The following is a 57,671-nucleotide window of genomic DNA, read 5'->3' as shown; positions in this document are numbered from 1 at the left end:
GCACCCTACGATCCTTCCAGATCGGCCACGGCGCTCAGGCCACGGCCGAGGGACCGAGGATCGTCTTGAGGTCCGCCCGGAGTGCCGGGGTCGGCGCCACCCGGACGCCACCCAGCCGCATCACCGTCGTCCGGCTGCCGTTCTGCAGGTGGACGTGAACCTCGGTGTCGCCCGGGTGGCTCACCAGGATCTCCTTGAGCTCGTCCACCAGCGGCGGCGTGCAGCGCGTGATGGGCATCGTCAGGGTGACCGGCTTGCTGTCCGGGTTGTGGGTGATGTCCGGGATGGACATGTCCATCGCCATGATCCGCGCCTGGTCGTCGCGCCGGTCCACCCGGCCCTTGACCACCACGATCGCGTCCTCGGCGATGTACTGCCCGACCAGCTCGTAGGTGTTCGGGAAGAACAGCGCCTCGACACCGCCGGCGAGGTCCTCCAAGGTGGCCGAGGCCCACGCCCGGCCCTGCTTGGTGATCCGCCGCTGGACCCCGGTGAGGATGCCGGCGAGCGTCACCACCTGGCCGTCCGGGACGGAGCCGTCCTCGTTCAGCACGGCGATGCTGGTGTCCGCCGCGTTCTGCAGCATCACCTCGAGGCCGGCGAGCGGGTGGTCGGAGACGTAGAGGCCGAGCATCTCCCGCTCGAACGCGAGCTTGTCGCGCTTGTCCCACTCGGTGTCACCGATGGGCGGCATGGCCACCGTCGCCGACGACCCGCCGACGGTGTCGCCGAACGCGCCGAACAGGTCGAACTGCCCGGCCGCCTCGTTGCGTTTGACGTCCGCGTACGCGTCGATCGCCTCGGCGTGCACCGCCAGCAGCCCTTTGCGGCTGTGCCCCATCGAGTCGAACGCGCCCGCCTTGACGAGCGATTCGATGGTCCGCTTGTTGCAGGCGACGGCGTCGACCTTCGACAAGAAGTCGTAGAAGTCGGAGTAGTCGCCTTTCTCTTTGCGGCATCGCACGATCGCCTCGACCACGTTGCCGCCGACGTTGCGGACCGCGCCGAGCCCGAACCGGATGTCCTTGCCGACCGGGGTGAACGGCCCGGCCGACTGGTTCACGTCGGGCGGCAGCACCTGGATGCCCATGCGGCGGCACTCGGCGAGGTACACCGCCATCTTGTCCTTGTCGTCGCCGACGCTGGTGAGCAGACCGGCCATGTACTCGGCGGGGTAGTGCGCCTTGAGGTACGCCGTCCAGTAGGAGACCAGGCCGTACGCCGCGGAATGTGCCTTGTTGAAGGCGTAGCCGGCGAACGGCACCAGGACGTCCCACACCGCCTGGATCGACTCGTCGGAGTAACCCCGCTCGCGGCAGCCGTCCCGGAACGGGACGAACTCCTTGTCCAGGATCTCCTTCTTCTTCTTGCCCATCGCGCGGCGGAGCAGGTCGGCCTGGCCGAGGGTGTAGCCGGCCAGGATCTGCGCGGCGCGCTGCACCTGCTCCTGATAGACGATCAGGCCGTAGGTCGGCTCCAGGATCTCCCGCAGCGGCTCCTCCAGCTCCGGGTGGATCGGCGTGATGTCCTGGAGCTTGTTCTTGCGCAGCGCGTAGTTGGTGTGCGAGTCGACGCCCATCGGACCCGGCCGGTACAGCGCCAGGACCGCGGAGATGTCCTCGAAGTTGTCCGGCTTCATCAGCCGCAGCAGGGACCGCATCGGCCCGCCGTCGAGCTGGAACACGCCGAGCGTGTCGCCGCGGGCCAGTAGTTCGTACGCCGCCTTGTCGTCCAGCGGCAGGGCCAGCAGGTCCAGGCCGTTGCCGTGGTTGAGCTCGATGTTCTTGACCGCGTCGTCCAGGATGGTCAGGTTCCGCAGGCCGAGGAAGTCCATCTTCAGCAGGCCGAGCGTCTCGCAGGTCGGGTAGTCGAACTGCGTGATGATCACACCGTCGCTGGCCCGGCGCATCAGCGGGATGTGGTCGATGATCGGCTCGGCGGACATGATCACGCCGGCGGCGTGCACACCGGTCTGCCGGATCAGGCCCTCGATGCCCCGGGCGGTGTCGATGACCTTCTTGACGTCCGGATCGGTCTCGTAGAGGCCGCGGATCTCGCCGGCTTCGTTGTACCGCTTGTCGTCCTTGTTGAAGATGCCACCGAGCGTGATGCCCTTGCCCATGACGTCCGGCGGCATCGCCTTGGTGATCCGGTCGCCGACAGCGAACGGGTAGCCGAGGACCCGGGCCGAGTCCTTGATCGCGGCTTTCGCCTTGATCGTGCCGAACGTCGCGATCTGCGCGACCTTGTCGTCGCCCCACTTCTCGGTCACGTACCGGATGACCTCGCCGCGCCGGCGCTCGTCGAAGTCGATGTCGACGTCGGGCATCGAGACACGCTCGGGGTTGAGGAACCGCTCGAAGATCAGGCCGTGCGGCAGCGGGTCCAGGTCGGTGATGCCCATCGCGTACGCCACCAGCGAGCCGGCCGCCGAGCCACGGCCGGGGCCGACCGCGATGCCGTTGTTCTTCGCCCACTGGATGAAGTCGGCGACCACCAGGAAGTACGCCGGGAAGCCCATCTGGATGATGACGCCGAGCTCGTACTCCGCCTGTTTGACGTGTGTCTCGGGAATGCCGTCCGGGAAGCGTTTCCGCAGGCCCTCGAAGGCGACGTGCCGGAAGTACTCCTCCTCGGTGTAGCCGTCCGGGATCGGGAACCGGGGCATCAGGTTCTTGAAGGTGAACATCCCGTCGGTGTCCACCTTCTCGGCCACCAGGAGGGTGTTGCGGCAGCCCTGCTGCCACGCCTCGGAGGAGTCCACCGCGCGCATCTGGTCGGCCGACTTCACGAAGTACCCGGAGCCGTCGAAGCGGAACCGGTTCGGGTCGGCGACGTTGCTGCCGGTCTGCACGCAGAGCAGCACGTCGTGCGCCTCGGACTGGGCCTCGTGCACGTAGTGCGAGTCGTTGGTGACCAGCGGCGGGATACCGAGTTTCTGGCCGATCTCCAGCAGGCCGTCGCGGACGCGCTTCTCGATGGAGAGGCCGTGGTCCATGATCTCGAGGAAGTAGTTGTCCTTCCCGAGCGCCTCCTGGTACAGCGCGGCGGACTTGAGCGCCTCGTCGAACTGGCCGAGCCGCAGCCGGGTCTGCACCGCACCGGACGGGCAGCCGGTGGTGCCCATGATGCCCTCGGCGTGCTCGGCGATGATGTCGAAGTCCATCCGCGGGTACTTACCGAGCTGGCCCTCGATGGAGGCCCGCGAGTTGAGGCGGAACAGGTTCTTCAGGCCGATCGCGTTGCGCGCCCACATGGTCATGTGCGTGTACGCGCCGTTACCGGAGACGTCGTCGCTCTTCTGCTCCGGCCGGCCCCACTTGACCCGGCTCTTGGTGAGTCGCGAGTCGGGCGCGAGGTATGCCTCGACGCCGATCACCGGGATCACGTCGGCGGCCTTGGCCTGGGTGTAGAAGTCGTACGCCCCGTGCATGTTGCCGTGGTCGGTGATCGCGGCGGCCGGCATGCCGAGCCGTTTCGCCTCGGCGAGAAGTTCCTTGATCCGGGCCGCCCCGTCGAGCATCGAGTACTCGGTGTGCACGTGCAGGTGCACGAACGAGTCAGACACCCGGAACCCCCTTTTCCGATGACGGCGCCGAGAAGACTAGCCCGGACGTACGACGAAACCTACTCCGCGAACGGCTCCAACATGACCGACGCCGCCCGCAGCCACGCCTGGCGTGTCTCGTTCTGGAGATCCGCGTACTCGATCGACGAACCGACCTCGAGCGCCGGATCGTAGGGCACCACGGCGACCGCCCGGGTCCGGGTGGCGAAGTGCTTCTTGAAGTCCTCGAGCAGCGGCAGGTGCCCGGGCGACGGGCAGGAGATCAACGTCACGGCGTTCGACACCATGTCGCCCATCCCGCTCTCCTCCAGCACGTCGAGCATCCAGTCCGCGGTGAACGCGGCGTCCTCCCGCGGCACCGTGGTGATCACCAGCTGGTCGGCCGTGCGCATGACCGTCTGCCAGTTCACGCTCTCCACGTTGTTGCCGGTGTCCACACAGATCACGTCGTGGGTGCGCCGCAGCAGGTCCGTCACCCGCCGCACCGTGCCCTGGTCGAGGCGCGCGGCGAACCGCGGGTTCTCCTCACCGGCGAGCACGTCGTACGACCCGTCGGAGGCGTGCCGCAGATAGGCGTCGAGCTCCTGGAGCAGCGCGTCGCCGTGCAGGTTCTCGATCCGCATCAGGTCGGCCAGCAGATGCTTTATGGTCCGCGCGTGGCGGGCGCTGCCGGCCCGCAGGCCGAGGGTGCCGCGCAGCTCGTTGTCGTCCCAGGCGAGCACCCCACGGCCGCGGACGCTGCCGATGGTGGCCGCGGCGAGCACCGTGGCGGTGGTCTTGTGCACGCCGCCCTTGGGGTTCGCGAACGCCAGCACGCGCGGCTTGCCGAGCTTGCGCCGCATCACCGAGACGGCCCGGTCGAGCCCGTCGTCGTTACGGGTCTGCCGCCACTCGATCCGGGCCGCCGCCGGGGCCGGCGAGGCCGGTGCCGCGGCCGAGGGTGGAGTGCGGGGCACTGCCGGGGCGGCCGGCGGCGGATAGGCCGCCGGCGCCGGCGGGTACGTGGTGGCGCCACCGGAGAACCCGTTGACCGCGGGCAGCGCGTAGCCGTTCTGCTGCGGGTATCCGTTGGCCGACGGGTACCCGTTCGGCGGGTACTCCCGCGCCGGGGCCGCATAACCGGGGCCGGCTCCGTAATCTCGGGCGGTCGGCTGGACAGGCGGTGCCTGCTGAACAGGTGGCGGCGGCTGGACAGGTGGCGGCGGCTGGACAGGTGGTGCCGCCGGAGCCGTCCGCGGTGCCGGTTCGAAGAAACTGCTGCCCGGCTCACTGTCGCGGCGGGACTGCCAGCGCGGGTCGAGCGGATTGATCGGGCGCTGCGGCATCTGCCGCTGCTCGGGCTGCGACTCGGCGGCCCGGGCCTCGGCGAGCCGGCGCTCGGCGGCGGCCTGCTGGGCCGACCTCGGATCGAGCGGGTTGAACGGGCGGCGCTCCACCGGGGCCGCGCCGCGGGTCGGGAGTTGCTGGCCACGCGGCTGCGGCTGCGGTTGCGGCTGCGGGCCCTCGGCCCGGTTCTCGTCCGGCTCGTCGCTGCGGTTCCCATGCCGGGCACGGTCGAGCAGCGCCCGCCAGCGCGGGGCTGGTTCCGCAGGCCGGCCCCAGCCGGTCTCGGTCCCGTCCACGGCTCGTCCTTTCTACGCCTACCCGAACTGTGTCCACCCGGACGTCTGTCACGGCGAGGTCTGCCCCTGACAGGCTACGGACGTGACCCTATTCGGGCCACCGGCCAACCGCCCATCCTCCGGTCGTTCTTGATCACATAGCGGCACGCTGGTCGTGCACGTGCATCCACCCGAACGTTTCGCAGACGGAAAAACTAACGGGCGGACGCTCCGGCAGATGCTCCGGCGAAGGCATCCGGCCCGTCGCGAGCAGGACTCGCGTCAGGCCCCGAGGGTACGGCACGTGGTTCTTCGGAAGGCAATACGGCCGGGAGCGACTCCCCGCCCGAAAACCTCGGTGAGGTGGATGTCACAGGGATCCCGATCGACGACGGTATAGGCGGCGGTGTCCTGGTCGCAACAGCGGGCCCGCCGGACGGCACAGGTGTCACCGACGGGTCAGCCCGCACGGTGCCGTCCTCCTCCGGCAGCGGCGGCCGGAACTCCGTCCGGTCCAGCTGCCGCACCTCCGGCGCCGGGTCCACCGCCCGCACCCCGTCGTGCCGGGTGATCCGGCCGAGGATCTCCGGCGTCCCGCGCACCACCGCGGCGAAGACGCATCCGCACCCGGCCCGGTACGCCGCGGCCTCCCGCGCCGCGGTCCGGGCCGCCGACTCGTACGTCGCCCGTAGCCGGTCGTGGTGGCGCCCGGAGCCGTCCAGCGACCGGCTCAGCCGGAGGTACTCCGCCTGCTCCTGATCACGGGCGAGGGCCACGTCGAGCATCCCGGCGGCGACGTCCGCCGGCATCCGGTAGATCGGGATCCGGGACACCTGGGTGCGGGTGTCCGCCAGCGGCACCCGCGCGTACACCTGGGCGACCGCGGCACCGGCCAGCACCCCGGCCAGCCGGGCAGGCGTCGCGTACGCCTGGAGGCTGACCAGCGCCCAGGTCTCCCCCACCGCGGGGGCCGACGGGTCGGTCAGCACCGCCATCTCGTGCCGGGTGTGCGCCAGGTAACCGGGGACGGACTGGCCCTCGACCACGCCGACCCGGACCACCTCGCCGGGGCCCGCGCCGGACGGCAGCTCGCGGTCCACCCAGACCACGGCGAGGACCAGCGCCGCGGCGGCCACCAGCGCCGCTCCGGTCATGACCTGCAACCGGAGCGAGCCGCGTCCCGCCGCGGCCGGGGGCAGTGAACGATTCTCGACCTGACGCCGGGCCCGACGGCGCGAGGCCGTGGGCCGGTGCCGGATGTTGCCGGCCTCGCCACGTGGAAAGAAGTTCACCGCGACCCACTCACCGACGATCAGCCGGCGTCCTCCAGGACGGCCAGCGCGTGTTTCAGGTCGTCAGGGTAATCGCTGACGAACCTGACCTCATCGTGCGTTCGGGGGTGCAGGAATGCCAGTTCCCGGGCGTGCAGCCACTGACGGTCCAGCTTCAGCCGGCTCGCCAGGGTGGGATCCGCCCCGTACGTCAGGTCGCCCACACACGGGTGCCGCATCGCCGAGAAGTGCACCCGGATCTGGTGTGTCCGGCCGGTCTCCAGCCGCACGTCGACCAGGCTGGCCGAACGGAACGCCTCGACGGTGTCGTAGTGGGTGACGCTCGGCTTGCCGCCCTGCATCACCGCGAACCGGTAGTCGGCGGTCGGGTGCCGGTCGATCGGGGCGTCGATGGTGCCGCGCAGCGGATCCAGGTGTCCCTGGACCACGGCGTGGTACCGCTTCTCCACCTCGCGCTCCTTGAACGCCCGCTTCAGAGCGCTGTACGCCATCTCGCTCTTGGCCACCACCATCAGCCCGGTGGTGCCCACGTCGAGGCGGTGCACGACGCCCTGCCGCTCGGCGGCGCCGGTGGTGGCCACGTTCTGCCCCATGGCGGCCAGGCCGCTCAGGACGGTGGGCCCGGTCCAGCCGGGACTGGGGTGCGCGGCGACACCGACCGGTTTGTCGACCACCACGATGTCGTCGTCGCTGTAGATGATGCCGAGGCCGTGCACCGGCTCGGCGACGATGACCGGTGCGGCCACCGGCGCGGGCAGGGTGACCTCCAGCCACGAGCCGGCGGTGACCTTGTCCGATTTTGGTCGGGGCACACCGTCCACCAGCGCGTCGCCCGCCTCGACCAGGGTCGCGGCCGCAGTCCGGGACAACCCGAAGAGGCGGGAGACTGCCTGGTCGAGCCGCATCCCGTCGAGCCCGTCCGGCACCGGCAGCGAACGTTGTCCGGTCATGCCCGCTCCTCCGCACCGGTCGCCGGCTGTGCGGCGTCCTTCTTGCTCGGCAGGCGGCTGCCGTCACGCTGCCGCCCGGTCAGCTCGAGCAGCACCGCGAGCACCACACCGACGCTCAGGCAGCTGTCGGCCACGTTGAAGACCGCGAAGTACTCACCGTACGGCCCGAACACGCTGATCATGTCGACCACGTGGCCGTGCAGGAAGCCGGGCGCGCGGAACAACCGGTCGGTCAGGTTGCCGAGGGCCCCGCCCAGCACCAGGCCGAGCGCGAGACCCCAGGGCAGCGACCGCAGCCGGGTGGCCATCCACCCGATCCAGCCGACCACCACCAGCGTGATGATCGGGAAGATCCAGGTGTATCCGCTGCCGAAGCTGAACGCCGCCCCGCTGTTGCGCAGCAACGAGAGGTGGATCAGGCCACCGAGGATCCGGACCGGCTCGCCGGGCTCCAGGTTCTCGGTGGAGAGGTGCTTGGTCCACTGGTCCAGCGCCACGGCGATCACCGCGGTGGCGGCCAGCACAGCAACGGCACGTGGCGCGAACCGCGGAGACTTGGGCTCCGCGGCCGCTGGCTCGTCGGCGTTCAGCGTCGTTCCTCCAACTGCTTACAAGAGACACAGAGCGTGGCGGACGGGAACGCGGCCAGTCGCTCGACCGGAATCTGGTTGCCGCACCGCTCACACCAACCGTAGTTGCCCTTCCCGAGCTGATCGATGGCGCGTTCCACCTGATTGATCCGCTCGAGCAGGTTGTTGGCCAGCGTGATCTCCTGTTCCCGCTCGAACGTCTTGGTGCCGGTGTCGGCCTGGTCGTCCCCGGCCGAGTCGGCGAACCGTTCGCGCTGCAACGCGGTGATCTCACTGAGCGCCTGATCGTACTCGGCCTGCAGTTCGTCGAGCCGCGCGACCAGAGCCTGCCGGATCTGGGCGGTCTCGGCCTCGCTGCGGCTGCGCTCCGCGGCGGTGCCGGAGCCGGAGCGGGTTTCGGTTGCCTTGGCCATCGTCGCTCCCTCGGCCGCGCCCGGTGCGCGGCGATCAGCGGTGTACGGGTTCAGGGGCGGCGCCTGTCCCCCCGGTCGGTTCCCCGTGTCGCGTCGGCGAAGGGTGGGACGGTCGCCGCCGTAGATCTTCCCCCACCTGCACAAATGGCGCGGCTGAACAACGACCGCGCACGTCCTGGGTTGGCAAGGATACGGACCGTGAAGTGGTGCGACAACCCGGCAGCCGCGCCGTGACCGACAAACCGGCATCAATACCGCCGTCACGAACCGTCGCGCAACTCCACCCAGCGCCGCTGCCACTCCTGCGCGGGCGCCGCCACGGTGAAGACCTTGTCCCGGCTGGTGGCACCGATCCGCAGGGACACCTCCGCCGGACGAACCTCCAGCGCACCGGCCAGCGCTCGGCGCACCGCCTCGGTCGCTTTCCCGTCGACAGCGGGTGCGCCGACCGCGACGACCAGGGCAGGTCCGTGCGGTCCGTCGTAACGGCCGCCCACCCGGGTCCGGCCCGCGCCCGGCCGCACCCGCACGGCGACCGAGTCACCTTCGGGAGACCGGCGAGCGGCCACCGTCAGCGGTGCGCCACGGCGGCGACCAGCCGGTCCACCGGGCGGCACAGGCCGCACGGGCTGAACCCGAGCTCCACCGCCTCGTTCGCCGGCAGCGGCTCGGTGAGCCGGCCGACCAGGTGCGGGCAGTCCGCCATGTGGTAACGGGGCCGTCCGTCCACCACCAGCACCTCGAGGTCCAGCCGGGCGATCAGCACCGCATCGGCGGGCCGCACCGACTGGGGCAGCGGCTCGTCGTCGGGATCGTCGTCGTCCGGCTCGCCGAACTCGTCGGCGGCCTCGCCCGTCCCGGCCGCCGCCTCGGCGGGCCGGCGCCAGCGCTGATCGTCGGGTTCCGGGCCGCGGGCCGCCCCGATCGCCGACGAAGCCTGCTCATAGTCGGGTGACGGACCGGACGGAGCACCGGTTTGCGGCGCGGAGTCGGATTGAGCGTAGTCTGCGCCACCGGGCGGATCCGTGTCCGGTTCGTCGCTCGCGCCGGCCTCGCGCACCTCGTCGACGTCGTCCGGCGGGAGTGCCGCGGCGCCGGCCTGGTCGGCCAGCACGGCTTCGTCGTAGCTCACCGAATCGCCTGCGAACCCGGCGGCGACGGGGGCAGAATCGTCGGCGGAAGGGCGCGCACCACGGACCGGCTGCTCGGTCGCCGGCACGGTCCGCGCGGAGGCGAGGTCATCGGCGTAAGCGGGCTCGGCGTAAGCCGGGTCAGCGAAGGCAGGGGCAGGCTCGGCGAACGCGCGGTCGGGGTCGGGGTCCGGCTCAGCGAAGGCCCGCTGCCCGGAGGGCTCGGGCCGGGCGGGACGGGCGGTCGCACGCCGGGCCGCAGCGGCCTGCCGAAGACCGACCACCAGGGCCACCGCGGCCAGCAGGCTGACCACGATGGAAGCTATCAGAAGACTGCTCGAGCCATTGATCAGACCGAGCGCGAGGAACAACACCGCGACGGGGATGAGCAGGAAACTAGCAACGATCATGGCTCATCCTCGTCGCGGTGCGGGGGCTGGGTCAGCGACCCGATTCGATGGAGTTGGCGCGGCCACCGCCGTACGAGCCGGCCAGGCCGGCCGCGGCGAGACCGCCCGAGCCGCCCACGGCGCGACCCGCGTCGGCCCTGGTCAGCTCGGCCTCCAGGCCCTGACCACGACCGTCCAGGTCGCGCAGCTGGCTCTCGAGGTAAGCCTTCAAGCGCGTGCGGTACTCCCGCTCGAACTGCTTGAGCTCCTCGATGTGCTTCTGCAGCGCGGTCCGCTTGGCGTCCAGGCCGCCCATGGCCTCCTGGTGCCGCTGACGCGCGTCCCGCTCGAGGGCGTCGGCCTTGGCCCGCGCCTCGCGGGTGACCTCCTCCGCCTTGGAACGGGCGTCGGCCAGCAGCTTGTCGGCCTCGCGGCGGGCGTCCGACACGTGGTCGTCGGCGGTGCGCTGGGCCATCATCAGCACGCGCAGCGCCTGCTGCTCGCCGTCCGCACCGGTCGGGCCGGCGCCGGGGCCGGGGCCCTGGGCCCGGACCTGCTCCAGCTCGGCCTGCATCTGCCGGGCGGCCTGCTCGGCCGCAGTCTTGTCCCGCTGCACCCGGTCGAGCTGGGCTTTGAGGTCGTTGAGCTCGGCGGCCATGCGAGGGTCGGCGCCCGGGCCGGCTGGTGCGCCACCCCGACCGCCGCGCTCCACCTGGGCGCGCAGCTCGTTGTTCTCCTCGATGAGACGAGCGAGCTCGCGCTCCACCTCGTCAAGGAAAGCGTCGACCTCCTCCTCGTCGTACCCCCGTTTGCCGATCGGGGGCTTCTTGAAGGCGACGTTGTGCACGTCGGCCGGGGTCAGCGGCATCGAAACTCCTCGGGTCAGTCGCGGCCGCGGTTGGGGCGGGGCTGCTGTCTAGCTGTAGGTGTGGATCAACGGAGCTAGCACGAAGTTCATGAGCACGAACAGGATAACCAGCAGCACGATGGAAGCCAGGTCCAAACTCACGTTACCAATGCGCAGCGGTGGGATCACACGCCTCAACGCCTTGAGGGGCGGATCCGTGACGCTCCACACCGATTCGAGTCCGGCGGACGCACCCCGGCTGGGCTGCCAGCGCCGTCCGTACTGGAGCACCGCACCCAGCACGAACCTCGCCAGCAGCACGATGAAGAAGACGTAAAGCAGGATGTAGAGGATCTGGAACACGATCGACAGCACGTCAGGCGGATCCCTCGTTCGGGTCAATCAGCTCGGGGTGCATCAACTCTGGGTGAAGAAGCCGCCCTCAGCGATCTTGGCCTTGTCCTCGGCGGTGACCTGGACATTCGCCGGTGAGAGCAGGAAAACCCGGTTGGTCACGCGCTCGATCGTACCGCGCAGGCCGAAGGCCAGCCCGGCGGCGAAGTCGACCAGGCGCCGAGCGTCGGACTCGTCCATCTCGGTGAGATTGATGATCACCGGGACACCGTCGCGGAAATGCTCGCCGATGGTCCGCGCCTCGCGGTAGGTCGTCGGGTGCAGCGTGGTGATCTGGTAACGCTGCTCCTCCTCGATCGGCCGCTGGTGCACCACCGGCTGAACCGCGGGCTGCGGCTTCAGCGCGAGGTTCTCCCGCGTGGAGTAGGTGAGCGCACCGGACTGCTCGGGGGCGACGGTGGGCCGGGTGATGGAGCGCACGCTCGCCCGATCGAGGCGCTCGCTCTCGTCCCGGTCCAGGTCGGCCCGGGCGGACCGGTCCATGTCACCGCGGGTGGAGGAGAGCCGGCGCTCGGAGCGCTCCGGACGGGAACGCGGCACGGCGCGCTCCTCCTCGACGTCCTCGTCGTCGGCGAACTCGTCGAGGTACCGTTCGCTGGAGTAGCGGTGGTCGCGATCACGGTCCCGATCCCGGTCGCGGTCACGGTCCCGTGAACGGTAGGAGCTCTCCCGGTAGCCGCGGTCGTCGTACCCACGGTCGTCGTCTTCCTCGACGAGGCCGAGCCAGACGCCCGCCTTACGGAACGCGCCGCTCATGCCGCCCCCTCCTGGGATGAGTCCATGCCCCCCACCTCTCCGTCCGCTGTTGCGGCCCGCGCCCCCTCGGCGTGCCGCGTCCCCCCTTTGCGGGCCGAGAAAAAGATCCGATTCGGACCCACGACCCGCTGCGACGCCGCGTCGTCGAACGCGCCGGCGCCCGGGGAGGCGCGTCGCGTAAAACAACACCTGTGTAGTTTGCTGCCCGCCGCAAGGCTACCGCAGCGAGTTTCGCATCCCGAGTAAAGATGTACCGATCCGTACGTGTGTCGCCCCGTGCCGGACGGCCGCCTCCAGGTCGCCGCTCATGCCCGCGGAGACCGTGGTGGCGCCGGGAAAACGCTCGCTCATCCGTTCCGACAGGGCGGCGAGCTGTGCGAACGCGCGATCCGGGTCCCAGCCCCGCGGCGCGACCGCCATCAGGCCGCCGAGCCGCAGACCGTCCGATGAGGTCACCGCGTCGGATACCCGCCAAAGATCATTTTCAACCACGCCGCCGCGGGCCGGGTCGCCGTCCAGACTGATCTGGATCAGCACCTCGAGCGGGACCTCGCGCTCGGCGGCGGCCCGGGCCAGCGCGGCGACCAGGCGCTCCGAGTCCACCGACTCGATCACGTCCGCGTACGCCGCCACGGACCGTGCCTTGTTGCGCTGCAACTGCCCGACGAAGTGCCAGCGCAGCCGCACCCCGGCGGCCTGCACCTCGGTCGCCTTGGCGGCCGCTTCCTGCGCCTTGTTCTCCCCGACGTCGGTGACGCCGAGCCCGGCGAGCAACAGGACGTCGCTCGCCGGGTACGTCTTGGTCACCGCGGTCAGGGTGACCGCCCCGGGCGGCCGGCCGGCCGCCGCGCAGGCTCGATCGATGCGCTCTCGCACCTGGTCCAGGGCAGCGGCGAGCTGCGCGCGGCGGCCGGGATCAGTCATCAGAACCCAGCAGCGTCAGGAGCCGTTCTTCAGGAAGTCCGGCACGTCCACGTCGTCGAAGAGCATCCGGCTGCGCGGCGTCGGCGCGGCCGGCGCCACCGGAGCACTGGTGCTCGCGGGGCTGGCCGGCACCTGCGGCGCGGCCGGCGGCGTGGCCGGCTGCGGCACCTTGCGCACCGACTCGGCCGGCTTGTACGACGGGGTGCCCCCGTCGAAGCCCGCCGCGATCACCGTGACGCGGACCTCGTCGCCGAGCGCGTCGTCGATCACCGCACCGAAGATGATGTTCGCGTCCGGGTGGGCCGCGTCGGTGACCAGCTGCGCCGCGTCGTTGATCTCGAAGAGGCCGAGGTCGGAACCGCCTGCGATGGAGAGCAGCACGCCGCGGGCGCCGTCCATGCTCTGCTCCAGCAGCGGGCTGGAGATCGCCTTCTCGGCGGCCTCCACGGCGCGGTTGTCGCCGCGCGCCGAGCCGATGCCCATCAGGGCGCTGCCGGCTTCCTTCATGACGCTCTTGACGTCGGCGAAGTCCAGGTTGATCAGACCCGGCGTGGTGATCAGGTCGGTGATGCCCTGAACACCGGAGAGCAGCACCTGGTCGGCCTGGCGGAAGGCGTCCATCATGCTGATCCCACGGTCGCCGAGGGCGAGCAGCCGGTCGTTCGGGATCACGATCAGCGTGTCGCACTGGTTGCGCAGCTCGTCGATGCCGGCCTCGGCCTGCACCTGACGGCGCTTGCCCTCGAACGAGAACGGCCGGGTCACCACGCCGATGGTGAGCGCGCCGAGCTTGCGGGCGATGTTCGCCACGACGGGCGCGCCGCCGGTGCCGGTACCGCCGCCCTCGCCGCAGGTCACGAAGACCATATCGGCGCCCTTGAGCACTTCTTCGATCTCGTCGCGGTGGTCCTCGGCGGCGCTCTTGCCGACGTCGGGCTGCGCGCCGGCCCCGAGGCCGCGGGTCAGTTCCCGGCCGACGTCCAGCTTGACGTCGGCGTCGCTCATCAACAGGGCCTGTGCATCGGTGTTGATCGCGATGAACTCGACGCCCTTGAGCCCAACCTCGATCATGCGGTTCACGGCGTTCACGCCGCCACCGCCGATGCCGACCACCTTGATGACCGCCAGGTAGTTGTGCGGAGGTGTCATCGGGCTCAGCCTTCCCTTCCGGGGTTGGCGAATGTCGACGGCCCCTGCGGCCCGCCAGGAGGAACCGCACTTTCGACATTCGCTGCCGTCCAAGGGAGGGCGAGGAAACCCTCACCCTCTACTAGAGGTTTAGAGTTATGTCAACCACTCCAACCTCTCGACGCAACGTATGCGGACATCCGCCCGCAGCCAAAGACCCCGAGCGGCGTGTCGCATCCGCTTACGTGGCGAGAATCCGACTCACCCGTAACCTTGCGGCGATTATTCCGTTTGCACCCATATTGTCCGAATAATGGGTAACCTACCTGATCGTCACGACCGACGGTGCACTGACGTCGATCTCCTCGCCCTTCTGTCCTAACAGAGCGGTGGCCACCTTGCTCTTCTCGTCGCTCTTGGTGTCGTCGCCCCAGACGACCACGCGGCCCTTGCGCAACTCCAGCCGGATCTCCACCGGTGACGGCACCGAGACCGCCACCAACTGCTCGCGCAGCTCGTCGCTGAGCGAGCCGAGCACGGTCAGCGCCGAGCCGGTGTTGCCGTCGGTGGGCGCGGGCGTGGCGAGCCGGGCCAGCGGCAACCCGCGCGGCTGCTTCGACACCACCCGGAACGGCACGCCCTCGGCGTCGATCAGGAGGAACTGGCCCCGGCCCGGCACCGCGGCCACCGCGGTCCGCTCGACCACCTCGACCACCAGCGTCGAGGGCCAGCTGCGGCTCACCACCACCCGGTCCACCGGAGGCAGGCCGCGCACCCGGGCGCTCACCTCGTCCAGGTCCACCCGGGCCAGGGGCTGCCGGTCGGGCACTGCCGCCGCCTCGCGCACCTGCTCCGGGCTGAGCAGCTCGGACCCGACGACCTGCACCTGTCGCACACCCAGCACCGCGGTGCCGTAGACCAGCCAGACCAGGCCACCCACGACCAGAAGCACGCCGGCGGTGACCGCCCAGGGCAGTGCGGCGCGCAGCCGGCGCTGCCGGGCGCGCGCCATGAAGCGCCGGGCCGACGGTGGCACGGCGTCCGTGTCGGCCCGCACCAGCCGCCAGTTACGCGCGCCCCCGCCCGCCATCGGTCAGCGCGCCAGGTCCGGCTGCTGATCCGCCTCGGCCAGCGCGCCCAGCAGCTCGTCGCCCATCAGCGAGATCGGCGGGGCGCCCATGGTCACCACCACGTCACCGGGACGGCTGCGCCGCACCACCTCGGCCGGCACGTCCTCCCAGTCCGGCACGAAGACCTTGCACTCGGCGGGCAGCTGGATCGCGGCGGTCAGCGAACGGCCACCCTCACCCGGGCCGCGGGTCTCCCCCGGCCCGAACACCTCCATGCAGATCACCTCGTCGGCGACCGCCAGCGCGTCGGCCAGGTCGGCCTCCAGATCGCGGGTCCGGTACACCCGGTACGGCTGGAAGACGACCAGCAGGCGGCCGTCGCCGGCCACGTCCCGCAGCGTGCGCAGCGCCGCCTTCACCGAGGTCGGGTGGTACGCGTACTCGTCGTACACCCGCACGCCCGCGGCGATGCCCTTGCGCTCGAACCGCCGCCGCACCCCCGGGAACGACTCCAGGGCCTCGACCACCTTGGTCAGCGGCAGCCCCAGCTTCAGCGCGGTCAGCACGGTGGCCGCGCTGTTCAGGCCCATGTGCGTGCCGGGCAGCGCCAGCTTGATCTCGCCGAGCGACTCGCCGTCCAGCTCGGCGGAGTACCGCACGCCGCTCACGGTGGTGACGATGTCACTGACCCGCAGGTCCGCGCCGGCCGACTCGCCGTACGTGTAGACCGTCCGGCCGGCCGCCCGCAGCCCGGCGATCAGCTCCTCGGTGCCCGGCCCGTCCGCGCAGGTCACCACGAACCCGTCGGCCAGCGACCCGAACTCCAGGAAGCCCGCCTTCAGCGTCTCCAGGTCGCCCCAGTTGTTGAGGTGGTCGCCCTCGATGTTCGTGATGATCGCGACGTGCGGCCGGTAGATCAGGAAGGTGCGGTCGTGCTCGTCGGCCTCGGCCACGAAGTGCGGGCCGGTGCCGTGGTGCCCGTTCGAGCCGGCCGCCGACATCTCGCCGCCGATCACGAACGACGGGTCCTGCCCGGCGTGCTGCAGGATCACCGTCATGATCGACGTGGTGGTGGTCTTGCCGTGGGTGCCGGCCACCGCGATCGTCTGCCGGTCGGTCATCGCCGCGGCGAGCGCCTCGGAGCGGTGCAGCACGCGCAGCCCGCGCCGGCGCGCCTCCACCATCTCCACGTGGTCCTGCGGGATCGCGGTGGAGTAGACGACCGTGTCGACACCGTCGAGGTTCGACGGCTCGTGCGCCATGTGGACGGTGCCGCCCAGCGCGCGCAACGCCGTCAGCGCGGGCCACTCGCGCAGCTCGCTGCCGGAGACCGGAACGCCGCGGGTGAGCAGGAGCCGGGCCAGGCCGGCCATCCCGACGCCGCCGATCCCGATCAGGTGCACGCTGCCCAGGTCCTCGGCGGTCATCTCACCGGCCGGCGTCAGCTCCGCCGTGTTCACAGATCCACTCCCTCACCGAAAGTCATCAACGCACTGCCTCCAGAACGAAGCGCAGCAGCGCCTCGTCACCGTCGCGGCGACCGTACCCGGCGGCCGCGGCGCCCATCGTGGCGAGGCGCTGCCGGTCCCGCGCCAGCGGGATGATGTGGCGCTCGATCCAGTCCGGGGTGAGCTCGCTGTTGTCGACCAGCAGGCCGCCACCCGACTCCACCACCGGCAGCGCGTTGCGGCGCTGCTCCTGGTTGCTGAACGGGTACGGCACATAGACGGCCGGCATGCCGAGCGCGGTGGTCTCGGCGACCGTGATCGCCCCACCCCGGCAGAGCATCAGGTCGGCGGCAGCGTAACCGAGCTGCATGTCCGACAGGTAGGGCACGACGACATAGGGCACCGGCAGGTCGTTCGGCACCTCGAACGGGTCGTTGCGCCCGCCCTGCACGTGCAGCACCTGGATGCCGGCGTGGGCCAGCCGCTTGGCCGCCGCGGCGACCGCCAGGTTGATGGTGCGCGCGCCGGACGAGCCGCCGGAGACGAACAGGACCGGCAGGTCCGGGCGCAGCCCGAAGTGGTAGAGCGCCTGCGGGCGCAGCGCCGGCCGGTCCATGTGCGTGATCCCGGTGCGCAGCGGCACACCGACCAGCCGCGCGTTGCGCAGCGACTCGGCCTGCTCCAGCTGGTGCGGGAAACCGACGGCGATCCGCTTGGTGAACTTCATGCCCATCCGGTTCGCGACGCCCGGCGGCACGTTGACCTCGTGGATCACGATCGGCAGCTCGCGCCGCCACGCCGCCAGGTAGGCCGGGACCGACACGTACCCGCCGAAGCCCACCACGACCTCGGCCTGCACCTCGTCGATGATCTCGCCGGCCGCGGAGGCGGACTTCCACATCCGGTCCGGCGTGCGCAGCAGGTCCAGGTTCAGCGAGCGCGGCAGCTGGAACGCCGGGATGACCCGCAGGTCGTACCCCGCCGCCGGGATGAGCTGGTTCTCCATCCCCTTCGGGCTGCCCAGCGTCGTGATCCTGACCTGGGGGAAGTGGCGCCGCAGAGCGTCGGCGAAGGCGAGCAGCGGATAGATGTGACCACCGGTGCCTCCTCCGGCGAGCACGACCGACCGCAGCGGACCCATCACCGTCTCCTCTCGCCCCCCGCGTCCGCGGATGCCCGAACGCCCGGCTTCTTCTGCGCGGGCGGGCGCGGCTTGCCCGGCCGCCGCGGCGGGGGGAGCGGCGGCAGCGGGGCCCACACTAGTCGCACCCATCTCGGCGTCGGACGGGCGTTCAGGGCTCGCGCCGCCTCGGGTTCCGCACGGGCGAACGAGGCCAGCATGCCGATCGCCGCCAGCGTCACGATCAAGGCGCTGCCACCTGCGGAGATGAACGGCAGCGGCAGGCCGGTGATGGGCAGCAGCCCGACCACCCCGCCCATGTTGATCACGGCCTGGGCGACCAGCCAAGTGGTGATCGCACAGGCGGCGAGCCGGCGGAACGGGTCCTGCACGCGGCGGGCGATCCGGAACCCGGTGTACGCGAGCACCGACAGCAGCGCCAGCACCACCGCGCACCCGACCACGCCCAGTTCCTCGGCGAGGATCGCGAAGATGAAGTCGTTCTCCGCCTCCGGCACCCAGCCCCACTTCAGCGCGCTCTCCCCCAGGCCGACCCCGAACCAGCCGCCCTCGAAGATCGCTGAGCGGCCCGAGATGGCCTGGTAGCACTCCTTCGTCGGGTCGCACTTGTCGAGCGGGGTGAGGAAGCTGGTGAGCCGCGCCAAGCGGTAGTTCTCCTCACCCACCGCGCCCGAACCCGCGCCCCGCGACGCCGCGGCGATCAGCAGGCCCACGCCGGCCAGCCCGAGCACGCCCAGCGCGGTGAACACCCGCATCCGCACGCCGGCCGCCCACAGCAGCCCCACGATCAGCGCCAGCAGCACCAGCATGGTGCCGAGGTCGTTGTAGCCGACCAGCACGAACAGCAGCCCGATCACCGGGAACAGCGGCATCGCCAGCTCCCGCCAGTAACCGAGGTCCGCGCCCTTGCGGGCGATCACGTCGGCACCCCACAGCACCATGCCGAGTTTGGCCAGCTCACCTGGCTGGATGCTGACCGGACCGAGGATCAGCCAGTTCAGGTTGGCGTTGAGCGGACCGAGAGTCTGCTTCGGCCCCAGCACCCCCACCGACCGGAGCGCGTTCAGCGCCGCCAGCACTGTGAGCAGCACGATCGCCAGACCGAGCACATATTTGCCGAGGCTGCGGAAGGTCATCGCCGGCAGCCGCTGACAGGCCCAGAACGCGACCAGCCCGAGAAGCGCATAGACCACCTGGCTGCTGGTGGCCGAGAACGCGTCGCCGTGCTTCGCGAACGCCTCCACGCTGGTCGCCGAGAAGACCATGGTCAACCCGATCAGCAGCAGCATGCCGGAGCTGGCGATCAGCAGGTAGTAGGACGACAGAGGTCGCGCCAGCAGCCCGTGCACCGCGGGCAGCAGCTGCCGGCTCAGCGACGGGCGGGCCATGGAACTACGGTCGTCCGCCATGTCCCCATCATCGTCCGGTGTGCACACGAGGCAGCGTCACGTCGATGGCGTGTCGCGGGAGACCTGGACGACTTTCTTGCCCGCACTGCTTCTTCTGGCGTACGCACATCGCAGTCCCCGCCGATTCCAGACAGTCCCGGGGCTACCCCGCGGTCTCCCTGCAGCGTCCAGGCCGCCCGGCGCCCGCCGGGCCCAGGCGGCCCACCACCCCCCACGGCGGAACCACCAGCGTGGGGACTTGAGGTGCGTAGCGCACCCGAACTCCCCACGCAGGCCTCGGCGTGGTTCGGCGGTCAGCCCATGACCGCCAGGTGATCGCTGTAGAACAGGCCCAGACCGATGGCGGCGCAGATGCCCGCGATGATCCAGAAGCGGACCACGATGTTGACCTCGCTCCAGCCGGCCAGTTCGAAGTGGTGCTGGAGCGGAGACATCCGGAACACCCGCTTGCCGGTCGTCTTGAACGAGATGATCTGAATGACCACCGACATCGTGATGATGACGAACAGGCCGCCGATGATGACCGAGAGCAGCGTGGTGCGGGTGGCCACCGCGAGGCCGCCGATCAGGCCGCCGAGGGCGAGCGCCCCGGTGTCGCCCATGAAGATGCGAGCCGGGTTGGTGTTCCACCAGAGGAAGCCGACGCAGGCCGCCGCCGCCGCTGCCGCGATCATGGCGATCTCCAGCGGGTCCCGGACCTGATAACAGTGCTGCTCGGTGAGCCTGCTGATGGTGCGGTAGTCGTCGTCACCGCACCAGTGGCGGTACTGCCAGAAGCCGATCAGCGAGTACGCGCCGAGCACCAGGATCGAGGCGCCGGTGGCCAGGCCGTCGAGGCCGTCGGTCAGGTTCACGCCGTTGGACATCGCCATGATGACGAAGACGAAGACCATGACCGAGCCGACCTTGCCGACGTCGAGCCAGCTCACGTCGCGGATGAAGGAGATCTGCTCGCTGGCCACGGTCTGGCCGTTGGTGCTCGGGAAGTACAGCGCGGCGATGCCGAAGCCGGTGCCGATGATCAGCTGGCCGAGCAGTTTGCCCTTGGCGCTGAGGCCGTCCGAGTTGCGTTTGCGGACCTTCAGGAAGTCGTCCAGGAAGCCGACGGCGCCGCAGAAGACGAAGACGCCGAGCAGGACCAGGGCGGTCATGGTCGGCTTCTCCTGGGCGATCTGCCGGTCCGGGAGCGTGGTCAGGGCCAGGTGACCGGCCACGTACGCGAAGACCGTGGCGATGATGAACGCCACCCCACCCATCGTGGGGGTGCCCTTCTTACCCATGTGGGTGGCCGGGCCGATGGTGCGGATCGGCTGTCCCGCCTTGAGGGCCGAGAAGACTCGGATGGCGAGCGGGGTGCCGAACAGCGAGATGAGAAAGGCGACCGCGGCCGCGACGATTACTGCCCTCACGGGGCTAAACCTCCTCGGAACGCCGCAGCCAGTCGGCGACGTCCCACGTGCGGTACCGGGAACCCTTGACCAGCACGACGTCGTCGGCGCGCAGGTCCTGCTGCAGAATCTCGATCGCGGCTGCCTGGTCGGCGGCGAAGTGCGCGGTGCCCGGCCACCCCGTGAAGCCGGCGGCGCCGTCCAGGATCGGCCGGGCCTCGCCGGCCACCACGATCAGCCGGTCCACGCCGAGCTCGGCGGCGAGCCGCCCGACCTCGGTGTGACCGGAGTTCTCGAACTCGCCGAGCTCGGCCATGTACCCGAGGACGGCGGTGGTGCGCTTCTTCTCCCCCATCGCCGCGAGCGCGCGCAGGGCGGCCGCGGTGGAGGACGGATTGGCGTTGTACGAGTCGTCGATGACCGTCACGCCGTCGGGCCGGGTGAAGACGTCCATCCGGCGGCCGGAGACGATGCCGACCTCGCCCAGGGCGGTGGTCAGCTCGCCCGGGTCCATGCCCGCCGCCAGCGCCACGGCGGCGGCCGCGAGCGTGTTCGCCACCTGGTGACGGCCGGTGACGCCGAGACGGACAGGTCCGGCGTCCTGAAGTGTGTAACTGGCGCGCCCGGCCTCGTCGAGCACGACATCGGTCGCCGTCAGGTCCGCGTTCCCGGACTCGCCGACGAGCACCACCCGCGCCGCCGTGCGGGACGCCATCGCCGCAACCAACGGATCGTCGGCGTTGAGGATCGCCACCCCGTCCGACGGCAGCGCCTCGACCAGTTCGCCCTTGGCCAGCGCGGTCCCCTCCACCGACCCGAACTCGCCGATGTGCGCGGCGCCGACGTTGAGCACCACGCCGATCCGCGGGCGGGCGATGCCGGTCAGGTACCGGATGTGCCCGATCCCGCGGGCGCCCATCTCCAGCACCAGGAACCGGGTCTCCGGCGTGGCCTGCAGCACCGTGTAGGGAAAACCGAGCTCGTTGTTGAGCGAACCGGCCGGCGCCACGGTCGGCCCGAGACGGGCCAGCAGCTGCCCGATGTAGTCCTTGGTCGTGGTCTTCCCGGACGACCCGGTCAGCCCGACGACGGTGAGCTGGTCCAGCCGGGACACCACGGCCCGGGCCAGCGCCGCCAGCGCGGCCAGCGGGTCCTCGACCACGACGCCCGGCTGCCCGGTGTCCCGGGAGCCGAGGACGCCGGCCGCTCCGGCCGCCACGGCGGTGCCGGCGAAGTCGTGCCCGTCGACCTTCTCGCCGGCGAAAGCGACGAACAGGCCGCCCGGCCCGATGCGGCGGGAGTCGTACTCCACGCTTCCGGTCACGGGTGTCGCAGCGTCGGCGTTGACCAGCTTCCCGTCGACGACGGATGCGATCTCGGCCAGCGTCATGCGGATCATGGTCGGCCCTCCAGCGCGGCGGCCAGCTCGATGCGGTCGTCGAACGGCAGCACCTCGCCGCCGACCTCCTGGCCTTGTTCGTTGCCCTTGCCCAGCACTGCGATCACGTCGCCGGCCGTGGCCAGCCGGACCGCCTCGTTGATCGCCGCGCGCCGGCCGGACACTTCGATGACCTTGGCGGGCGTGGACGCTGCCTCGGCTCCGGCGCGCACGGCTGCCCGTACGACAGCGGGGTCCTCGGTCCTGGGGTTGTCGTCTGTGATGATCACCAGATCGGCGCCGTGCGCGGCGGCCTCGCCCATCAGCGGCCGCTTGCCCCGATCCCGGTCGCCCCCGGCGCCGAGCACGCAGATCAGCCGCCCGCCGCGGGTGGTGGCCAGCTCACGCAGCGCCGCGAGGGCCGCCACGATCGCGTTCGGCTTGTGCGCGTAGTCGACCACGCCGAGGACGTCGCTCGCCGCCTCGACCTGCTCCAGGCGGCCGGGCACCCCCCGGCAGGCGGCGATGCCCCGGCCCGCCACCGCCGGGTCGACGCCGACCGCGGTCAGCAGGGCGAGCGCGAGCAGCGCGTTCGCCACGTTGTGCAGGCCGGGCAGGGCGACGCCGGTCTCGACGGTCAGGCCGTCCGGGCCGTGCGCGGTGAAGAGCTGGCCGAAGTCGGAGGGCCGGACGTCGCCCGCCCACCAGGTGGCCGCCCGGTCGCCGGCCGCCGAGTAGGTGATCGACGCCTCCCGATGGAGGCGCATCACTTCGGCGTCGTCCCGGTTCAGCACCTCGACCGCGGACCGGCCGTCGAACAACCGGGCCTTCGCCGCGAAGTACTCCTCGGTCGTCGGGTGGAAGTCCAGGTGATCCTGCCCGAAGTTCGTGTAGCCGCCGGCCGCGAACCGGATCCCGTCGGCCCGGCCCATCACCAGCGCGTGGCTGGAGACCTCCATGACCACGGCCTGCACCCCGCGCTCCACCCCGGCGGCGAGCACCGCCTGCAGGTCGGTCGCCTCCGGTGTGGTGCGCACGCTCTTGACCACCACGTCGCCGATCCGGGTCTCCACCGTGCCGACCAGGCCGCTCACCAGCCCGGCGGCCCGCAGGCCCGCCTCCACCAGATAGGACGTCGACGTCTTGCCGGCCGTGCCGGTGATGCCGATCATCGTGAGCCGTCGTGACGGCTCACCGTAGATCGCGGCCGCTGCGGCGCCGAGCACCGCACGCGGATCGTCGGCGACCAGCACCGGCAGCCCGGCGGCGACCGCGGCGTCCCGGCCGGCCGGGTCGGTCAGCACCGCCACCGCGCCCGAGCCCGCCGCACCGGCGATGAACTCCGCACCGTGCCGGTTCGCGCCGGGCAAGGCCGCGTAAAGATCGCCGGGACGAACCGCGCCACTACTGTGTGTGACCCCGGTGACGGCGATGTCACCACCGCTCAGCGCCGCCGGAAGCAGCTCGGCGAGCTGCTGCAACCGGAACGGCGGAACGGTCTCGGGTCGGGGAATGCCGGACACGGCGTCAGACCCTACCCCGTGCCGCACAGGTTCCTGTCAACGCCATGCGGCGGGGACTCATGGATGGATCTTGAAGGTCGGTGGCTTGGTACCGGACGGTGGCTCACGGTAATGAAGCAGGGTGTAGGACATCATCTGGCTGAACGCCGGCGCCGCCACGGCGCCACCGCCGCCGGAACGGACATCCATGGACACCGCGATCACGTACCGCGGGTCCTCGGCCGGCGCCATGCCGACGAACGAGCTGGCGTTGTGGCTGGTGTACTGGCCGTCGATGAGCAGCTTGCCGGTGCCGGTCTTGCCGGCCACCCGGTAATCGGTCACCCGGGCGGCCTTGCCGGTGCCGTCCTTGTGCTGCACCACGGCCTCCATCATCGTCCGCAGCTGGGCGGCGATGTGCGGGTCGAGCACCTTGCGGGTCTGCGGCGGCGGCGCCGGGGTGACCTTGTCGTCGTCCCCGTCGATGGTCGCCTTGACCAGGTGCGGCTGGATCCAGGTGCCGTCGTTGGCGATCGCGCCGTACCCGGCGGCCATCTGGATCAGCGTGGCCGCGACGCTGTGCCCGACCGGGACCGAGCCGACCGCTGAACCGCTCCAGTCCTCCGGCTTCAGCAGCTGACCCTCGGCCTCGCCGGGCATGCCCACGCCGGTGGCCCGGCCCAGCCCGAACTTCTGCTGGTACTCGTAGATCTTCTCCTTGCCCAGCTGCTCACCGATCAGGATGGTGCCCACGTTGGAGGAGAGCGCCAGCAGGCCCGGCATGGTCATCTCGGTGTTCGGCGGCATCGGGTGGGTGTCCTCGAAGGGCTCGCCACCCCGCTCGATGGCCGGGCCGATCTTCCGGACCGAGTCCGGCGTGATGATGCCCTCCTGCAGCGCGGCGCCGAAGACGAACGCCTTGTGCGTGGAGCCCGGGTCGGTGACCACGCTGGTCGAGAAGTCGACCCGGTCCTCCGGATCGACCTTGTTCGGCTCGGCCGCGCTGAACGGCGGGTAGCTCGCCTGCGCCAGCACCTCGCCGGTCCGCGCGTCGAGGACCACCGCCCCGCCGACCGTGGCGTCGCGCTTCTCGGCCTCGGTGGCGAGCACCTGCTGGACCTTGAACTGCAGCTCCCGGTCGATGGTGAGCTGCAGGGAGCTGCCCGGCTCGGCCTTCTTCTCGTGCTCGTACCCGCCCGGGATCGGCGCGTTCAACGGACCCTTGCCGATCTCGAACACCCGCTGGCCGTCGGTGCCGTGCAGCAGGTCGTCGTAGCGTGCCTCCAGGCCCTCCAGGCCGCGCTGCTCGTCGCCGGTGAAGCCGATCAGGTTGGCGGCCAGGTCCTTGCCCGGCACGTCGCGGCGCTCGTCGCTGGCGGTGTAGATGCCCGGCAGCTTCAACGCGTCGATCCGGTCGGCCTTCGTCACGTCAACGCCGCGGGCCAGGTAGCGGAACTGCGTCCACCGGCCCAGCACCTGCTTGCGCTGCATGTTCGCCTCGAGCTCGGAGCGCGGGATGCCGAGCACCGGCGACAGCTCGGCCGCGACCGCCGGGATCTGCCCCTGGAGCTTGACGTTCTCCGGGTCGGCGTGCACATAGCGGGCCGGCACGCTGTGCGCGAGCACGTTGTTGAACCGGTCCAGGATGCTGCCGCGCGGCGCCGGCAGGTCGACCGTGGCAAGCCGCTTCGTGCGCAGCAGCTGCAGGCTGGCGATCTCCTCCGACGGGGTGGCCACCTGCAACACGACCAGCCGCACACCGATGGTGACGAACAGCGCGAGCGCGAGCACGGTGCCCAGCCGCAGCCGGCGGGTGCTGTTGGCGAGCTTGGGCGGCTCGGGCCGGCGGCGCGGTGCGCCGGGCCGGTCGGATCGGCGGTCACCGCGTCCGGTTGCGGTCCGTCGTGGTCCTTCGGCTTTTGCGGTACGCCCTACGCCCGCACGTTCCCGGTCAGAGGCATCCCGGCGGACACCGGCATCAGTCCGGCGCCCGCGTCCGCTCTCCCGCTCCGGTCCCGTCCGCCGATCCCGGTCCAGGTCCGCGCGGCGGTCCCGCTCGGATGCCGCTTTCCGGTCGCGGTCCCGGTCGCGCTCCGGTGCGGCCCTGCGGTCCCGCTCCGGTGCCGCTGTCCGGTCCCGCTCCGGTGCCGCCTTCCGATCCGCCCTGGTCTGGCGCGGAGTCTCCGGTTCGGCCTCCGGGGTGGTGTCGGCCGGGCGCCCGCGGCCCCGCGTACGCTGGCCGGCCTCGCCGCCGTCGAGCACCTGGAGCGCCGGCCGGAACGGGTCGGTGGTGCGCCCGGAGCGCGGCAGGCGTCCCCGCTCAGCCACGGTGCGGCCGCGCGGGGTGTAGGCACGAGCCTCCCCGATGCTGGACCGCCCCCGCCGGCCGGCGCCGTCCTCGCGCTCGTCGTGCTCGTCCGGACCGGGAAGATCGCGCGACGAGCCGCGCCGGGGCGATGCACCCCGGCGCGGTTCGTCCTCGGCTCGCGGCGCCATGCCGGCCTACTGCCCGGCGCCGGCGGGCGGCGCGCCCACGGCGTCGGGAGAGTCCTCGGCGGTCGTGCCGGAAATCTCCAGCGAACCCTGCGTGCCCTGCACGCCCAGGGTGCCCTGCGTGCCCTGAACACCCTGCCCCTGCGTGCCCTGGACACCCTGCGCGCCCTGAACACCCTGGCCCTGTGCGCCTTGAACACCCTGCTCCTGCGTGCCCTGGGTGCCCGGCACGGTCTGGCCCGCCGGGTTCTGGACCTGACCGCCGGCGTCGGGCGAGTCCTGGGTCCGCCCACCACCGGACGCGTCCCCGGTCCGGCCGGCGTCCGGCGAGTCCTGCGCGGTCGGGCCGACCGGGCCGCGACCGGGCTTCGGCGGACGGATGATCTTCCCGTCCGGCAGCCGGATCATGGCCGGGTCCTCGGCCAGCACCAGGCCCAGCCGGCGGGCCGCGGCGTGCAGGTTGCCCGGGTTGGACGCCTGGATGAGCTGCTGCTCCAGGGTGAGCTGCTCCTTGTCCAGGACGGCCTTCTCCTTGCGCAGCGCGTCCAGCCGGAACGACTGCTCCATCGTCTTGGTGTTGATGAACAGGATGCCGAGCACACCGAGCAGCACCACGGCGACCACCGCCGCGGCGAACGTGGCCCGGGGCGCCCGGATCGGCGCCGGCGGGGCCACCCACAGCCGCGGGCGACCGGCGGGCTCCGGCGCGGTGGCCGTCACCTCCAGGTCAGAGACATCGAGCGCGAGCGCGGCCGTACCCTCGACGGGTCCGCCGGTCTTGCCACCACGGGCCCGAGCGCCGATCTCCCCGCCGCGCCCCCGCAGCGGCTTGCCGGCCCCGCGCAGCGGCTTCTCAGCCCCACGCAGCGGCTTCTCGGCCCCGCCCCGCAGCGGCTTGTCGGTCTCGCCGCGGGCCGTCCTGTCGCTCCGCATCCCGGAGCGGCGCGTGTCGGATCCGGGGGTCTGGCGCGCCCCCCGGGCGCCAGTTCCCCGGTCCCGTGCATCGCGGCTGTCCCCGCGCCCCCGCCCGGCGGCGTAGTCACGCGACTGCGGCGCACGGCCCCCCGACCGCGGCGCGTCGTCTCGCTCGCTCATGCTCGCCCCTCCCCCTACTCCATCGCCCCCGGGCGTAACCGCCCTCGTCCCCCGCGCGTTGTCTCCCCGGGCCGCCCCGGTTCGCCGCCGCGTGCCGGCCCGGCTGCCATCCGGGGCCGTTCGCGGCCGGCCCCGGGCGCCTGCTGCCCTCGTCCCCGCCCCTGCTCGATCCGTTCCACGGCGCGCAGTTTCACCGAGGCCGCCCTCGGGTTCTCCGCCACCTCCGCCTCGCTGGGCGGCTCGGACCCCCTGGTGAGCAGCCGCAGCGTCGGACCGGTCCCGGGAAGCTCGACCGGCAGGTCGATCGGCCCGGTACTGCGCGACCTCGCGGTGAGTGCGCGCTTGACGATCCTGTCCTCCAGTGATTGATAACTCATCACCACAAGGCGCCCTTGAGGCGCCAACGCGTCCAAAGCATGCGGAACCGCTTGCTCGAGGACGTCGAGCTCGCCGTTCACCTCAATGCGTAGTGCCTGAAACGTCCTTTTTGCCGGATTACCACCCGTTCGGCGCGCGGCGGCGGGGATCGCGTCCTTCACCAGCTCGGCCAGCCGGGCGGTGGACGTGATCCGGGCCTTCGCCCGCTCCCGCACGATCGCCGAGACGACCCGCGGCGCGAACTTCTCCTCGCCGTACTGCCGGAGGATCCGCACCAGCTCGCCAGGCTCGTACGTGTTGACGATCTCCTCGGCGGTGATCCCCCGGGACTGGTCCATCCGCATGTCGAGCGGAGCGTCCTGCGCGTACGCGAAACCGCGGTCCGCCTCGTCCAGCTGGAGCGAGGAGACCCCGAGGTCGAACAGTCCGCTGTGGATCGCCGGGATGTCGAGCTCGTCGAGCACCCGGGGCAGCTCGTGATAGACCGCGTGCACGAGATGGATCCGGCCCTCGTAGCGGGCCAGCCGGTGTCGTGCGTGCGCCAGTGCCTCGGTGTCCCGGTCGAGCCCGATCAGGACGACGTCCGGATGACGGTCGAGCACCGCCTCGGCGTGCCCGCCCAGCCCGAGCGTGAAGTCGACGTGGACCGCACCCGGCAGTTCGAGCGCGGGACCGAGCAGCTCGAGGCAACGCTCGAGCAGCACCGGAACGTGCGCGCCCCGCGGCTCCCCCATGTCGACCCCCACTGCCCCACGCGCTCACATGTCACCCGGCTGTTCAGTTACCAAGCCGGCCCGGTCCGCCTGTCCGTACCGCCAGATCCCCATCCGCTCATGTTCCGGGCCGGAAGAACCGGCCGGAACACGCGCCTGGCGCCGGGGAAGAGGCGCCAGGAGCGGGAGCGGCTGGAGATCTCGCAGTACGGCGGCAGTGGCGTCCGGGCCGTGCCGGTGGCCCACCGAGGTGCCACGCCTTACAGTCCGCCGGGCAGCACCCCCTCCTCGATGTCGGCGAACTCTTCCTCGCTCGCCGAGAGGTAGTCGTCCCAGGACTGCTTGTCCCAGATCTCGACCCTGGTGCTGGCCCCGATCACCACGAGGTCCCTGCCGAGGCTCGCGTAGTCCCGCAGATGCGCGGGGATGGTGACCCGGCCCTGCTTGTCGGGGACCTCGTCGTGCGCGCTGGCGAAGAACACCCGGCTGTAGGCCCGGGCGGCCTTGTTCGTCACCGGCGCCTCCCGCAGCTGACCGGCGAGCCGCTGGAACTCCGGCATCGGGAACACGTAGAGACAGCGCTCCTGTCCTTTGGTGATCACGACACCTCCCGCCAGCTCGTCACGGAATTTCGCCGGAAGGATCAGCCGGCCCTTCTCGTCCAGGCGCGGGGTGTGCGTGCCGAGGAACATCGGCCCAACCCCCCTTGCCGTGGCGCCCGCTCCTTCGCGGTGGAGTCGGTCCGCCTCTCAACTCGGGCCGGCAGGCTTCGGTGTTATTCCTCGGTCCTGCCACTGCGCCCCACTCTACTCCACTTCCCTCCACCTGCAACCCGAAAGCGAGCTCTCACGAACCGTATTCGCGGACGAAACCCCAGTTCACAGGCGGTGGGGCGAAGTGGAGCGGCAGAGCATGATCCACGAGGTCTGGTTTCCGACATCGGGCTCAGCAGGTTCGAAAAGTCCCCGTTTCAGGGCCCTCCGACGGCCATTTCGACCGTCCGGGGAGGAAAGTGGGGGCGGCCGGGGAGGAATGTGGAGCGCCCCGGGGAGCAAATTGGAGCGGGCTCGCGACAAAAGTGACCCCGGCCGGCTCTCGGTGCGGCCCGGATCTCTCCCCACAGCTCCGGGAAGCCGGCGGAACAACCATGGCAGCCGGCCGTCAACGGAAACGCCTGTGGGGTGTGACCCGAACCGGGCCACACCCCACAGGCGTGTCTGTTCCTTACTTGTCGCGGCGCTGCGGTCCCGCGCGGTGCCACCACACCGCCGCGGGAGGCAAGGATCGCACCTTACTTACTGCGCCGCTGTGCCACGTCAGGCGACGAGACGCCGCACGACGTAGTTCTTGCTCCACATCTTGTGCTTCCCGACCCGGGCGCCACTGTGCGGCGAGTCGTAGATGTACCCGTTCCCGGCGTAGATCCCGGCGTGATAGCCGTACGACCCGTTCCGGAACACGATCAGGTCACCGATCCGCTTGTTGCTCTTGGCGACCGCCTTGCCGTACTTCTGCTGCGAGTTCGCCTTGTGCGGCAGCGACTTGCCCGCCGCCTTCTTGTAGACGTACTTCGTGTAACCCGAGCAGTCGAACCGGCTCGGGCCGGACGCGCCGTACAGGTACAGAGCGCCCTTGTGCCTCTTCGCCTCCGCCAGGATCTTCGCGCCGCTGGCCTTCACGGTGATCTTGACCTTGGTCGTGGTCACCTGCTTGAAGCCGGACCCGGTGAAGACGGTACGGGTCCACGCCGTGTTCTTCGGCTTGGCGGCGAGCGTGACCGTCCCGTTCTGGTTCCGGACGGCCTCGGTGTCCCAGGTCCGCCATGCTCCGTTGCTGTAACCCTGGAGCCGGACGGTGCCCTTGGCGATCTTGCCGGTCCGCGGGTCGATGACCTTGGCGGTGACCTTGAGAGTGGAGCCCCACTTGACGCTCCGGGTGCTGGCCTTCGCGGACAGCTTGGGCGTCACCGTCGCCGCGGCCGCCGAGACGGCGGTGACCGGGGTGACACCGGCAGCGGAGGCGGCCGAAGTGGTCACCAGCTGTCCGGCGCAGAGGCAGAGGCCCAGGGAGAGTGCGACAGTGCCGGTGCCGGCCGACAGGCGGCGGCCCCGGCGCGAACTGTGTTCGCCCACGGTAGAGAGTTCCCTCCGGCACGCCTGCGAGGTTAGCTGTCGGGTTCGGGCGGGAAGGTTGCCCGGCCGCCGAGGCGGCTTCACCCCAAGGTCACCCCCTGGTGCGTCACGTGGAGCCGTGACGCGGGACGGACCGCTGTTGGGTCCCCCGTCCCTGCCCCCGAATGCCTTCATGTGTCTTCGGTACCGGGTGGTCGCGCCGTCCAGCTCGGGGCAGGGCTCGGCGTGAACCGAACCGGCGCGACCGGCGAGCGGTTGCTGCCGGCCCAACCTTGCTACCTGAACCGCGCCATGATCGTCACCGTGTGCATCCTCACGCTCGGTAATTGGCCACACTGCCCCTGTCCAGTTTGTTGCCACCGCGTGACAAATGCCGTTACCTCCTGGAGCTGACCGAATACGCGCCGTCTAAGGTTACGGGTGAAACAGAACACATAAAACGTCGCGGGAGAACCGGGAGCGTGACCAGCCCACCCGGACCGGCGAAAACGTCCGTGGAACGATGATCTTGACCGTCTGGCAACGTGGCGTGACTTTTGCTTCCGGTACCCTCGCTGGCGTGACGGACGGGAAGATGCCTCTCATCGCCAAGGTCGCGACCTCCGTGTCGAAGACCGCTGCGGCGCTCTCCAGGGCCGCGGGCCGCGGCGACGGCTCGGTGATCGGCGGCTGGATCGGCCTGAAGATCGATCCCGACCTGCTCAAGCACCTCGCCTCCGGCCGGGCCGTGGCGCTCGTCTCCGGCACCAACGGCAAGACCACCACGACCCGGTTCGCCGCGGCGGCAGTCGGCTATCTGGGCCGGGTCGCCACCAACTCCTTCGGCGCGAACATGCCCACCGGCCACACCTCGGCACTGGCGAAAGAGGGGCACACCCCGTTCGCCGTGCTGGAGGTGGACGAGCACTATCTCGCCCAGGTGATCGACGCCACCGATCCGCGGGTGGTGGCGCTGCTCAACCTCTCCCGGGACCAGCTCGACCGGGCCAAGGAGGTGGCGATGATGGCGCAGATGTGGCGGGTGGCGCTGGCGAACCACCCCGACATCCGGGTGGTGGCCAACGCCGACGACCCGATGGTCGTCTGGGCCGCGAGCAGCAGCCCGCAGGTCACCTGGTTCAGCGCCGGCCAGCGCTGGCTGGACGACTCGTTCGTCTGCCCGGAGAGCGGCCACCCGATCGAACGGGCAAACGGCGACTGGTGGTGCACCGGCTGCCCGCTGCGCCGCCCCCGGCCGCACTGGACGGTCGAGGACGAAGGCGTGATCGACCCGCGCGGCGACTGGCATCTGGTCAAGCTCCAGCTCCCCGGCAAGGTCAACATCGGGAACGCGGCCACCGCGCTCGCCGTCGCCGCCGAGTTCGGGGTTCGCCCGATCGAGGCCCTTCCCCGCCTCTCCCAGGTGACGTCGATCGCGGGTCGCTACGCGCAGGTGGACCGGGACGGCCGCAACATCCGGCTGCTGCTGGCGAAGAACCCGGCCAGCTGGCTGGAGGCCTTCGACATGGCCGATCACGCCCCCACGCTGCTGTCCATCAACGCCCGCGACCCCGACGGCCTGGACACCTCGTGGCTGTGGGACGTCGACTTCTCCCCGCTGCGCACCCGCCCGGTGCTGATCACCGGCGACCGTGCGTACGACCTGGCCGTCCGGCTCCAGGTGAACCAGGTGCCGTTCCGGCACGTACTCAGTTTCGACGAGGCGTTGCGCGCGGTACCGCCCGGCCGCCTCGAAGTGATCGCCAACTACACGGCGTTCCAGGACATCCGAGCGGAGTTGGACCGTGTCAACTGAGGCCCTTCGGATCGTGTGGATCTACCCCGATCTGCTTTCCACCTACGGCGACCGGGGCAACCTGCTGATCCTGGCGCACCGGGCGGCCGCCCGCGGCGTCCCGGTCGAGACCTACGAGGTCCGCTCCGACCAGCCGATGCCGTCCACCGCCGACATCTATCTGATCGGCGGCGGCGAGGACGGCCCGCAGGCGCTCGCCGCGCAGCGGCTGATCACCGACGGCGGTCTGCACCGGGCGGTCAACCAGGGCGCCGCCGTCCTGGCGATCTGCGCCGGTTACCAACTCTTCGGTCACTCGTTCTTCGCCAAGGGAGCGAAAGTCGCCGGGCTGGGTCTGCTGGACATCTCCTCGGACCGGGGCGAGACCCGGGCCGTCGGGGAGCTGCGCGGCGACATCGACCCCCGGCTCGGTCTGCCGCCGCTCACCGGTTTCGAGAACCACGGCGGGCGCACCCATCTCGGCCAGCACGCGATGCCGCTGGCCAAGGTCACCGCGGGCATCGGCAACGACGGCCAGACCGAGGGCGCGTGGTACGGCAAGATCCTCGGCACCTATTCGCACGGCCCGGCGCTCGCCCGCAACCCAGCGATAGCCGATCTGCTACTGCGATGGTCCACCGGCGCGGATAGGCTTGCGCCCCTGGACGACACCTGGCCGGACCGGCTGAGGGGCGAACGACTCGCCGCGGCGAGCCCGGTGTGACCCGCACGACCTGACCTGAACCGACGACAGTTGGGGCGGTAAGCCTGCATGACCGACATCCTGATCGCCCCGCGGGGCGCAACCTCCTCCGCGGACCCTCAGGCCGTTACGCAGACCGCACCTCAGGCCACTGCACCTCACGCCACCCCGGTCACCTGGAAGCGGCGCCTCGCCCGCTTCGGCGCGCTCGGCGTCGTGGTGGGCCTGCTCGCGGCCGCCGCCGCCATGCTCCCCCTGCGTGAGATCGGCGCCGGTGTCGACAACCTCGGCCCCGGCGCCCCCGCCGCCGTCGCGATCGTCGGCGGCCTGCTCCTGTCGGTCCTGGTCCCCCGCACCGCGATCACCCTGCTCTGCGGCCTGCTCCTGGGCGCCGCCACCGGCGCGCTCGCCGCCCTGGCAGCCGCCATCATCGCCGCGACCGCCACCTATTACGCCGGTCGCTGGGCCGGCCGCGGCGCCCTCAACGCCCGGGCCGGCAGCCGCCTCGACCGCCTCGACGGCTGGCTGAACCGTCGCGGCCTCTCCGCCGTGCTGCTGGTCCGCTTCCTGCCGCTGGCCCCGTTCGGCCTGGTCGGCTACGCCTACGGCACCACCAGCGTCTGCCGCAAGCGCTACCTGCTGGGCACCACGATCGCCGCCATCCCGTCCACGGTCACCTACGCCGTGATCGGCGCGGCGGTCGCCGCCCCCGGCGAGATGAGCCCGGCCACGCTCGCCCCGGCCGCCATCGGCTTCGCCCTCTCCACCGCGATCGTCCTCCGCTGGCGCTACACCTCCCGCCGCGACGCCGCCACCGCCGCGGCCCCCACCGCCACGCCGGCCACCGCCACCGCCTGACCGCCCCACGGGCCACCGCCACCGCCCACAGCTCCGGGAGCCGGCCGTCTGCCCCCGGGCCGGTCACTGAGGCGCGCCCTGCAGTGGGGCGCCGGGAGCCGGCTGGTGAGGCAGTGGAGGGGTGAGCGTGAGGACCCGCTTCAGCCCGGCGGACGCGCTGCGGCCGCGAGGGTGCAGCTGGCGGACGCGCTGCGGCCGCGAGGGTGCAGCTGGTCGCGTTGATGCCACGGGCAGCCCCGCTTGCGTTTGGGTGCCCCGGTTACGCGTACGACAAAGGTCGAAAAAGCAGCGCCGAACGGCTCGGACCGGTCGGCAGAGTTCGGCGTCGGGTGGCCTGGATCGGTCAGCGGAGCAGTTCGGCGTCGGGTGGGCCGTTCGGGTCCAGGGCGTAGTCGAGGTAGGCGAGCAGGTCGGCGCGGCGCCGGAACGGGTTGCGGTATCGGGCTGGGCCGCCGCAGCGCAACCGCAACGCCTCGGCGATGATCCGCTCCCAGCCGGGATAGCTGCGCAGCGCGTAGTGACCGCTTTCGGTCTTGGAGGTCACGCGCTCGGTGACCAGGGTGTGCCGCAGGCGGGACACGCCGAGCACGCCCCAGGAGACCGCCCACGAGGAGAGGCCGGCCGGGCTGTGGCGCATCCGGGCCGCCCACGGGCGCCAGTAGGACTCGAGGTTGACGCGGGTGCTGTCGGCCAGCGCGGGCCAGTCGGTGAAGATCTCCGGGCGTTCCGGGCCGCGCACGGCGACGCCGCTCTGGGCGAGGACGTGCCAGGTGACCAGGTTGCGCTCGAAGCGGGAGGACGGCTCGATCCGGTTCTCGTGCACGGCCGGGCCGGGCGGCACGGTGCCGGGGTCGGCGAGCAGGTCGGCCCAGGTGACGTAGAGGCCGTCGAAGTACGGCCGGCGGGGCATGCCGCTGTGGATCTCCAGGACAGTGCGGGGGTCCGCGGGCTCCTCGGTGACCACGACGAAGTCGATGTCGCTGACGCCCGGCCGGTAGTCGCCGAGCGCGACCGATCCTTGCAGGTAGAGGCCCTCGACCAGGCCGGGCGCGAGGATGTCGGCGCGGACCAGGAACTCGGTGGCGGTCAGCTCGTAGGACACGGCCCGTCACGTTTCCACATGACGGGCCGTGTGTCTCGTCCGCAAGGTCAGACGACGACGCTCACCAGGCGGCCGCGGACCACGATGACCTTCTTCGGCTCGCGGCCCGCCAGCACCTCGGCGACCTCGGCCAGCGCCGCCGCGCGGACGTCGGCCTCGGCGGTGTCCGGGGCCACCTCGATCCGGCCGCGGACCTTGCCGTTGATCTGCACCGGGTAGGTGATCGAGTCGGCGACCAGCTGGGCCGGGTCGGCGACCGGGAAGTCGGCGTACGCCAGCGTCCCGGAGTGACCCAGCTTGCCCCACAGTTCCTCGGCCAGGTGCGGCGCGAACGGCGACAGCATCAGCACCAGCGGTTCGACCGCCTCGCGGGACACCGCCGGCAGCGGGGTCAGCGTGTTGGTCAGCTCGATCAGCTTGGCGATCGCGGTGTTGAACCGCAGCTCGTCCATGTCCTCACGGACCCCGGCGATGATCCGGTGCAGGGTCTTGCGGGTCTTCGGGTCCAGCGGCTCGTCGGTGACCCGGACCGCGCCGGTCTCCTCGTCCACCACCAGGCGCCAGGCGCGCTGCAGGAACCGCTGCGAGCCGACGACCGCGCGGGTCTCCCAGGGCCGGGAGACGTCCAGCGGGCCCATCGCCATCTCGTACACCCGGAACGTGTCGGCGCCGTACTGCTCGCACATCTCGTCGGGGGTGACGACGTTCTTCAGCGACTTGCCCATCTTGCCGTACTCCCGGGTGACCGCGGCGTCGCCGTGGAAGTACTTGCCGTCGCGCTCGACGACCTCTTCGGCGGGCACGATCACCCCACGGGCGTCCCGGAACGCGTACGCCTGGATGTAGCCCTGGTTGAACAGCTTGCGGAACGGCTCGAAGGACGAGACGTGGCCCAGGTCGAACAGCACCTTGTGCCAGAACCGCGCGTACAGCAGGTGCAGCACCGCGTGCTCGACACCGCCGACGTACAGGTCGACGCCGCCGCTGTCGCCGTCGCGCCGCGGGCCCATCCAGTAGGCCTCGTTCGCGGGGTCGACCAGCACCTTGGAGTTGTGCGGGTCCAGGTAGCGCAGTTCGTACCAGCAGGAGCCGGCCCACTGCGGCATGGTGTTGGTCTCGCGGGTGTACGTCTTCAGCCCGTCGCCCAGGTCCAGCTCGACCTGCACCCAGTCCTTCTTGCGGGACAGCGGGGTCTCCGGCTCGGTGTCCGCGTCGTCCGGGTCGAACGTGCGCGGCGAGAAGTCGTCCACGTCGGGCAGCTCGACCGGCAGCATCGACTCGGGCAGCGCGATCGGCAGGCCGGTCTCGTCGTAGACGATCGGGAACGGCTCGCCCCAGTAGCGCTGCCGGCTGAACAGCCAGTCCCGCAGCCGGTACGTGGTGGCGCCGGAGCCCTTGCCGTGCTCCTCCAGCCAGGCGATCATCGCGGCCTTGGCCTCGGCGACGCCCTTGCCGTCCAGCCAGTCGCTGTTGATCGCCGGGCCCTCGCCGGTGTACGCGCCCTCGAAGCCCTCCGGCGCCTCGACGGTCCGGATGATCGGCAGGTCGAAGACCTCGGCGAACTCCCAGTCACGCACGTCCTGGCCGGGCACCGCCATGATCGCGCCGGTGCCGTACCCGGCCAGCACGTAGTCGGCGATGAAGACCGGGACACGCGCGCCGTTGACCGGGTTCTCCGCGTACGCCCCGGTGAAGACGCCGGTCTTCACCTTGCCGTCGGCGGTCCGCTCCTCGTCGGTCTTGGCCGCCGCGGCCGCGCGGTACGCGGCCACCGCCTCGGCCGGGCTCGCCGCGCCACCGGTCCAGGCGTCCTTCGTGCCGTCCGGCCAGGCGGCCGGCATGATCCGCTCGACCAGGTCGTGCTCCGGGGCCAGCACCATGTAGGTGGCGCCGAACAGGGTGTCCGGGCGGGTGGTGAAGACGCGGATGTGCTCGCCGTCGCCGACCGGGAAGTCGACGTGCGCGCCCCGGGACCGGCCGATCCAGTTGCGCTGCATCAGCTTGACCGGCTCCGGCCACTCCAGCGAGTCCAGGTCGTCGACCAGGCGGTCGCCGTACGCGGTGATCCGCATCATCCACTGCTTCAGGCTGCGCTGGAAGACCGGGAAGTTGCCGCGCTCGCTGCGCCCGTCCGGGGTGACCTCCTCGTTGGCCAGCACGGTGCCCAGGCCGGGGCACCAGTTGACCGGGGCCTCGCTCATGTAGGCCAGGCGGTGGTCGTCGACCACCTTGCGGCGCTCGACCGGGGACATGTCCGCCCACTCCGGGCGGGTCTTCAGCTTCTCGATCAGCTCGCTGATCGGCCTGGCCCTGCCCTGCTCCGGGTCGAACCACGAGTTGAAGACCTGCAGGAAGATCCACTGGGTCCAGCGGTAGTACTCCGGGTCGGTGGTGGAGAACGAGCGGCGCTCGTCGTACGCCAGGCCCAGCCGCTTCAGCTGCTGCCGGTACCGCTCCACGTTCGCCGCGGTGGTCACCGCCGGATGGGTGCCGGTCTGCACCGCGTACTGCTCGGCGGGCAGGCCGAACGCGTCGAAGCCCATCGGGTGCAGCACGTTGAAGCCGGCCATCCGCTGATAGCGGGTGTAGCAGTCGGTGCCGATGTAGCCCAGCGGGTGCCCGACGTGCAGGCCGGCGCCGGACGGGTACGGGAACATGTCCTGCACGTGCAGCTTGGGGGCCCCGGCCCGGGGGTGTGCGGGATCAGCCAGCTCGCCGACCGGGTTCGGCGCGTGGAAGGTCCCGTTCTCGGTCCAGTACGCCTGCCAGCGCAGCTCGATCTCGCCGGCCATGGATGCGGTGTAACGGAACGGCGGGGTCTCGGTCTCGCTCATCTTCACCATCTCGTCGTTTTTCGATCGCGTCAGGACACAAAAAAGCCCCTCACGCAGGAGGGGTAGCCGTGCCTGGTCCGTCGGGACGGATCAGCACGGCCGGCTAAGGAGCAGAACGAACCGAGCCATGCCAGGCATGATACCCGCCGGCCGTCACCGACTGCGACCGGTATACCCCGTGTGGGCGGGCATCTCCGTCGATCAGGTCGTTCGGCGAAGGTTGCGAACGGGGCTAACCTGTGAGGACGGGCAACGAGCGCCGGAGGCCCACGGCCGCTGGGCGCCCACACCCTTTGACACTTTTTTGGAGGAGGCCCGTGACAACGCCGACCTGGGGCGAGCCGGCAGGCCCGCTGACGAGTGCCGAGTTCGGCGCCGCGACGCACGCCATCATGGCCAACATCGAGCAGGTCATCGAGGGCAAGAGCGCGACGGTCCGGCTCGCGGTCGCGGTCCTGCTGGCCGAGGGGCACCTGCTCATCGAGGACGTGCCGGGCGTCGGCAAGACGAAACTGGCCAAGGCGCTGGCCCGCTCGATCGACTGCTCGGTCCGCCGTATCCAGTTCACCCCCGACCTGCTGCCCAGCGATGTGACCGGGGTCAGCGTCTACAACCAGGAGACGCGCGACTTCGAGTTCAAGCCGGGCGCGGTCTTCGCCAACCTGGTGGTGGGTGACGAGATCAACCGGGCCTCGCCGAAGACGCAGTCCGCCCTCCTGGAGTGCATGGAGGAGCGGCAGGTCACCGTCGACGGCACGACGTACGAGCTGCAGGCGCCGTTCATGGTGGTCGCGACGCAGAACCCGATCGAGATGGAAGGCACCTACCCGCTGCCGGAGGCGCAGCGGGACCGGTTCACCGCCCGGATCGCGATGGGTTATCCGGACCCGCGGGCCGAGCTGGCCATGCTGAGCGGGCACGGCGACCACGACCCGCTGAACGACCTGCGCGCGGTGGCCGATGCCGCGCTGGTCCGCCGGCTGATCGAGACGGTCCGGCACGTGCACGCCGCCGACGTCGTCCAGCAGTACGCGATCGCGCTGGTCACCGCGACCCGGGAGGCACCCGAGATCCGTCTCGGGGCGTCCCCGCGGTGCACGCTCCAGCTGCTGCGCACGGCCAAGGCGGTCGCCGCGCTGGAGGGCCGGGACTACGTGCTCCCGGACGACATCCAGAACCTCGCGGTGCCGGTCCTCGCGCACCGGGTCATCCCGACCGCGGACGCGCAGCTCAACAGGCGGACCACCGACGCGATCGTGTCCGAGATCGTGCACCGGCTGCCGCTGCCGCACGACCGGTCCCGCAATCCGTACGACACCCGCGACGGCCGCCCGACGTCGTACGAGCCGCGGGGGCGCTGACCATGCGGGAGGCGCTGCGGGGACTCACGACGCGCGGCCGCTCGTTCCTGGCCGCGGCGATCGCCGCCGCGGTCTCCGCGCTCATTCTCGGCGAACGCGACCTGCTCCGGGTCGCGGTGCTGCTGGCCGCGCTGCCGCTGATGGCCGCGTGGTACGTCGGTCGCAGCCGGTACAAGCTGGCCTGCACCCGGTCGCTGGAGCCGGGCCGCGCGCCGGTCGGCTCGAGCGCCCGGGTGATCCTGCGCCTGCAGAACATGTCCCGGCTGCCCACCGGCACCATGCTGCTGGAGGACCGCCTGCCGTACGCGCTGGGCAGCCGTCCCCGGGTGGTCCTGGAGCGCCTCGGCGCCCACCAGGCCAGCTCGGTGGCCTACACGGTGCGTGCCGACGTCCGCGGCCGGTACCCGATCGGCCCGCTGATGGTCCGGCTCACCGACCCGTTCGGGCTCTGTGAGCTGACGCGCTCGTTCCCCAGCGTCGACCGGCTCACCGTGATCCCGCAGGTGGTCGGCCTGCCCCGGGTCCGGCTCGCCGGGGAGTACGCGGGAACCGGCGAGAGCCGCGCCCGCTCGGTGGCGGTGCACGGCGAGGACGACGCGGCGACCCGGGAGTACCGGCGCGGCGACGACCTGCGCCGGGTGCACTGGCGTTCCACCGCGCGGACCGGTGAGCTCATGGTCCGCCGCGAGGAGCAGCCCTGGGAGAGCCGGGCCACGGTGGTCCTCGACACCCGTCAGCACGCGCACCGCGGCGAGGGCCCGACCGCCAGCTTCGAATGGGCGGTCGCGGCGACCGCCAGCATCGCGGTGCACCTACGACAGGCGGGCTACAAGCTTCGCCTGGTGACCGGCGACGGCATCGACATCGACGCCTCCGAAGCCGGTGGGGAGGGATTGATCCTGGACACCCTGGCCGATGTGAAGCTCAGCCAGACCGGCGACATCTCGGTCCTGGTCGAGCACGTACGCCGCCGTTCCGACGGCGGCCTGGTGATCGGGCTCTTCGGCGCGCTCACGACGGCCGAGGCGGAGCTGCTCAGCCAGCTCCGCGGCAACGGCGCGACCTGCATCGGGTTCGCCGTCGACAGCGCCACCTGGGTGCCGATGACCACCGGCGACCGGGAGGAGTCGGACCGCGAGCACGCGGCCGCCTCGCTCGCCCTGGTGCGCAGCGGCTGGCGGTCAGTGCCGGTGACGCACGGCGACACCCTGCCGGCGCTCTGGCCCGCGGTGGCCCGGGGCTCGCAGGGCTTCGCCTACCGGGCGGCGATGGCCGAGACCGTGAGCGGGGTGAACCGATGACCGGCCGGCGCCGGCTCGGGCTGGTCGCGGCGGCTGCCACGCTGCTCGCCGCCGCACCCCTGGCGTCGATCTTCGACACGTACAAGTGGCTGATGCTGGCCATGCTGACGGTCGTGATGATCGCGGGCGCCGCGGTGGCCGCGCGCACACTGCGCTTCCCGACCTGGGCGCAGACCCTGTGCATGGTCGTGGCGCTGGTGCTCACGCTGACCTGGATCTTCCCGAGCGGCAAGGAGATCCTGATTCCGCAGCCGGCCACGTTCGCGCACTTCGCGGACCTGATCCGGCAGGCCGGCGAGGACACCAGGTCGTACGGCGTCCCGGTCCCGGACCGCGACGGCCTGCATTTCGTCGCCGTCCTCGGCATCGGCGCGGTCGCCATCCTGGTGGACCTGCTCACCGCGGTGTTCCGCCGGCCCGCGCTGGCCGGTCTGCCGATGCTCGCCATCTACTCGATCCCGGTCGCCGTCTATCTGGACAGCGTCCCGGTGGTCCCGTTCATCATCGGCGCGGCCGGCTATCTCTGGCTGCTGGTCGCCGACAACGTCGACCGGGTGCGCCGCTTCGGCCGCCGTTTCACCGGCGACGGCCGGGACGTCGACGTCTGGGAGCCGTCCCCGCTCGCCGCGGCCGGCCGCCGGATCGGTGTACTCGGTGTGCTGGTGGCGGTGCTGCTGCCGCTCGCCGTGCCGACCGTCTCCGGCGGGCTTCTCTCCCGGCTGACCCAGAGCGGCACCGGGCCCGGCCCCGGCGGCACCGGCCCCGGCGGCGGGCGGATCAACCTGTTCGCGGCGCTCAGCGGCCAGCTCACGCAGAACGCCACCATCAACATCATCCGCGTGAAGACGGACGAGAAAGACCCGTTCTACCTGCGGTTCGGCGTGGCGGACGTGCTCACCGCCGACGGCTTCGGCAACGAGGCCCCGCGCGGACCGTCGCTCTCCAACGGCCTGCCCGATCCGAGCCGGGTCAGCCCGCGCACCGAGTTCAACCAGTACCAGGCCGAGATCGAGATCAGCGACGCGCTGCGCCAGAGCATGGTGCCGCTGTACACGTTCCCGACCGACGTGCGCGGGTTGTCGGGGCCGTGGGCGTACGACAACAACCAGCTGGTGCTCTACTCCGGGCGGGCCACCACCGGCAACCAGCGGTACCAGTTCACCTACCAGCGCGCGCAGTACGACAAACAGGATCTGCGGGACGCCCCGGAGCTCGCCCTGGACAGCCCGATGCGCAAGTACACCGCGGCGCCTCCGGACAGGACCGTGCAGGGCAAGGTCGCCACGCTGACCCGGAACAAGCGCACCGACTACGACAAGGTCCTGGCGATCTACGAGTCGTTCGCGGCGAAGGAAGGGTTCAAGTACAACCTGCAGACCCAGAGCACCGGCAACACCTCGGACATCGCGGCCTTCCTGGAGAACAAGGAAGGCTACTGCCAGCAGTACGCGGCGGCGATGGCGTGGATGGTCCGCGCCGCCGGCATCCCGGCCCGGGTGGCGTTCGGCTTCACCAAGGGCACCCCGCAGGGCGACGGCACGTTCCAGATCACCAACCGGAACGCGCACGCCTGGACCGAGGTCTGGTTCGAGGGCTTCGGCTGGGTGCCGTTCGACGCCACACCGTCCTCCGGTGTGCTCGGCTCGACGCGGACCCCCTGGGCCGAGGACGTCGACCGGGTCGAACCGACCGCCACCGCGTCGGCCGGCGCCGAGACGCCCGGCTCGGCGTCCTCGACCGCTCCCGACCAGGCCGAACGCCCCGACCAGGCGAACGACGGCGGCGGTGCGGCGGCCGATGACGGCGGGAACTCCGACGGCGGCTCCTGGACGCCGCTGCTGGTCACGGCCGGTGTCCTGCTGGTGATGCTGGTGCTGCTCATCCCGGCGATGAGCCGGGCCCTGCTGCGCCGCCGGCGGCACTCCGTAACCGTCCCGCAGGCCGCCATGGTCACCGCGGGCGCGGCCGGTGCGGCCGGTGGCATCACGGACATCACGGTGACCAGCGAATCGGTCCGCGCCAAGGCGGACGCCCACGCGGCCTGGGACGAACTCATCGACACGATGATCGACTTCCGGGTGCCGGTGGACCCGACCGAGACGCCGCGGATCACCGCGCAACGCCTCATCCGGGAGACCGAACTCGCCGGCGACCAGGCCGCGGCAGCATCCCTGCTGGGTACGGCCGAGGAACGCGCCCGTTACGCCCGCAAGCCCCTGCAGGGCGCCGAACTCACCGCGGCGCTCAACCAGGTCCGCTCGGGCGTGGCCGCCACCGCACCGTTCCGCACCCGGCTGCGTGCCACCCTCCTGCCGCCGTCGGTGCTCCTGAACTGGCGGCTGGCCCTCACCGAACGCTCCACCCGCATCGCCGAGAACGCCACCCGCCTGCGGGACTCCCTCGGCCGTTTCAGCCCGCGCAGGCTGATCTCCCGCGCTCGCTGATCTCCACCCACTGATCAGAAACGGCCGGGCTGGGCGATTTCCATCGCTCAACCCGGCCGTTCCAGTACGCGCAACCGAACTCCCCGCCACCCCCGGACCGCCGCCCCCGCTGCCCCCACCCCCGCCGCGCGAGCACAGCGCACCCACCGGGCCGAACGCCTCAGTCGGTGGGGACTTCGGGTTCGAAACGCACCCAAAATCCCCACACACGGGCTGGACGCAAGCAGCGTGGGGACTTCGGGTCCGGAGCGCACCCAAAATCCCCACACACGGGCTGAAGCTCGGTCAGCGTGTGGACTTCGGGTCTGGAGCGCGCCTCAAGTCACCACGGTGAGGGGTGGAGGGCCGGCCGGCGAGCGCGGGTGGGCACGCGGCGAGCGCGGGTGGGCGCGGGTGGCGGCGCGTGGAGAAATGACGAAGGCGGCCGGGCTGCGGCCGCCGTTCGTCGGGAGCCGGCGTGGTGAGCGCCGGCTCTGGGTCAGCGATGTCCCTCCGGGCGTTGCCGCCACCGATCCTCGAGCCTGTCGATCAGGCCGCCCTTGCGGCCGCCGGAGCGGGCGCGCCGCGTGGCGGTGCCACCGACGGACTTGAGGTCGGGCGCCTGGCTGCGGCGCCGTGACTGCATGGCGAAGGCGGCTGAGCCGAGCATGACGACGAAGCCGGCCACGCCGAGCGGCGTGTTCTGACTCACCGTCCCGTAGACGACGAGTGCCAGACCAAGGACGATCACGAACGCGGCGATGAGGAGCCGGCGCCGTGCGTGGAAACGCGGGTCGCTGGCCCGCACAGCCGAGGCGAACTTGGGGTCCTCGGCAAGCGACCGCTCGATCTGATCGAACAGCCGCTGCTCGTGCTCCGAGAGCGGCACGGCATTCCTCCCCGGGCGCATGTCCGACCCCGCAGCAGGGTCGGGGTGGTGCAGGTGTGGTGAAACGGGGCAGCCGTCGGCTGCCTTATCACGCAAGTCTACGAGCGGGTTGGCGGGTCGGAAAGCGGGACGACCGCCGAGTGCGGGTGATTTTCCGTGCCGCGAAGATCGGTTCGTCCCAAAAGACCGACTACCTCGGCCGCGCGGCGGTCGATCACCGGATGATCGGGCTCCGGCCACGACTGGTGAGCTGGGTCGTTGCATGATCGGCCGGGGCGGGCGGGCAATCCGTGCCAATCGATGGGCTTCAGCGCACGATCAGCAGCGGGACGGTCATCTCGGCCGCGGTGACGGACCCGTGGTACCCGACCAGCCGTCCCGCCTTCGCCGGTTCCCAGCCGTCGGCGACGGTGATGGCCCGCCCCTGGCAGATCACCACCACGTCCCCGATCCGGTTCGCGTGCGCGGCGGGCACCGGGCCGTACCACCCCTCGGCGATCACCTCGTCCCGGGTGAGCACCCGGGCGTCCGGGCCGAGGACGCCGCGCCAGTTCGCGAGCACGGTCTCCAGCGCGCCGTCGGCGGTGTGCAGGTAGCGGACCCGGGGCTCGCCGGTCACCCCGATCACCCCGTCGGTCAGAGCCGGCAGCGCGGCCATGTCGTAGCGGCCGTCCTCGGGCACGTTGAGCTGGCCGTGGTCGGCGACGACCAGGAGCGCGGCGCCCGGCGGCAGGCCGTGCACCAGCTGGTCGAGGAGCCGGTCGACCCCCCGCGCGGCCTCCCGCCAGGTCTCCGAGTCCACCCCGTCCTCGTGGCCGAAGTGGTCGAGGTCCGGGTGGTATCCGTAGACGAGGGCCGGCCCGTCGGCCGACCGCAGCGCCGCGAGCATGCCGGCGGCCACGGCCGGGCCGTCGTCGGCGCCGACGTAGGCGCCGCCCCGGCTCGCCGCGAGGGTGAGCCCGCTGCCCTCGAACGCCGACCGGTTCACGACGGTGACCCGCACCCCGGCGGCCGCGGCGGTCTCCATCCAGGTCGGGACCGGCTGCCACTGCCGGGGGTCGGGGTCGTCGCCCCAGTAGATGTGGGTGAGTGGCCGGCCGTCGGGGCGGCGGACCGTGAACCCGAGGATGCCGTGCGCCCCGGGCGGCGCCCCGGTGCCGAGGGTGACCAGGCTGACCGGGGTGGTGGACGGGAAGCCACTGGTCAGCGTGCCGGCGTGGCCCCGGCCGCCGGCGGCGAGGTCGGCGAGCACCGGGGCGTGCCGGGCGACGAGCGGCAGTTGGTAGGCGCCCATCCCGTCGACCAGCAGCACACCGATCCGGTTGATGCCGTCGAGGCGGGCGCCGAGCCCGAGGACGTCCGTCGCGCCCGGCACCCCGAGCACCGCGCAGGCGCTGGGGAGCAGGTCGGCCAGGCTGCCCCGGCCGTAGGCGGGCGGCAGCGTCCGGAGCGCGTCCGGGTGCAGGCCGTCCTCCGGGACGATCATGACCGGCGCGCGAAGAGGTGCAGCTGGGAGGCGATGTCCCGGAACGGCGGTTGCGCGCTCAGCTCCAGTTCGAGCTCCAGGACGGCCTGCGAGTCCTCCTCGAGCACCGCGGCCGGCAGCAGGTCGGCGACCACCCGGACCCCGTGGGTCTCCTCCACCGTGAGCCCGGCGGCCGTCAGCAACGCGGTCGCGCCCGCCACGTCGTACCGGCGCAGCAGGGTGTCGCGCGGCCCGGCCCGGCCGTCCCGGTCGGTCACCAGGGCGGTGGCCGCGGTCAGGTGGCCGTTGATCGCCCGGGCCAGGATGGCGGCCGCGCGGCTCGCCACCAGCAGGCTGGCCGCGCCGCCGGGGCGCAGGGCGGCGGTCACCGCGGCGACCACCCCGGCCGGGTCGTCGACCACCTCGAGGACCGAGTGGCACAGGATCAGATCGGCGCTGCCCGGCTCGACCAGCGTGGCGAGCGCGTCGCCGTCACCCTGCACGGCGTGGATCCGGTCGGCGACCCCCGCGTCGGCGGCACGCCGGGTGAGTGCGGCGAGCGCGTCCGGGCTGGCGTCGATCACCGTGACGGTGTGCCCGGCCTCGGCCAGCGGCACGGCGAACCCGCCCGTCCCGCCGCCCACGTCGAGCACGGTCAGCTGACGGCCGGGGTGCCGGTCCAGTTCCCGGCGGAGCACCGCCCAGACCGCGGCGGTGCGGGCCGTGACGTGCGGTCGTCCGGTACGCGCTGAAGTTTCCACCCCGGCAGACTAGCCCGTGTTCCGGGCGGCGGGCCGGAGCGAGGCCGTACCGCCGGGGAACCGGCCCTGACCCGCCTCAGAAGGCGAAGAGGACGCCCGTCGCGCGGGTCATCTCGCAGGTGTTGCCGTACGTCTTCTGCCACTGCACCGCCTTGCCGCGCCACGTGCCCTTGATCCGGGCCGTCACGGGCTTGTAGAGCAGGATGCAGAGCGAGTCGCCGGCCTGGAGCCGGCCCGGGTCGGCGCCGGCCCGGCGCAGCGTCGCGCAGGCCTGTGCCGGTTTCGGGTGGGCGCCGCCGGTCGGGTCACAGGTGAGCCGGACGGCCGTGGCGGCCCCGGTGTAGGTGAGCGACAGCGTGGAGCGTGGAGCCGCTGCGGCGGGACCCGCCGTGCTCAGGAGCGCGGCCGCGATCACCGCGAATCCGATCAGTTTCTGCCTCATGGTGCACCCCCGGTTGGCTGTTCCGCGAGCACCCTACACCGTAAAAGGTGCAAATCATCGGAAATCGCGGGATGCCGGCGTAACCGGCGGGTGCACCTGCTCCAGCCGGTCGGCGACCAGGTTCAGCACCCCTTCGACCTTCTCCAGCCGGCCGCGCACCAGCAGTGCCGTACTGCTGCGGGCCACCCGCCGGTACCGCTGCCAGAGCCCCGGCGAGCAGGTCACGTTCAGCATCCCGGTCTCGTCCTCCAGGTTCACGAACGTCACCCCGCCCGCGGTCGCCGGTCGCTGCCGGTGGGTGACGATCCCGCCGACCCGGATGCGGGTGCCCGCCTCCACCTGGGGCAGTTCCGCGATCGGCAGCGCACCGGCCCGGTCCAGCTCGTCGCGCAGGAACCGGGCCGGGTGGGTGTCCGGCGACAGTCCGGTCGCCCACACGTCCGCGACCAGTACGTCCACCTCGCTCATGCCGGGCAGCATCGGCGCCTCGGTGCCGGTCACCGTGCCGGGCAGGCGGTCCGGCTTGTCCTGGGCGGCGGCGCCGGCGGCCCACAGCGCCTCGCGGCGCGACAGGCCGAAACCCGCGAAGGCGTCGGCGGTGGCGAGGGCCTCCAGGTGGGCGGTGGAGCATCCGGTACGCCGGGCGAGATCCGTCATCGACCGGAACGGGCCACGGGCGCGCCGATCCTGCTCGATCTTCTCGGCGAGGTCTGCTCCGATCGTACGAATGCCGGCAAGTCCTTGCCGGACGGCCGGGCCGCCGAGTCCCCAGGCGTGCGGCGGCTCCCCGGCCTCGCTCTTACGCCGGCTGTCCGGCGTGGTCTCCAGGGTGGCCGCCGCGTCGCTGCGGTTGATGTCCGGCCGGCGCACCTCGACGCCGTGCCGGCGCGCGTCGTCCACCAGCGACTGGGGCGAGTAGAAGCCCATCGGCTGCGCGTTGAGCAGCGCCGCGCAGAACGCCGCGGGGTGGTACCGCTTCAGCCAGGCGCTCGCATAGACCAGGTAGGCGAAACTCATCGCGTGGCTCTCCGGGAAGCCGTAGTTGGCGAACGCGGAGAGCTTCACGAACAGGTCGTCGGCCAGTTGCCCGCTGATCCCGTTGGCGGCCATCCCGTCGTACAACCGCTTCTTGATCCTTTCCATCTTCTCGATCGAGCGTTTCGAGCCCATCGCCCGCCGCAGCTGATCCGCCTCCGACGGGTCGAAGCCGGCCACATCGATCGCGAGCTGCATCAGCTGCTCCTGGAAGAGCGGCACGCCGAGGGTCTTGGCGAGCGCGTTGCGCATCAGCGGATGCGGCACGAGGGGCGGCTCCAGGCCGTTCTTCCTTCTGATGTACGGGTGGACCGAACCGCCCTGGATCGGCCCGGGCCGGATCAGCGCCACCTCGATGACCAGGTCGTAGAACTCACCGGGCTTGAGCCGGGGCAGCGTGGCCATCTGCGCGCGGCTCTCCACCTGGAACACCCCGACCGAGTCCGCCCGGCAGAGCATCGCGTAGACCTCGGGGTCGTCCAGCGGCATCGTGGCGATGTCCAGCTCGTCGTCGATCATGTCGTACGCGTAGTGCAGCGCCGACAGCATGCCGAGCCCCAGCAGGTCGAACTTGACCAGGTCGACGGCGGCACAGTCGTCCTTGTCCCACTGGAGCACGCTGCGGCCCGGCATCCGGCCCCACTCCACCGGGCAGACCTCGATGATCGGCCGGTCGCAGATCACCATGCCGCCGGAGTGGATGCCGAGGTGCCGCGGAAACGTCTGCACCTCGTTGGCCGCGTCGACGACGCTGTCCGGGATGTCGGTGTCGGTGGTGGCCACGTCGCCCCAGCGGTCGATCTGCTTGCTCCAGGCGTCCTGCTGCCCGGGCGAGAACCCGAACGCGCGGGCCATGTCCCGCACCGCCGACCGGGGCCGGTAGGAGATCACGTTGGCCACCTGGGCGGTGTGCTCCCGCCCGTACTTCCCGTAGACGTGCTGGATGACCTCCTCACGGCGGTCGGACTCGATGTCCACGTCGATGTCGGGCGGACCGTCACGCTCCGGCGCCAGGAACCGCTCGAAGAGGAGGTTGTAGTGCACCGCGTCGACGTTGGTGATCCAGAGCGCGTAGCAGACCGCCGAGTTGGCGGCGGAGCCTCGACCTTGGCAGTAGATGTCGTTCTCCCGGCAGAACCGGACTATGTCGTAGACGACCAGGAAATAGCCGGGGAAGCCGAGCTCCTCGATCATGCGCAACTCGTGCTCGATCTGGGCGTAGGCCTTCGGGTTGTCGGGCCCGTACCGCTGCCGGGCGCCGTCCATGGTCAGCTCACGGAGCCAGGACATCTCGGTGTGCCCCCGCGGCACCGGATGGTCCGGCAGCCTCGGGGCGACCAGGTCCAGGTTGAAGGCGAGGTCCCGGCCGTAGATCGCGGCGTTCTCGACGGCGCCGGGATAGCCGGCGAACCGGCGGGCCATCTCGGCGCCGGTGCGCAGGTGCGCCGTGCCGGCCGCGGGCAGCCAGCCGTCCATGTCGTCCAGGCTGCGCCGGGCCCGGACCGCGGCCAGCGCGGTGGCCAGCCGGCGGCGGGACGGCGTCGCGTAGTGCACGTTGTTGGTCGCCACCACCTCCAGCTTCCGGCTGCCGGCCAGGTCGAACAGCAGGTCGTTGCGGTCGGCGTCGTACGGGTCGCCGTGGTCGGTCAGCTCGACGGCCACGTTCGGGGCGCCGAACAGGTCGACGAGACGGTCCAGTTCGTACGCCGCGGCCGCCACCCCGCCGGTGGCCAGCGCCAGCGGCACCGGGCCCTTGCGGCAGCCGGTCAGCACCAGCACGTGGTCACGCAGGACCTCGGCGACCTCGGCCAGGCCCTGATAGTCGGGTTTGCCCTTCTCCCCGCCCCGGAGGTGGGCCTGGGAGATCACCCGGGCCAGCCGCGAGTAGCCCTCGTGACCGTGCGCCAGCGCGAGCAGGTGCGTGCCCTCCGGGTCGGGCTCACCGTTCTGCGCCTTGGACAGGCCCAGCGACAACTCGGCGCCGAAGATCGTGGGCAGGCCCAGCTCACGGGCCGCCTGGGAGAAGCGCACCACGCCGTAGAAACCGTCGTGGTCGGTGACCGCCAGCCCGGTCAGCCCGAGCCGGGCCGCCTCCTCGGCCAGCTCCTCGGGATGGCTGGCGCCGTCCAGGAAGCTGAAGTTGGTGTGGCAGTGCAGCTCCGCATAATCCGTGGTGGCCTCCGCCCGGACCAGGCCGGGGGCGGCCCGGTACGGCTCGCGCTTGCGGCTCCAGGCGGGTGAGTCACCGCCGTCGCCGTCCACCGCCAGCGGGTCGACGACGGCCGGGCCGGAGAGCGTGCGCTCCAACTGTGCCCAGGGCACGTCCGGGTTGTGAAAGCCCATGTCTCCTCAGTCATAGATCGCTTCGACGGCCCACCGGCCGGCGGAGAGGGACAGCAGCAGCGCGCGGCCGTCGGCCAGCACCACCTGGAAACGCACCCGGCGGCGCGCCTCCTCGGCCGCCCACCAGCGCTCGTCCACCGGCCACGGGCCGGCCCAGCCGGCGATCTCCACCGGCGCGCTCCGCTCCAGGGCGAGCGTCGCCGGGGCCCCGGTCAGCTCCAGGCGGGCACTCACACCCACCGGATCGCCGCCGGAGTCACGCACCACCGCGGGCAGCGGCTCGCCGGGCACCACCGCGGGCGCCGGCCGCGGCAACCGCCCCGGCCAGGGCGGCAGAACGACCTGCCCGCGGGCACCGCGCCGGGGCTGCGCCCGCACCGCCGCCCCGGCCGGCGGGTCCGGCACCGACCGCAGACGGGACCCCACCCGGGGCTCCTCGTCCGTGGTGGACCGCAGCACCGGCACGGTCACCACGCCCGGCACCGGATCGGTGTGCTCGGTGGCCGGCCGGGACGGCTCCCGCTCGTCCCCCCACGGCACCAGCCGCACCTGATCGTCCGCCGACCGCCCGCCGCCCAGCACCGGCGTCACCACCGCGTGCGGCCCGAGCAGGCCCTGCACCCGGCTGAAGGCGCGGTGCGCCCGGTCCCGTTCGGCGCCCGCGTCACCCCACAGCCCCGGCTGCAACCCGAGGTGGACCAGCACCCCGTCCGGCACCAGGCGCAACCGGACCAGGCCCGCGGTCGGCCGGGCCGGGCCACCACGCCGGGCCCCGGTGAGCCAGCCGTCCAGCTGCCAGCGCACCCGCTCGGCGATGGCCGCGGCGGTGAGGACGCCGTCGTGCCGCCACATCCGGTGCAACTCCTGGCCGTCCGCGGTGACCGCCTCGACGCCGAGCCTGGTGCAGGCCAGCCCGTGCGCCGCCAGCCCCTCGTGCAGCCGCTCGGCCAGCGCGCGCCCGGCGAACGCCGCCACGTCCACCCGGTCCAGATGCTCGTCGTAGGTCTCCTCCACCGCCAGCTCCAGCGGCGGCTTGCGCACCGCCAGCGGCCGGTGGTCGGACCCCGACGCGAGCCGGTGCGCCAGCGCCCCGTCGAACCCGAAACGCGTCAGCACGTCCGCCGCCGGCAGGGCCGCGAACTCGCCCAGCGTCTTCACCCCGAGCCGGTGCAGCAGATCGGTCAGGTCCGGCTTCTCCAGAGCCTCCACGGGTACGCGCGACAGAAAGTCCCGGGTCTCCCCGGCCGGCACGATCTGCCCGGCCCGTGCCGCGATCCCCGCCGCGAACACTCCCTCGGCGATCCCCACCTGGCACTCCACCGCGCACGCCTGCGCCACCTGCTCGACGATCCGCTCGGCCGCCGCCTCCTCACCGCCGAAGTACCGCGCGGGGCCGCGCACCGCCACCGCGCACGCCCCCGGCCGGATCACCTCGACGCCGGCCACCACCTCCTCGATCGCCGCCACCACCGGCTCGAACGCGCGCGCGTCCCGCCCCGGGTCGTGCTCCACCACGATCAGCCGGGGGCACCGGCTCTGCGCCTCCCGGCGGCGCAGCCCTCGGCGCACACCCTCCCGGCGGGCCGCCTCCGAGCAGGCCAGCACCCGGTTGCCGGCGAGCACGACGACCGGGTCGTCTCCCGCCACCCCCGCCACGATCTCGGCGGCGACGACCGGCCAGTCGGGGCACCAGATCAGCAGGGTGCGCACGGCCGTCTCCATCACGCCCCCACCGAGGGCAGCCCGCGCAGCGGACCGCCGCGCGCCTTCTTGTCCCTCGGCTCCGCGACCGCTTTCTTCCCCCTCGGCTCCGCCACCACGGCGGCCCAGGGGTCACGCCCGGCCTGTGCCGCGGCCGGCATTCCGACCGCCGTCCCGGCCACCACCCCAGCCGCCGTCCCCGCTGCCCCAGCCGCCGTCCCGGCCTGCTCGACCCGGCCCCACAGCGGGCTATCAGCCGAAACCGCAGCCGAACCCGGAACCGAAGTCGATGCCGAACCCGCAGCCGAAGCCGCAGCTGAAGCCGAAGCCGAAGCCGAAGCCGAAGCCGAAGCGATGGTGGAGGAGCGGACCGGAGGGATGGCGACAGCCCGGTTGACGACGCCCGGCATCCACAGGGTGATCTCCCGGGGCCGGGCCGCCGCCCCGCGCCCACGCGCCACGACGGTGACCTCTCGGCGGCGCAGCCGGCCCCGGCCCGCGCCCAGTCCTTCCCAGCGCCCCCGATCAACCTGCAGTGTCAGGTCCGCGCCGGACCAGTCCCCGAACGGCACCAGCACACTCCCCCGCTGCCGGGCCCGCGCGGCGAGCCGTCCGGCGATGTTCGCCGACACCGGCCCGGGCACCGCGGTGACCACCACGTCCACCCCGTCGATCAGCGCCGCCACCACGGTGGGCCAGTCCGGTCCCGGGTCGGGCACCAGCGCGAGCCGCTCCAGCACGACACCGCTCTCGGCTGCGGCCAGCGCGCCCAGCGCGGGAACACCGACCACCGCGCACCACGAGCCGTTGCGGGACGCGGCGGCCAGCAGTGCCAGCATCAGCGAGGTCCCCCCGCCGGCCGGGGCGGCGCGCCCACCGGCGACCGCCACCGTGCTGCCCCGCCGGAGTCCCCGGCCGGGCAGCAGCCCACTCAGCTCGGGCGCCACCGGCAGCATCCGATGGGCGCCCGGCTCATCGGCGCTGGTCGCCGTCCGGACCAGCTCCGCGAGGGCCGCCGAACCACTGATCATGCGCCCCGCCACGTCCATGCCCCGCTCTGTAACCCACCCGCCTCAAGACCCGCCGAACCCGACGCGGCCCGGTCAGGTCACAGGCCGCGGACTGTCACGCCGCGAGGCGCGGCTGGTACGTCATGTTGAGGGAGCTCTCGACCACATCGACGAACTGCTCGGCGGCGCGCAGCAGGTCGTCGGCCTCCCGGGCGCTCACCACGTGCGGGATGCCGGCCTCCGCGGCCGCTCGTTTGCCGGCGCCGAGAGCGAAGTAGCCGGCCCACTCGTCGAACTCGGGCGCCACCATGACCAGCAACGACCAGACGCTGGTCGCCGCACGGGTCCGGCGGCCCGCCGCGGACGGGCGGGCCCGCGCCGCGAGCAGAGCGGCCGCGGCACGCAGCGCGGCCAGGTGCGCCGCCGCGTAACGCAGCCCGTCGGGGGCCGTGCGCGCCGCCTCGTCCAGCCCCTCGCGGGCGATCGTCATCAACTGGGCCGGAGTCCGATGCGGCAGCATGTGCGCCGGAACCGTGGGCCCCTCCGCCCTGGCCGGCGCAGCCGGCTCGAGGCCGGGGGCAGCGGTGCTCGCCATGGTCGTTTCTCCTCGCCTGTTCCGCATCCGACGTAAGGGCCGAACCGATCCGCTGCGGAGGAAGACACAGCGTTTCTCCAGTGGTGCCCGGGGCTGGAACGGGGCTCCGGCGGGCAGAGCCGGAACCCCGTCGGGTCAGCCACGAAGGACCATCCCGGCGGCTAGCCGGCCGGGTGTGAAGCTTCCCCACACCACATCCGGCCGACGCCGCCCGGCGGGTCCGTCGCCCGCCACCGGGGGTCGGAGGCAGCGAGCGACGGCCTGCCTTGAACGGGTCCGGACCCGCGAATGCCCGGACCACGCGTGCGGCACTTCGCGGGTGCCGCCTCGGGAGCCGAGCCGCGAAACACGCTCCCGGATCAGAACGACGCCGCCGGACTCGAAGAGAGCCTGTTCGAACATCCGTTCTAACTACCGCAGAGACTAACACCCCCGTACGACAAGAATGCAACCTCTACGGGCGGCGTGACGCGCATTTTTGGAACAAGTGATCGACTCGAGGCGGTGAGCGAGCGGGGCGGAGCCGGGCAGGGCACGATAGGAACCACATCCGAGCAGGAGGACCGAGATGGCATCGACGATCGTGGTGACCGGTGGCAGCTCCGGGGTCGGCCTGGCCGCCGCCGAACAGTTCGCCGCCCGCGGTGACGACGTCATCCTGGTCGGGCGCAACCCGCAGCGCCTCGCCGACGCGGTCGCCCGGGTCGAGCGGGCCGGCGGCCGGCGGCCCACCCACTTCCGCACCGACTTCGAGTCCTTCGCCGAGGTCCGCGACCTCGCCGATCAGCTCCTGGCTGCGTACCCGAGGATCGACGTGCTGGCGAACAACGCCGGCGGCATGGTCGGCGAGTACCGCCGCACCACCGACGGCCACGAGGCCACCGTTCAGGGCAACCACCTCGCCCCGTTCCTGCTCACCACGCTGTTGCTGGACCGGCTGCGCGGTGGCCGGGTGGTCAACACCGCCTCCCGGGCCCACGCGCAGGGCCGCCCCGACCCGGACCGGCTGGACGGCGACCCGCAGCGATACAGCTCCTGGCGGGCTTACGGCGCCAGCAAGGCGGCGAACATCCTCTTCACCGCCGAGGCGGCCCGCCGCTGGCCGGAGGTGACGAGCGTGTCCTTCCACCCGGGTGTGGTGCGCTCGAACTTCGGCGTCGGCCGGGTCACCCGCTTCTTCTACCGGTACGCGCCCGGCCTGGTCACCCCGGAGAAAGCCGGTGAGCTGCTGGTCTGGCTCGCCACCGCACCCGCCGCCGAGCTGGAGAACGGCGGCTACTACGTCGGCCGTCAGGTCAGCCGCCCGGCGCCGCACGCCCGGGACGCCTCGCTCGCGGCGCGACTCTGGGAAGCGAGCAGCAAGGCCACCAGCGCATAGCAGGCCGCGCAGAGGGCAGGATGGACCGATGCACAACCATCCCAACGTGACCGCGGTACGCGACGCCCTGGAGAACGCCGGTCTCAGCACCGAGATCACCATCCTGGACGAGGCCGTGCACACCGCTGCCGCGGCCGCCGCCGCCCTCGGGGTCGAGGTCGGCCAGATCGCCAACTCGCTGATCTTCGACGCGGACGGTGAGCCGCTGCTGGTGCTGACCTCCGGCGCGCACCGGGTGGACACCGCCAAGGTGGCCGCCTCGCTCGGCGTCGCGAAGCTGCGCCGGGCCACGCCCGAGTTCGTCCGGCAGCACACCGGCCAGGCGATCGGCGGCGTCGCGCCGCTGGGCCATCCGAAACCGGTGCGCACGCTGGTCGACGTCGACCTCGAGCAGTATTCGGTGATCTGGGCGGCCGGCGGCGTACCCCGGTCGGTCTTCCCGCTCACCTACCCGGACCTGGTCCGGATCACCGCCGGCACCCCCGCCGAAGTCGCCTGACGATGACCGCCGACCTGGTCACCCTGCACGTCTGGCGGGTGCCCCGCCGCGCGCTCGGCCCGGCGCTGCTGCGCATGGCCTTCGGCCGCCGGCACCGCCCGGGTGTGCGGTTCGCCAAGTTCCTGGGCACCGGCACCGGCCTCGGTTTCGGCCCCGGCGACGCGGACCTCACCCGCTACGCGGCGATCACCGTCAGCGACCGCCCGGTCAGCTTCCCCGCGTGGGACCGGATCGCCACCCAGCGGGCCCGCGTGGACCTGGAACCACTGGTCAGCCGGGGCGAGTGGTCCGGCCGCAGCCCGTTCCAGCCGACCGGCCGGCGCGCTGACGGCCCGGTGCTGGCCCTCACCCGCGCCCGGCTGCGCCCGTCGCGGGCGGTGCGGTTCTGGCGGGCGATCCCGCCGGTGGCCCGGGAGGTGGCCGCCGCACCGGGCCTGCTCGCCCGCTTCGGGGTCGGTGAGGCGCCGATCGGCTGGCAGGGCACGGTCACCGTGTGGCGCAGCACGGCGGACCTGACCACGTTCGCGTACCGTCAGCCGGAACACCGGGCGGCCATCGCCCGCACCCCGGCCGACCGGTGGTACGCGGAGGAGCTCTTCGCCCGCTTCGCGGTCCTCGGCGTCACCGGCGACCGAACCGTACTGGGCTGGACAGAAACGGCCGGTGACACGGCCGACGAGAGGGAGCGAACAGAGCGATGAGGCTCGTTGCTTGGCAGCCGGACGACCTGCTGCGGCGGCTGGACGACGTGGTGGCGGTCTACGGCGAGGCGATGGGCTACCGCCAGGAGCTCCTGCAGACCCGGCGCGGCTACATCGGCTCGCACGTGCGCCGCGCGGGCTTCCGCGCGGTCGCCACCCTCACCCCCGAGGGCCGGGTCGCCGGCTTCGGGTACGGCTACACCTCCGCCGCCGGCCAGTGGTGGCACGACCAGGTGCGCTCCGCGCTCGACGAGCAGGACCGCCGGCGCTGGCTCACCGACTGCTTCGAGGTGGTCGAGCTGCACGTCCGCCCGGCCGCCCAGGGCCACGGGATCGGCGCCCGGCAACTGCGGGCCCTGCTCGCGATGGCCGACGGCAAGTCGGTGCTGCTCTCCACCCCGGAGGCCGACGAGCGCACCTCCCGGGCCTGGCGGCTGTACCGGCGGTTCGGCTTCACCGACGTGCTGCGGAACTTTTTGTTCCCCGGCGACGAGCGGGCCTTCGCGATCCTGGGGCGGGAGCTGCCGCTGCCGCTCGAGGAGCCGGGCAACTGACACGTGCGACGGAACCTCCCCCGGGCGCTGCTGGGCGCCCTGATCCTGGTCCAGGTCTGCTATCCGCTCACCACCGGTGACGTGCGCGCCGACCTCACCGTGACGACTGTGCTGATCGGGGTGGCGTTCTCGGTCTCGCACGCCTACCTCACCCGCGGCGGGCGCGCCGTGGCCGCGCTGGTCGGGTCGGCGATGCTGGGCGGGTTCGTGGTCGAGGCGGTCGGGGTCGCGACCGGTTTCCCGTTCGGGACGTACGACTACTCCGGCGAGCTGGGCCCCAAGCTGCTCGGCGTACCCCTGATCATTCCGCTCGCCTGGACCTGGATGGCCTGGCCGGCGTGGCTCGCCGCGCTGCGCGTCACCGGCAGCCGCCCGGCCCGCATCCTGCTCGCCGCGGCCGGCCTCACCACCTGGGATCTCTTCCTCGACCCGCAGATGGTCGCCGAGGGGTACTGGCGCTGGCACGACCCGGTGCCCGCGCTGCCCGGCCTGGCCGGCATCCCGGTCAGCAACTACCTGGGCTGGCTGGGTTTCGCGCTGCTCGTCATGACGGCGCTGTCCACCACCGTGCGGGCCGGGACGTCACCACGGGACCAGCCGGCGTACGTGCTCTGGATCTGGACCTGGCTCTCCTCGACCCTGGCCCACGCCGTCTTCCTCGACCTGCCCGCCTCGGCGCTCTGGGGCGGCGTGCTGATGGGCGCCGCGGTCCTCCCCCTGATCCTGCGGCTCCGCCGATGACCTGGCTGCTGCTCGCCCCGCTGGTCCTGCTGACGGCGCACACCGCGGTCAACGCCCTGCTGCTGCGCCGCCCCGGCCGCGGCCGGACCACCCCCGACCGGGTGGCGCTCCTGCTCCCCCTGCGCAACGAGGCCGACCGCCTCGAACCCTGCCTGCGCTCGCTGCTGGCCCAGCGGGGCGTGCCACACCTGACGGTCCACGTCCTCGACGACAGCTCCACCGACGGCACCGCCGACCTGGTCCGGAAGATCGCCGGCGACCGCGTGCACCTGCACACCGGCGCGCCCCCACCGGCCGGGTGGCTGGGCAAACCGCATGCCTGCCACCGGCTCGCCGAGGCGGCGGGCGAGGCGGAGGTCCTGGTCTTCGTCGACGCGGACGTGGTCCTGGAACCGGACGCCGTCGCCGGTGCGGTCGACCTTCTGCGCCGGACCGGCGTGACGCTGCTCAGCCCGTACCCCAAGATCGTCGGTAGTGGCCGGCTCGTGCAACCCCTGCTGCAGTGGTCCTGGCTGACCTTCCTGCCGCTCCGCGGCATGGAACGCTCCCCGCGCCCGTCGCTCGCCGCCGCCGGTGGTCAATGGCTGGTCGCCGACCGCGCCGGTTATCAGCGGGCCGGCGGGCACGCCGCCGTGCGCGCCGACATCCTGGAGGACATCGGCCTGGCCCGCGCGGTCAAACGCGCCGGCGGCCGGATCGCGCTCGCCGACGGCTCACGGCTGGCCACCTGCCGGATGTACGACTCCTGGTCCGGTTTGGCCGACGGCTACGGGAAATCGCTGTGGGCGTCGTTCGGCTCCAGACCCGGCGCCGCCGCCGTCGTACTCCTTCTTCTCCTGCTGTACGTCCTACCGCTCGCGTGGTGGCCCATCGGCGCGGTGGCCTACCTGCTGGGCGTGACCGGTCGCATGATCAGCGCGGCCGCCACCGGCGGGCGGATGTTCCCCGACCCGCTCGCGCATCCGCTCTCGATCGTCCTGTTCGCCTGGCTGACCGCCCGCTCGTTCCACCTGCGCCGGCGCAACCGCCTGACCTGGCGCGGCCGCCCCGTC

At 71.9% G+C, this 57,671-nt stretch carries 47 protein-coding genes, 1 pseudogene and 1 riboswitch (2 of these 49 running past the window's edge); of the genes and pseudogenes, 12 read left to right on the top strand and 36 right to left on the bottom strand.

Features of this window, described 5'->3' with window-relative positions:
- The 26 genes from AC0NH5_RS19480 to AC0NH5_RS19355 form a co-directional block, all read right to left on the bottom strand.
- Positions 1 to 4, bottom strand: partial view of a hypothetical protein gene (locus tag AC0NH5_RS19480; RefSeq protein ID WP_474405652.1) — the 5' end (the start) only. 1,184 nt of this gene lie to the left of the window's left edge; only the first 4 of its 1,188 coding nucleotides appear in the window; its start codon is at positions 2 to 4; its stop codon lies off the left edge, out of view.
- A gap of 30 nt (positions 5 to 34) precedes the next feature.
- A complete protein-coding gene (gene dnaE, locus AC0NH5_RS19475) occupies positions 35 to 3,568 on the bottom strand; it encodes a DNA polymerase III subunit alpha (protein WP_474405650.1) in 3,534 nt (1,177 codons plus the stop codon).
- A gap of 59 nt (positions 3,569 to 3,627) precedes the next feature.
- Positions 3,628 to 5,190, bottom strand: coding sequence for a MinD/ParA family ATP-binding protein (locus AC0NH5_RS19470; RefSeq protein ID WP_474405649.1), 1,563 nt, complete (start codon positions 5,188 to 5,190; stop codon positions 3,628 to 3,630).
- Between the two features lie 194 nt (positions 5,191 to 5,384).
- Entirely contained in the window at positions 5,385 to 6,323 is a 939-nt protein-coding gene (locus tag AC0NH5_RS19465) for a hypothetical protein (protein WP_474405648.1), read from the bottom strand.
- Positions 6,324 to 6,481: 158 nt separating this feature from the next.
- The gene (locus AC0NH5_RS19460; protein ID WP_474405646.1) at positions 6,482 to 7,411 is read right to left on the bottom strand and encodes an RluA family pseudouridine synthase; all 930 of its coding nucleotides are present in this window, start codon (positions 7,409 to 7,411) and stop codon (positions 6,482 to 6,484) included.
- The gene (gene lspA / locus AC0NH5_RS19455; protein ID WP_474405712.1) at positions 7,408 to 8,001 is read right to left on the bottom strand and encodes a signal peptidase II; all 594 of its coding nucleotides are present in this window, start codon (positions 7,999 to 8,001) and stop codon (positions 7,408 to 7,410) included. The genes AC0NH5_RS19460 and lspA overlap by 4 nt, the downstream gene beginning before the upstream one ends.
- On the bottom strand, positions 7,998 to 8,414 hold the full coding sequence (locus tag AC0NH5_RS19450; protein ID WP_474405643.1) for a TraR/DksA family transcriptional regulator: 417 nt from the start codon (positions 8,412 to 8,414) through the stop codon (positions 7,998 to 8,000). Before AC0NH5_RS19450 ends, lspA begins: the two co-directional genes overlap by 4 nt.
- A 260-nt stretch (positions 8,415 to 8,674) precedes the next feature.
- On the bottom strand, positions 8,675 to 8,944 hold the full coding sequence (locus AC0NH5_RS19445) for a DUF167 domain-containing protein (RefSeq protein ID WP_474405642.1): 270 nt from the start codon (positions 8,942 to 8,944) through the stop codon (positions 8,675 to 8,677).
- A 41-nt stretch (positions 8,945 to 8,985) separates the two neighbouring features.
- Positions 8,986 to 9,954 (bottom strand): hypothetical protein, encoded by a 969-nt coding sequence (locus tag AC0NH5_RS19440; protein ID WP_474405641.1) that lies wholly within the window; start codon positions 9,952 to 9,954, stop codon positions 8,986 to 8,988.
- 31 nt (positions 9,955 to 9,985) lie between these two features.
- Positions 9,986 to 10,801: a DivIVA domain-containing protein gene (locus AC0NH5_RS19435; RefSeq protein WP_474405639.1), complete on the bottom strand. Its 816-nt coding sequence runs from the start codon at positions 10,799 to 10,801 to the stop codon at positions 9,986 to 9,988.
- 48 nt (positions 10,802 to 10,849) lie between these two features.
- Positions 10,850 to 11,155: a YggT family protein gene (locus AC0NH5_RS19430; RefSeq protein ID WP_474405637.1), complete on the bottom strand. Its 306-nt coding sequence runs from the start codon at positions 11,153 to 11,155 to the stop codon at positions 10,850 to 10,852.
- Between the two features lie 42 nt (positions 11,156 to 11,197).
- Entirely contained in the window at positions 11,198 to 11,950 is a 753-nt protein-coding gene (locus AC0NH5_RS19425) for a cell division protein SepF (RefSeq protein WP_474405634.1), read from the bottom strand.
- Positions 11,951 to 12,166: 216 nt separating this feature from the next.
- Complete coding sequence (locus tag AC0NH5_RS19420) at positions 12,167 to 12,874, bottom strand: YggS family pyridoxal phosphate-dependent enzyme (protein WP_474405632.1); 708 nt, start codon at positions 12,872 to 12,874, stop codon at positions 12,167 to 12,169.
- 15 nt (positions 12,875 to 12,889) lie between these two features.
- Entirely contained in the window at positions 12,890 to 14,023 is a 1,134-nt protein-coding gene (ftsZ, locus tag AC0NH5_RS19415) for a cell division protein FtsZ (RefSeq protein ID WP_474405629.1), read from the bottom strand.
- 301 nt (positions 14,024 to 14,324) lie between these two features.
- Positions 14,325 to 15,092 (bottom strand): cell division protein FtsQ/DivIB, encoded by a 768-nt coding sequence (locus AC0NH5_RS19410; protein ID WP_474405626.1) that lies wholly within the window; start codon positions 15,090 to 15,092, stop codon positions 14,325 to 14,327.
- Between the two features lie 3 nt (positions 15,093 to 15,095).
- Positions 15,096 to 16,532, bottom strand: coding sequence for a UDP-N-acetylmuramate--L-alanine ligase (gene murC / locus AC0NH5_RS19405; RefSeq protein WP_474405623.1), 1,437 nt, complete (start codon positions 16,530 to 16,532; stop codon positions 15,096 to 15,098).
- Between the two features lie 25 nt (positions 16,533 to 16,557).
- Positions 16,558 to 17,661, bottom strand: a complete 1,104-nt coding sequence (gene murG / locus AC0NH5_RS19400; protein ID WP_474405620.1) for an undecaprenyldiphospho-muramoylpentapeptide beta-N-acetylglucosaminyltransferase — start codon at positions 17,659 to 17,661, stop codon at positions 16,558 to 16,560.
- Complete coding sequence (locus AC0NH5_RS19395; protein ID WP_474405617.1) at positions 17,661 to 19,070, bottom strand: FtsW/RodA/SpoVE family cell cycle protein; 1,410 nt, start codon at positions 19,068 to 19,070, stop codon at positions 17,661 to 17,663. The genes murG and AC0NH5_RS19395 overlap by 1 nt, the downstream gene beginning before the upstream one ends.
- A gap of 293 nt (positions 19,071 to 19,363) precedes the next feature.
- Positions 19,364 to 20,479: a phospho-N-acetylmuramoyl-pentapeptide-transferase gene (mraY, locus tag AC0NH5_RS19390; RefSeq protein WP_474405614.1), complete on the bottom strand. Its 1,116-nt coding sequence runs from the start codon at positions 20,477 to 20,479 to the stop codon at positions 19,364 to 19,366.
- Between the two features lie 4 nt (positions 20,480 to 20,483).
- Positions 20,484 to 21,857: a UDP-N-acetylmuramoyl-tripeptide--D-alanyl-D-alanine ligase gene (locus tag AC0NH5_RS19385; protein WP_474405611.1), complete on the bottom strand. Its 1,374-nt coding sequence runs from the start codon at positions 21,855 to 21,857 to the stop codon at positions 20,484 to 20,486.
- Positions 21,854 to 23,359 carry a UDP-N-acetylmuramoyl-L-alanyl-D-glutamate--2,6-diaminopimelate ligase gene (locus tag AC0NH5_RS19380; RefSeq protein ID WP_474405608.1) on the bottom strand — a complete coding sequence of 502 codons (1,506 nt, stop codon included), beginning with the start codon at positions 23,357 to 23,359 and terminating at the stop codon, positions 21,854 to 21,856. Before AC0NH5_RS19380 ends, AC0NH5_RS19385 begins: the two co-directional genes overlap by 4 nt.
- A 57-nt stretch (positions 23,360 to 23,416) precedes the next feature.
- Entirely contained in the window at positions 23,417 to 25,834 is a 2,418-nt protein-coding gene (locus tag AC0NH5_RS19375) for a peptidoglycan D,D-transpeptidase FtsI family protein (protein WP_474405605.1), read from the bottom strand.
- 6 nt (positions 25,835 to 25,840) lie between these two features.
- Positions 25,841 to 26,764, bottom strand: a complete 924-nt coding sequence (ftsL, locus tag AC0NH5_RS19370) for a cell division protein FtsL (RefSeq protein ID WP_474405603.1) — start codon at positions 26,762 to 26,764, stop codon at positions 25,841 to 25,843.
- A 176-nt stretch (positions 26,765 to 26,940) separates the two neighbouring features.
- Positions 26,941 to 28,038 carry a 16S rRNA (cytosine(1402)-N(4))-methyltransferase RsmH gene (rsmH, locus tag AC0NH5_RS19365; protein ID WP_474405601.1) on the bottom strand — a complete coding sequence of 366 codons (1,098 nt, stop codon included), beginning with the start codon at positions 28,036 to 28,038 and terminating at the stop codon, positions 26,941 to 26,943.
- A 239-nt stretch (positions 28,039 to 28,277) separates the two neighbouring features.
- Positions 28,278 to 28,709: a division/cell wall cluster transcriptional repressor MraZ gene (gene mraZ / locus AC0NH5_RS19360; RefSeq protein ID WP_474405598.1), complete on the bottom strand. Its 432-nt coding sequence runs from the start codon at positions 28,707 to 28,709 to the stop codon at positions 28,278 to 28,280.
- 624 nt (positions 28,710 to 29,333) lie between these two features.
- Positions 29,334 to 30,149 carry a C40 family peptidase gene (locus AC0NH5_RS19355; RefSeq protein WP_474405595.1) on the bottom strand — a complete coding sequence of 272 codons (816 nt, stop codon included), beginning with the start codon at positions 30,147 to 30,149 and terminating at the stop codon, positions 29,334 to 29,336.
- A 6-nt stretch (positions 30,150 to 30,155) separates the two neighbouring features.
- A riboswitch (cyclic di-AMP (ydaO/yuaA leader) is annotated at positions 30,156 to 30,328 on the bottom strand.
- Between the two features lie 395 nt (positions 30,329 to 30,723).
- On the opposite strand from AC0NH5_RS19355, the gene AC0NH5_RS19350 reads away from it, so the two are divergent.
- Genes AC0NH5_RS19350 through AC0NH5_RS19340 form a run of 3 tightly spaced genes read left to right on the top strand, consistent with a single transcriptional unit; the run spans position 30,724 to position 33,484 of the window.
- Positions 30,724 to 31,944: a MurT ligase domain-containing protein gene (locus tag AC0NH5_RS19350; RefSeq protein WP_474405711.1), complete on the top strand. Its 1,221-nt coding sequence runs from the start codon at positions 30,724 to 30,726 to the stop codon at positions 31,942 to 31,944.
- Positions 31,934 to 32,647: a type 1 glutamine amidotransferase gene (locus AC0NH5_RS19345; RefSeq protein ID WP_474405592.1), complete on the top strand. Its 714-nt coding sequence runs from the start codon at positions 31,934 to 31,936 to the stop codon at positions 32,645 to 32,647. The genes AC0NH5_RS19350 and AC0NH5_RS19345 overlap by 11 nt, the downstream gene beginning before the upstream one ends.
- A 48-nt stretch (positions 32,648 to 32,695) precedes the next feature.
- Positions 32,696 to 33,484: a TVP38/TMEM64 family protein gene (locus AC0NH5_RS19340; protein ID WP_474405589.1), complete on the top strand. Its 789-nt coding sequence runs from the start codon at positions 32,696 to 32,698 to the stop codon at positions 33,482 to 33,484.
- A 343-nt stretch (positions 33,485 to 33,827) separates the two neighbouring features.
- Here the strand turns inward: AC0NH5_RS19340 and AC0NH5_RS19335 are convergent, their stop codons facing one another.
- Positions 33,828 to 34,586, bottom strand: coding sequence for a nucleotidyltransferase domain-containing protein (locus tag AC0NH5_RS19335; RefSeq protein ID WP_474405587.1), 759 nt, complete (start codon positions 34,584 to 34,586; stop codon positions 33,828 to 33,830).
- A gap of 47 nt (positions 34,587 to 34,633) precedes the next feature.
- The gene (gene leuS / locus AC0NH5_RS19330) at positions 34,634 to 37,429 is read right to left on the bottom strand and encodes a leucine--tRNA ligase (protein WP_474405585.1); all 2,796 of its coding nucleotides are present in this window, start codon (positions 37,427 to 37,429) and stop codon (positions 34,634 to 34,636) included.
- Positions 37,430 to 37,737: 308 nt separating this feature from the next.
- Between leuS and AC0NH5_RS19325 the strand changes: the two genes are divergently transcribed.
- From AC0NH5_RS19325 to AC0NH5_RS19315, 3 genes are read left to right on the top strand one after another with little or no spacing between them, the layout of a single operon-like run.
- Positions 37,738 to 38,781: an AAA family ATPase gene (locus tag AC0NH5_RS19325; protein ID WP_474405582.1), complete on the top strand. Its 1,044-nt coding sequence runs from the start codon at positions 37,738 to 37,740 to the stop codon at positions 38,779 to 38,781.
- A gap of 2 nt (positions 38,782 to 38,783) precedes the next feature.
- Complete coding sequence (locus AC0NH5_RS19320; protein ID WP_474405579.1) at positions 38,784 to 40,082, top strand: DUF58 domain-containing protein; 1,299 nt, start codon at positions 38,784 to 38,786, stop codon at positions 40,080 to 40,082.
- Positions 40,079 to 42,526: a transglutaminase TgpA family protein gene (locus AC0NH5_RS19315; protein ID WP_474405577.1), complete on the top strand. Its 2,448-nt coding sequence runs from the start codon at positions 40,079 to 40,081 to the stop codon at positions 42,524 to 42,526. The genes AC0NH5_RS19320 and AC0NH5_RS19315 overlap by 4 nt, the downstream gene beginning before the upstream one ends.
- A 478-nt stretch (positions 42,527 to 43,004) precedes the next feature.
- On the opposite strand, the gene AC0NH5_RS19310 is transcribed toward AC0NH5_RS19315, so the two are convergent.
- From AC0NH5_RS19310 to AC0NH5_RS19275, 8 genes and pseudogenes are all read right to left on the bottom strand, one after another.
- Complete coding sequence (locus AC0NH5_RS19310; protein WP_474405574.1) at positions 43,005 to 43,394, bottom strand: DUF3040 domain-containing protein; 390 nt, start codon at positions 43,392 to 43,394, stop codon at positions 43,005 to 43,007.
- Positions 43,395 to 43,701: 307 nt separating this feature from the next.
- Complete coding sequence (locus AC0NH5_RS19305) at positions 43,702 to 44,880, bottom strand: alkaline phosphatase family protein (RefSeq protein WP_474405571.1); 1,179 nt, start codon at positions 44,878 to 44,880, stop codon at positions 43,702 to 43,704.
- Positions 44,877 to 45,620 (bottom strand): methyltransferase domain-containing protein, encoded by a 744-nt coding sequence (locus AC0NH5_RS19300; protein ID WP_474405569.1) that lies wholly within the window; start codon positions 45,618 to 45,620, stop codon positions 44,877 to 44,879. Before AC0NH5_RS19300 ends, AC0NH5_RS19305 begins: the two co-directional genes overlap by 4 nt.
- Positions 45,621 to 45,696: 76 nt before the next feature.
- Entirely contained in the window at positions 45,697 to 46,062 is a 366-nt protein-coding gene (locus tag AC0NH5_RS19295; RefSeq protein WP_474405566.1) for an SSI family serine proteinase inhibitor, read from the bottom strand.
- A gap of 54 nt (positions 46,063 to 46,116) precedes the next feature.
- Entirely contained in the window at positions 46,117 to 49,440 is a 3,324-nt protein-coding gene (locus AC0NH5_RS19290) for an error-prone DNA polymerase (protein ID WP_474405563.1), read from the bottom strand.
- Positions 49,441 to 49,446: 6 nt separating this feature from the next.
- Positions 49,447 to 51,162 (bottom strand): DNA polymerase Y family protein, encoded by a 1,716-nt coding sequence (locus AC0NH5_RS19285; protein ID WP_474405709.1) that lies wholly within the window; start codon positions 51,160 to 51,162, stop codon positions 49,447 to 49,449.
- 305 nt (positions 51,163 to 51,467) lie between these two features.
- Positions 51,468 to 52,184, bottom strand: a pseudogene (locus AC0NH5_RS19280) (hypothetical protein); the annotation flags it as partial.
- Between the two features lie 82 nt (positions 52,185 to 52,266).
- Entirely contained in the window at positions 52,267 to 52,746 is a 480-nt protein-coding gene (locus AC0NH5_RS19275) for an SAV_6107 family HEPN domain-containing protein (protein WP_474405561.1), read from the bottom strand.
- Between the two features lie 568 nt (positions 52,747 to 53,314).
- On the opposite strand from AC0NH5_RS19275, the gene AC0NH5_RS19270 reads away from it, so the two are divergent.
- The 6 genes in view from AC0NH5_RS19270 to AC0NH5_RS19245 are tightly spaced (at most 28 nt apart) and all read left to right on the top strand, a layout consistent with a single transcriptional unit that may run on beyond the window.
- Positions 53,315 to 54,124, top strand: a complete 810-nt coding sequence (locus AC0NH5_RS19270; RefSeq protein WP_474405558.1) for an SDR family NAD(P)-dependent oxidoreductase — start codon at positions 53,315 to 53,317, stop codon at positions 54,122 to 54,124.
- A gap of 28 nt (positions 54,125 to 54,152) precedes the next feature.
- Positions 54,153 to 54,623 (top strand): YbaK/EbsC family protein, encoded by a 471-nt coding sequence (locus AC0NH5_RS19265; protein WP_474405556.1) that lies wholly within the window; start codon positions 54,153 to 54,155, stop codon positions 54,621 to 54,623.
- Positions 54,624 to 54,625: 2 nt separating this feature from the next.
- A complete protein-coding gene (locus AC0NH5_RS19260) occupies positions 54,626 to 55,324 on the top strand; it encodes a monooxygenase (RefSeq protein WP_474405554.1) in 699 nt (232 codons plus the stop codon).
- Complete coding sequence (locus tag AC0NH5_RS19255) at positions 55,321 to 55,878, top strand: GNAT family N-acetyltransferase (RefSeq protein ID WP_474405553.1); 558 nt, start codon at positions 55,321 to 55,323, stop codon at positions 55,876 to 55,878. The genes AC0NH5_RS19260 and AC0NH5_RS19255 overlap by 4 nt, the downstream gene beginning before the upstream one ends.
- A gap of 3 nt (positions 55,879 to 55,881) precedes the next feature.
- On the top strand, positions 55,882 to 56,619 hold the full coding sequence (locus tag AC0NH5_RS19250; protein WP_474405550.1) for a carotenoid biosynthesis protein: 738 nt from the start codon (positions 55,882 to 55,884) through the stop codon (positions 56,617 to 56,619).
- Positions 56,616 to 57,671, top strand: partial view of a glycosyltransferase family 2 protein gene (locus AC0NH5_RS19245; RefSeq protein ID WP_474405548.1) — the 5' portion only. Its footprint extends 3 nt past the window's final position; the window shows 1,056 of its 1,059 coding nt (coding positions 1-1,056); it begins with the start codon at positions 56,616 to 56,618; its stop codon lies off the right edge, out of view. Before AC0NH5_RS19250 ends, AC0NH5_RS19245 begins: the two co-directional genes overlap by 4 nt.

It is taken from the genome of Actinoplanes sp. 13 (assembly GCF_056134165.1).
Note: the sequence above shows the minus strand (reverse complement) of the source record. Positions and strands in the feature narration are given on the sequence as shown.

What these genes read in the sequence shown, in the direction of transcription:
- AC0NH5_RS19465 (WP_474405648.1), bottom strand. Translation starts at nt 6,323, where the DNA reads ATGACCGGAGCGGCGCTGGTGGCCGCCGCGGCGCTGGTCCTCGCCGTG.
- AC0NH5_RS19460 (WP_474405646.1), bottom strand. Translation starts at nt 7,411, where the DNA reads ATGACCGGACAACGTTCGCTGCCGGTGCCGGACGGGCTCGACGGGATG.
- AC0NH5_RS19450 (WP_474405643.1), bottom strand. Translation starts at nt 8,414, where the DNA reads ATGGCCAAGGCAACCGAAACCCGCTCCGGCTCCGGCACCGCCGCGGAG.
- AC0NH5_RS19440 (WP_474405641.1), bottom strand. Translation starts at nt 9,954, where the DNA reads ATGATCGTTGCTAGTTTCCTGCTCATCCCCGTCGCGGTGTTGTTCCTC.
- AC0NH5_RS19435 (WP_474405639.1), bottom strand. Translation starts at nt 10,801, where the DNA reads ATGCCGCTGACCCCGGCCGACGTGCACAACGTCGCCTTCAAGAAGCCC.
- AC0NH5_RS19425 (WP_474405634.1), bottom strand. Translation starts at nt 11,950, where the DNA reads ATGAGCGGCGCGTTCCGTAAGGCGGGCGTCTGGCTCGGCCTCGTCGAG.
- AC0NH5_RS19420 (WP_474405632.1), bottom strand. Translation starts at nt 12,874, where the DNA reads ATGACTGATCCCGGCCGCCGCGCGCAGCTCGCCGCTGCCCTGGACCAG.
- ftsZ (WP_474405629.1), bottom strand. Translation starts at nt 14,023, where the DNA reads ATGACACCTCCGCACAACTACCTGGCGGTCATCAAGGTGGTCGGCATC.
- AC0NH5_RS19410 (WP_474405626.1), bottom strand. Translation starts at nt 15,092, where the DNA reads ATGGCGGGCGGGGGCGCGCGTAACTGGCGGCTGGTGCGGGCCGACACG.
- murG (WP_474405620.1), bottom strand. Translation starts at nt 17,661, where the DNA reads ATGGGTCCGCTGCGGTCGGTCGTGCTCGCCGGAGGAGGCACCGGTGGT.
- AC0NH5_RS19395 (WP_474405617.1), bottom strand. Translation starts at nt 19,070, where the DNA reads ATGGCGGACGACCGTAGTTCCATGGCCCGCCCGTCGCTGAGCCGGCAG.
- AC0NH5_RS19385 (WP_474405611.1), bottom strand. Translation starts at nt 21,857, where the DNA reads ATGATCCGCATGACGCTGGCCGAGATCGCATCCGTCGTCGACGGGAAG.
- AC0NH5_RS19375 (WP_474405605.1), bottom strand. Translation starts at nt 25,834, where the DNA reads ATGGCGCCGCGAGCCGAGGACGAACCGCGCCGGGGTGCATCGCCCCGG.
- ftsL (WP_474405603.1), bottom strand. Translation starts at nt 26,764, where the DNA reads ATGCGGAGCGACAGGACGGCCCGCGGCGAGACCGACAAGCCGCTGCGG.
- rsmH (WP_474405601.1), bottom strand. Translation starts at nt 28,038, where the DNA reads ATGGGGGAGCCGCGGGGCGCGCACGTTCCGGTGCTGCTCGAGCGTTGC.
- mraZ (WP_474405598.1), bottom strand. Translation starts at nt 28,709, where the DNA reads ATGTTCCTCGGCACGCACACCCCGCGCCTGGACGAGAAGGGCCGGCTG.
- AC0NH5_RS19350 (WP_474405711.1), top strand. Translation starts at nt 30,724, where the DNA reads ATGCCTCTCATCGCCAAGGTCGCGACCTCCGTGTCGAAGACCGCTGCG.
- AC0NH5_RS19340 (WP_474405589.1), top strand. Translation starts at nt 32,696, where the DNA reads ATGACCGACATCCTGATCGCCCCGCGGGGCGCAACCTCCTCCGCGGAC.
- leuS (WP_474405585.1), bottom strand. Translation starts at nt 37,429, where the DNA reads ATGGTGAAGATGAGCGAGACCGAGACCCCGCCGTTCCGTTACACCGCA.
- AC0NH5_RS19320 (WP_474405579.1), top strand. Translation starts at nt 38,784, where the DNA reads ATGCGGGAGGCGCTGCGGGGACTCACGACGCGCGGCCGCTCGTTCCTG.
- AC0NH5_RS19315 (WP_474405577.1), top strand. Translation starts at nt 40,079, where the DNA reads ATGACCGGCCGGCGCCGGCTCGGGCTGGTCGCGGCGGCTGCCACGCTG.
- AC0NH5_RS19305 (WP_474405571.1), bottom strand. Translation starts at nt 44,880, where the DNA reads ATGATCGTCCCGGAGGACGGCCTGCACCCGGACGCGCTCCGGACGCTG.
- AC0NH5_RS19295 (WP_474405566.1), bottom strand. Translation starts at nt 46,062, where the DNA reads ATGAGGCAGAAACTGATCGGATTCGCGGTGATCGCGGCCGCGCTCCTG.
- AC0NH5_RS19290 (WP_474405563.1), bottom strand. Translation starts at nt 49,440, where the DNA reads ATGGGCTTTCACAACCCGGACGTGCCCTGGGCACAGTTGGAGCGCACG.
- AC0NH5_RS19285 (WP_474405709.1), bottom strand. Translation starts at nt 51,162, where the DNA reads ATGGAGACGGCCGTGCGCACCCTGCTGATCTGGTGCCCCGACTGGCCG.
- AC0NH5_RS19275 (WP_474405561.1), bottom strand. Translation starts at nt 52,746, where the DNA reads ATGGCGAGCACCGCTGCCCCCGGCCTCGAGCCGGCTGCGCCGGCCAGG.
- AC0NH5_RS19270 (WP_474405558.1), top strand. Translation starts at nt 53,315, where the DNA reads ATGGCATCGACGATCGTGGTGACCGGTGGCAGCTCCGGGGTCGGCCTG.
- AC0NH5_RS19265 (WP_474405556.1), top strand. Translation starts at nt 54,153, where the DNA reads ATGCACAACCATCCCAACGTGACCGCGGTACGCGACGCCCTGGAGAAC.
- AC0NH5_RS19260 (WP_474405554.1), top strand. Translation starts at nt 54,626, where the DNA reads ATGACCGCCGACCTGGTCACCCTGCACGTCTGGCGGGTGCCCCGCCGC.
- AC0NH5_RS19255 (WP_474405553.1), top strand. Translation starts at nt 55,321, where the DNA reads ATGAGGCTCGTTGCTTGGCAGCCGGACGACCTGCTGCGGCGGCTGGAC.